Origin of the sequence: Paraburkholderia ribeironis (genome assembly GCF_900019265.1) — a bacterium.
GTDB lineage: Bacteria > Pseudomonadota > Gammaproteobacteria > Burkholderiales > Burkholderiaceae > Paraburkholderia > Paraburkholderia ribeironis.
The window spans coordinates 1-56,453 of the sequence record NZ_CYGX02000057.1 but is presented as its reverse complement, the minus strand read 5'-3'; the positions used below and the strand labels follow the sequence as shown (position 1 = coordinate 56,453).

At 64.2% G+C, this 56,453-nt stretch carries 56 protein-coding genes; 31 read left to right on the top strand and 25 right to left on the bottom strand.

The window, feature by feature from the left end; all coding sequences use genetic code 11:
• Positions 1–10 precede the first annotated feature (10 nt).
• Entirely contained in the window at positions 11–370 is a 360-nt protein-coding gene (locus BN2475_RS24185) for a response regulator (RefSeq protein WP_245841550.1), read from the top strand.
• 303 nt (positions 371–673) lie between these two features.
• A complete protein-coding gene (locus BN2475_RS24180) occupies positions 674–1,885 on the top strand; it encodes an acyltransferase family protein (RefSeq protein ID WP_094782000.1) in 1,212 nt (403 codons plus the stop codon).
• 68 nt (positions 1,886–1,953) lie between these two features.
• Here BN2475_RS24180 and BN2475_RS24175 read toward each other — a convergent pair whose 3' ends face one another.
• Positions 1,954–2,862, bottom strand: a complete 909-nt coding sequence (locus BN2475_RS24175) for a LysR family transcriptional regulator (protein WP_094781999.1) — start codon at positions 2,860–2,862, stop codon at positions 1,954–1,956.
• Positions 2,863–2,938: 76 nt separating this feature from the next.
• On the opposite strand from BN2475_RS24175, the gene BN2475_RS24170 reads away from it, so the two are divergent.
• On the top strand, positions 2,939–3,745 hold the full coding sequence (locus tag BN2475_RS24170) for an NAD(P)H-dependent oxidoreductase (RefSeq protein WP_094782014.1): 807 nt from the start codon (positions 2,939–2,941) through the stop codon (positions 3,743–3,745).
• Between the two features lie 212 nt (positions 3,746–3,957).
• A complete protein-coding gene (locus tag BN2475_RS24165) occupies positions 3,958–4,809 on the top strand; it encodes an alpha/beta hydrolase (RefSeq protein ID WP_094781998.1) in 852 nt (283 codons plus the stop codon).
• Between the two features lie 19 nt (positions 4,810–4,828).
• Here BN2475_RS24165 and BN2475_RS24160 read toward each other — a convergent pair whose 3' ends face one another.
• A complete protein-coding gene (locus tag BN2475_RS24160) occupies positions 4,829–6,121 on the bottom strand; it encodes an aspartate carbamoyltransferase (RefSeq protein WP_094781997.1) in 1,293 nt (430 codons plus the stop codon).
• 399 nt (positions 6,122–6,520) lie between these two features.
• Here BN2475_RS24160 and dapA point away from each other — a divergent pair, with 399 nt between their 5' ends.
• Entirely contained in the window at positions 6,521–7,465 is a 945-nt protein-coding gene (gene dapA / locus BN2475_RS24155) for a 4-hydroxy-tetrahydrodipicolinate synthase (RefSeq protein WP_094781996.1), read from the top strand.
• Positions 7,466–7,619: 154 nt separating this feature from the next.
• On the opposite strand, the gene BN2475_RS24150 is transcribed toward dapA, so the two are convergent.
• The 9 genes from BN2475_RS24150 to BN2475_RS24110 all read right to left on the bottom strand — a co-directional run bounded on the left by BN2475_RS24150 (position 7,620) and on the right by BN2475_RS24110 (position 16,438).
• The gene (locus BN2475_RS24150) at positions 7,620–9,689 is read right to left on the bottom strand and encodes a putative bifunctional diguanylate cyclase/phosphodiesterase (RefSeq protein WP_094781995.1); all 2,070 of its coding nucleotides are present in this window, start codon (positions 9,687–9,689) and stop codon (positions 7,620–7,622) included.
• Positions 9,690–9,770: 81 nt separating this feature from the next.
• A complete protein-coding gene (locus tag BN2475_RS24145) occupies positions 9,771–10,205 on the bottom strand; it encodes a rhodanese-like domain-containing protein (protein WP_094781994.1) in 435 nt (144 codons plus the stop codon).
• 261 nt (positions 10,206–10,466) lie between these two features.
• Positions 10,467–10,868, bottom strand: coding sequence for a hypothetical protein (locus BN2475_RS24140; protein ID WP_245841548.1), 402 nt, complete (start codon positions 10,866–10,868; stop codon positions 10,467–10,469).
• A gap of 73 nt (positions 10,869–10,941) precedes the next feature.
• Positions 10,942–11,649, bottom strand: a complete 708-nt coding sequence (locus BN2475_RS24135) for an RNA polymerase sigma factor (RefSeq protein ID WP_094781993.1) — start codon at positions 11,647–11,649, stop codon at positions 10,942–10,944.
• A gap of 10 nt (positions 11,650–11,659) precedes the next feature.
• The gene (locus BN2475_RS24130; RefSeq protein WP_245841545.1) at positions 11,660–12,037 is read right to left on the bottom strand and encodes a cupredoxin domain-containing protein; all 378 of its coding nucleotides are present in this window, start codon (positions 12,035–12,037) and stop codon (positions 11,660–11,662) included.
• Complete coding sequence (locus BN2475_RS24125; RefSeq protein ID WP_094781991.1) at positions 12,030–12,563, bottom strand: DUF4142 domain-containing protein; 534 nt, start codon at positions 12,561–12,563, stop codon at positions 12,030–12,032. The genes BN2475_RS24130 and BN2475_RS24125 overlap by 8 nt, the downstream gene beginning before the upstream one ends.
• 407 nt (positions 12,564–12,970) lie before the next feature.
• The gene (locus BN2475_RS24120) at positions 12,971–14,770 is read right to left on the bottom strand and encodes a chloride channel protein (RefSeq protein ID WP_094781990.1); all 1,800 of its coding nucleotides are present in this window, start codon (positions 14,768–14,770) and stop codon (positions 12,971–12,973) included.
• Positions 14,771–14,772: 2 nt separating this feature from the next.
• On the bottom strand, positions 14,773–15,189 hold the full coding sequence (locus BN2475_RS24115) for a MarR family winged helix-turn-helix transcriptional regulator (protein WP_094781989.1): 417 nt from the start codon (positions 15,187–15,189) through the stop codon (positions 14,773–14,775).
• Between the two features lie 85 nt (positions 15,190–15,274).
• Positions 15,275–16,438: an HPP family protein gene (locus BN2475_RS24110; protein WP_174642026.1), complete on the bottom strand. Its 1,164-nt coding sequence runs from the start codon at positions 16,436–16,438 to the stop codon at positions 15,275–15,277.
• 350 nt (positions 16,439–16,788) lie between these two features.
• Between BN2475_RS24110 and BN2475_RS24105 the strand changes: the two genes are divergently transcribed.
• Entirely contained in the window at positions 16,789–17,106 is a 318-nt protein-coding gene (locus BN2475_RS24105) for a DUF1840 domain-containing protein (protein WP_094782012.1), read from the top strand.
• A gap of 610 nt (positions 17,107–17,716) precedes the next feature.
• Here BN2475_RS24105 and BN2475_RS34345 read toward each other — a convergent pair.
• The 3 genes from BN2475_RS34345 to BN2475_RS24095 all read right to left on the bottom strand — a co-directional run bounded on the left by BN2475_RS34345 (position 17,717) and on the right by BN2475_RS24095 (position 18,644).
• Complete coding sequence (locus BN2475_RS34345) at positions 17,717–17,863, bottom strand: hypothetical protein (RefSeq protein ID WP_159444604.1); 147 nt, start codon at positions 17,861–17,863, stop codon at positions 17,717–17,719.
• 85 nt (positions 17,864–17,948) lie between these two features.
• Positions 17,949–18,398 carry a universal stress protein gene (locus BN2475_RS24100; protein ID WP_094782011.1) on the bottom strand — a complete coding sequence of 150 codons (450 nt, stop codon included), beginning with the start codon at positions 18,396–18,398 and terminating at the stop codon, positions 17,949–17,951.
• Between the two features lie 60 nt (positions 18,399–18,458).
• Positions 18,459–18,644: a hypothetical protein gene (locus tag BN2475_RS24095; protein WP_094781987.1), complete on the bottom strand. Its 186-nt coding sequence runs from the start codon at positions 18,642–18,644 to the stop codon at positions 18,459–18,461.
• A gap of 291 nt (positions 18,645–18,935) precedes the next feature.
• On the opposite strand from BN2475_RS24095, the gene BN2475_RS24090 reads away from it, so the two are divergent.
• Positions 18,936–20,711: a chloride channel protein gene (locus BN2475_RS24090; protein WP_094781986.1), complete on the top strand. Its 1,776-nt coding sequence runs from the start codon at positions 18,936–18,938 to the stop codon at positions 20,709–20,711.
• A gap of 236 nt (positions 20,712–20,947) precedes the next feature.
• Positions 20,948–21,454 (top strand): universal stress protein, encoded by a 507-nt coding sequence (locus tag BN2475_RS24085; protein ID WP_094782010.1) that lies wholly within the window; start codon positions 20,948–20,950, stop codon positions 21,452–21,454.
• Positions 21,455–21,539: 85 nt separating this feature from the next.
• On the opposite strand, the gene BN2475_RS24080 is transcribed toward BN2475_RS24085, so the two are convergent.
• Positions 21,540–22,868, bottom strand: a complete 1,329-nt coding sequence (locus BN2475_RS24080) for a class I SAM-dependent methyltransferase (protein ID WP_094781985.1) — start codon at positions 22,866–22,868, stop codon at positions 21,540–21,542.
• A 140-nt stretch (positions 22,869–23,008) separates the two neighbouring features.
• Here BN2475_RS24080 and BN2475_RS24075 point away from each other — a divergent pair, with 140 nt between their 5' ends.
• From BN2475_RS24075 to BN2475_RS24035, 9 genes are all read left to right on the top strand, one after another.
• Positions 23,009–23,200 carry a hypothetical protein gene (locus tag BN2475_RS24075; protein WP_094781984.1) on the top strand — a complete coding sequence of 64 codons (192 nt, stop codon included), beginning with the start codon at positions 23,009–23,011 and terminating at the stop codon, positions 23,198–23,200.
• A gap of 174 nt (positions 23,201–23,374) precedes the next feature.
• Positions 23,375–24,589, top strand: coding sequence for a DUF2252 domain-containing protein (locus BN2475_RS24070; RefSeq protein ID WP_094782009.1), 1,215 nt, complete (start codon positions 23,375–23,377; stop codon positions 24,587–24,589).
• A gap of 331 nt (positions 24,590–24,920) precedes the next feature.
• Positions 24,921–26,336: a GH1 family beta-glucosidase gene (locus tag BN2475_RS24065; RefSeq protein ID WP_094781983.1), complete on the top strand. Its 1,416-nt coding sequence runs from the start codon at positions 24,921–24,923 to the stop codon at positions 26,334–26,336.
• 73 nt (positions 26,337–26,409) lie between these two features.
• Positions 26,410–27,648, top strand: a complete 1,239-nt coding sequence (locus tag BN2475_RS24060) for an ABC transporter substrate-binding protein (RefSeq protein WP_094781982.1) — start codon at positions 26,410–26,412, stop codon at positions 27,646–27,648.
• 9 nt (positions 27,649–27,657) lie between these two features.
• A complete protein-coding gene (locus BN2475_RS24055; RefSeq protein ID WP_094781981.1) occupies positions 27,658–28,599 on the top strand; it encodes a carbohydrate ABC transporter permease in 942 nt (313 codons plus the stop codon).
• Entirely contained in the window at positions 28,599–29,516 is a 918-nt protein-coding gene (locus BN2475_RS24050) for a carbohydrate ABC transporter permease (RefSeq protein WP_094781980.1), read from the top strand. Before BN2475_RS24055 ends, BN2475_RS24050 begins: the two co-directional genes overlap by 1 nt.
• Positions 29,517–29,519: 3 nt before the next feature.
• Positions 29,520–30,752, top strand: coding sequence for an ABC transporter ATP-binding protein (locus BN2475_RS24045; protein WP_425435563.1), 1,233 nt, complete (start codon positions 29,520–29,522; stop codon positions 30,750–30,752).
• 46 nt (positions 30,753–30,798) lie between these two features.
• Positions 30,799–31,854 carry a LacI family DNA-binding transcriptional regulator gene (locus BN2475_RS24040; protein WP_094782007.1) on the top strand — a complete coding sequence of 352 codons (1,056 nt, stop codon included), beginning with the start codon at positions 30,799–30,801 and terminating at the stop codon, positions 31,852–31,854.
• A 580-nt stretch (positions 31,855–32,434) separates the two neighbouring features.
• Positions 32,435–34,147 (top strand): SulP family inorganic anion transporter, encoded by a 1,713-nt coding sequence (locus BN2475_RS24035; RefSeq protein WP_094781979.1) that lies wholly within the window; start codon positions 32,435–32,437, stop codon positions 34,145–34,147.
• A gap of 76 nt (positions 34,148–34,223) precedes the next feature.
• Here the strand turns inward: BN2475_RS24035 and BN2475_RS24030 are convergent, their stop codons facing one another.
• The 3 genes from BN2475_RS24030 to BN2475_RS24020 form a co-directional block, all read right to left on the bottom strand.
• Complete coding sequence (locus BN2475_RS24030; RefSeq protein WP_094781978.1) at positions 34,224–34,583, bottom strand: hypothetical protein; 360 nt, start codon at positions 34,581–34,583, stop codon at positions 34,224–34,226.
• Between the two features lie 65 nt (positions 34,584–34,648).
• Positions 34,649–35,287 carry a LysE family translocator gene (locus tag BN2475_RS24025; protein ID WP_094782006.1) on the bottom strand — a complete coding sequence of 213 codons (639 nt, stop codon included), beginning with the start codon at positions 35,285–35,287 and terminating at the stop codon, positions 34,649–34,651.
• Between the two features lie 299 nt (positions 35,288–35,586).
• Positions 35,587–36,462 carry a LysR family transcriptional regulator gene (locus BN2475_RS24020; protein WP_094781977.1) on the bottom strand — a complete coding sequence of 292 codons (876 nt, stop codon included), beginning with the start codon at positions 36,460–36,462 and terminating at the stop codon, positions 35,587–35,589.
• Positions 36,463–36,642: 180 nt separating this feature from the next.
• Between BN2475_RS24020 and BN2475_RS24015 the strand changes: the two genes are divergently transcribed.
• The 6 genes from BN2475_RS24015 to BN2475_RS23990 all read left to right on the top strand — a co-directional run bounded on the left by BN2475_RS24015 (position 36,643) and on the right by BN2475_RS23990 (position 45,748).
• Positions 36,643–37,077 (top strand): VOC family protein, encoded by a 435-nt coding sequence (locus tag BN2475_RS24015; RefSeq protein WP_094781976.1) that lies wholly within the window; start codon positions 36,643–36,645, stop codon positions 37,075–37,077.
• A 409-nt stretch (positions 37,078–37,486) separates the two neighbouring features.
• Complete coding sequence (locus tag BN2475_RS24010; RefSeq protein ID WP_094781975.1) at positions 37,487–40,726, top strand: efflux RND transporter permease subunit; 3,240 nt, start codon at positions 37,487–37,489, stop codon at positions 40,724–40,726.
• Between the two features lie 60 nt (positions 40,727–40,786).
• Entirely contained in the window at positions 40,787–42,010 is a 1,224-nt protein-coding gene (locus BN2475_RS24005) for an efflux RND transporter periplasmic adaptor subunit (protein WP_094781974.1), read from the top strand.
• Positions 42,011–42,033: 23 nt separating this feature from the next.
• On the top strand, positions 42,034–43,536 hold the full coding sequence (locus tag BN2475_RS24000) for an efflux transporter outer membrane subunit (protein ID WP_094782005.1): 1,503 nt from the start codon (positions 42,034–42,036) through the stop codon (positions 43,534–43,536).
• Between the two features lie 77 nt (positions 43,537–43,613).
• Complete coding sequence (locus BN2475_RS23995; protein WP_094781973.1) at positions 43,614–44,300, top strand: heavy metal response regulator transcription factor; 687 nt, start codon at positions 43,614–43,616, stop codon at positions 44,298–44,300.
• Positions 44,297–45,748 carry a heavy metal sensor histidine kinase gene (locus tag BN2475_RS23990; protein WP_094781972.1) on the top strand — a complete coding sequence of 484 codons (1,452 nt, stop codon included), beginning with the start codon at positions 44,297–44,299 and terminating at the stop codon, positions 45,746–45,748. The genes BN2475_RS23995 and BN2475_RS23990 overlap by 4 nt, the downstream gene beginning before the upstream one ends.
• On the opposite strand, the gene dinB is transcribed toward BN2475_RS23990, so the two are convergent.
• The 4 genes from dinB to BN2475_RS23970 all read right to left on the bottom strand — a co-directional run bounded on the left by dinB (position 45,715) and on the right by BN2475_RS23970 (position 49,085).
• Complete coding sequence (gene dinB, locus BN2475_RS23985) at positions 45,715–46,881, bottom strand: DNA polymerase IV (protein ID WP_094781971.1); 1,167 nt, start codon at positions 46,879–46,881, stop codon at positions 45,715–45,717. The genes BN2475_RS23990 and dinB overlap by 34 nt on opposite strands.
• A 316-nt stretch (positions 46,882–47,197) precedes the next feature.
• The gene (locus BN2475_RS23980) at positions 47,198–47,776 is read right to left on the bottom strand and encodes a YceI family protein (protein WP_094781970.1); all 579 of its coding nucleotides are present in this window, start codon (positions 47,774–47,776) and stop codon (positions 47,198–47,200) included.
• Between the two features lie 49 nt (positions 47,777–47,825).
• On the bottom strand, positions 47,826–48,413 hold the full coding sequence (locus BN2475_RS23975) for a YceI family protein (RefSeq protein ID WP_174642022.1): 588 nt from the start codon (positions 48,411–48,413) through the stop codon (positions 47,826–47,828).
• A gap of 117 nt (positions 48,414–48,530) precedes the next feature.
• On the bottom strand, positions 48,531–49,085 hold the full coding sequence (locus BN2475_RS23970) for a cytochrome b (protein ID WP_094781969.1): 555 nt from the start codon (positions 49,083–49,085) through the stop codon (positions 48,531–48,533).
• Positions 49,086–49,490: 405 nt separating this feature from the next.
• On the opposite strand from BN2475_RS23970, the gene BN2475_RS23965 reads away from it, so the two are divergent.
• The 5 genes from BN2475_RS23965 (at position 49,491) to BN2475_RS23945 (ending at position 52,298) form a co-directional block, all read left to right on the top strand.
• Positions 49,491–50,741, top strand: a complete 1,251-nt coding sequence (locus BN2475_RS23965) for an arsenic transporter (protein WP_094781968.1) — start codon at positions 49,491–49,493, stop codon at positions 50,739–50,741.
• A 69-nt stretch (positions 50,742–50,810) separates the two neighbouring features.
• A complete protein-coding gene (locus BN2475_RS35060; protein WP_094781967.1) occupies positions 50,811–51,020 on the top strand; it encodes a hypothetical protein in 210 nt (69 codons plus the stop codon).
• A 78-nt stretch (positions 51,021–51,098) separates the two neighbouring features.
• The gene (locus BN2475_RS23955) at positions 51,099–51,437 is read left to right on the top strand and encodes an ArsR/SmtB family transcription factor (protein WP_094781966.1); all 339 of its coding nucleotides are present in this window, start codon (positions 51,099–51,101) and stop codon (positions 51,435–51,437) included.
• Positions 51,431–51,865 (top strand): YeeE/YedE family protein, encoded by a 435-nt coding sequence (locus tag BN2475_RS23950; protein ID WP_094781965.1) that lies wholly within the window; start codon positions 51,431–51,433, stop codon positions 51,863–51,865. Before BN2475_RS23955 ends, BN2475_RS23950 begins: the two co-directional genes overlap by 7 nt.
• 1 nt (position 51,866) lies before the next feature.
• Complete coding sequence (locus tag BN2475_RS23945; RefSeq protein WP_094781964.1) at positions 51,867–52,298, top strand: DUF6691 family protein; 432 nt, start codon at positions 51,867–51,869, stop codon at positions 52,296–52,298.
• 130 nt (positions 52,299–52,428) lie between these two features.
• Here the strand turns inward: BN2475_RS23945 and BN2475_RS23940 are convergent, their stop codons facing one another.
• Positions 52,429–52,770: a hypothetical protein gene (locus BN2475_RS23940; RefSeq protein ID WP_094781963.1), complete on the bottom strand. Its 342-nt coding sequence runs from the start codon at positions 52,768–52,770 to the stop codon at positions 52,429–52,431.
• Between the two features lie 373 nt (positions 52,771–53,143).
• Here BN2475_RS23940 and BN2475_RS23935 point away from each other — a divergent pair, with 373 nt between their 5' ends.
• From BN2475_RS23935 to BN2475_RS23920, 3 genes are all read left to right on the top strand, one after another.
• A complete protein-coding gene (locus tag BN2475_RS23935; protein WP_094781962.1) occupies positions 53,144–53,437 on the top strand; it encodes an EF-hand domain-containing protein in 294 nt (97 codons plus the stop codon).
• A 307-nt stretch (positions 53,438–53,744) separates the two neighbouring features.
• Entirely contained in the window at positions 53,745–54,458 is a 714-nt protein-coding gene (locus BN2475_RS23925; RefSeq protein WP_094781960.1) for a response regulator, read from the top strand.
• A complete protein-coding gene (locus tag BN2475_RS23920; RefSeq protein ID WP_094781959.1) occupies positions 54,455–55,804 on the top strand; it encodes an ATP-binding protein in 1,350 nt (449 codons plus the stop codon). The genes BN2475_RS23925 and BN2475_RS23920 overlap by 4 nt, the downstream gene beginning before the upstream one ends.
• Before the next feature lie 70 nt (positions 55,805–55,874).
• Here BN2475_RS23920 and BN2475_RS23915 read toward each other — a convergent pair whose 3' ends face one another.
• Together BN2475_RS23915 and BN2475_RS36245 are read right to left on the bottom strand one after the other, a co-directional pair.
• Positions 55,875–56,141, bottom strand: a complete 267-nt coding sequence (locus BN2475_RS23915; protein ID WP_094781958.1) for a hypothetical protein — start codon at positions 56,139–56,141, stop codon at positions 55,875–55,877.
• 77 nt (positions 56,142–56,218) lie between these two features.
• On the bottom strand, positions 56,219–56,353 hold the full coding sequence (locus BN2475_RS36245) for a hypothetical protein (RefSeq protein ID WP_281254264.1): 135 nt from the start codon (positions 56,351–56,353) through the stop codon (positions 56,219–56,221).
• Positions 56,354–56,453: the final 100 nt, after the last annotated feature.

Below are 56,453 nucleotides of genomic sequence, written 5' to 3'. Positions count from 1 at the left end.
GCGGTCCCTGATGCATTCAATCCTGTTAGTGGACGACGAGCCGGAAATTCTGGCGGCGTGGCGTCTGATTCTGGAAGACGAAGGTTACCAGGTGCGTTGTGCGAGCAACGGCGCCGAAGCACTCGAGCGAGCGGCAAGCAACGTTCCCGACCTGGTTATCACCGACTGGATGATGCCGGTCATGGACGGGGCCGAACTGTACCGTCGTCTGAGAGCGCTGCCGCAACTCGCCGACGTGCCCGTTCTCGTGCACTCCGCCGTGCCGCCGCCGCTTGGCGATGGGACTCCCTGGGATGTCTGCCTGCAAAAACCGGTTAGCGCGGAGCTTTTTCTGGCGACGATTGCGCAACTGGGCAAGCGCAGGCATTGAGGTGCCTCGCGGCGGCGTCGTCATGCGCACACGCGTGGCGCTGCGGCATTCTAGCCGGGCGCATGGTCCGGCACGCCTGAGCTTACCCGACAAGGTGCTCGACGAACTGAAGGCGATCGGTAGCGCCAGCGGCGCGGCTTGATCGCGCGGGGCGAGGCGGCGCATGCGCGTGGCGCCGCCGACCCGCCCGTTCGCGCCAATAACGCGGACGTTACCGCCATTGCGGCAACAATGGCCTGACAGGATATTTGCTGCCCGGGCGTGAGTGGTAAATTCGACCCCGCACAATCGCGGGAGGCGTCGATGGCGACGGACTCAGACCAGTCGGGTGGTGCTTTCCCTGCTCTGACCAGCATCCGTTTTATTGCGGCGTTCGCGGTCGTCATCTCCCACTTCTCGGAAAACGACCTGCTGCCGTTGCCATCGTCGATATTCGATTTCATCGACGGCGGCCGCTCGGCGGTGTCGTTGTTCTTTGTGCTGTCCGGCTTCATTCTCACGTTCACCTATCGCGACAAACTCGTGCATGGCGGCACGCGTTCTTTTTACGGGGCACGCGTCGCACGGATTTATCCGGTGGTCCTGCTCGGTCTGCTGCTGTGCGTTCCCGTGGTGATCTATCTGCTTTACACCGGCAACGCGTCGTTGATGCTGAAGTGGTACGCGCTCAAGCACGCGATCCACCTGGCGTTGACCGTCAGCCTGATCTGCCAGTTGCTGCTGCTCAACGGATGGTTTCCTTTTTCGGCGCTCAACCAGCCGTGGAACGGACCATCCGACAGCGTCTCCTGCGAAGCGTTCTTCTACGCGTTGTTCCCGTATCTGCTGCGGCGTCTGGCCGTGTTGAAGCCGGTTCGGCTTGCACTCGTGTGTGTCGCCGTATGGCTCGCGACCGGTGCGTGGATCGCGTTCCTGCATCGGTACATGCCGCTCGCGCGCAGCGGCGCGATGATCTACGCGATGCCGCTGACGCGGCTCGCGGAGTTCGTGCTGGGGATCGCCGCGGCCCTCTGCTATCTGCACCTGCGCTCGCGCGGCACGTCGCAGCATGTGCGGGGCACCGCGCTGGTCGGCATCGCGCTGGTGGTGCTCGTGACGCTCAGCATGTGGAGGCCCATCGCGCCATCGTTCTTTCTCGACGCACCGTGTTTTGCCGCGTTGATACTCGGCCTCGCGCTCATGGAGCGGCCCGTGCTCGGCATCCTGAGCTGGCGGCCGCTGGTGCGCCTGGGTCACGCGAGTTATTCGCTCTACCTCACGCATCTGCCGATTGCGCTGTTGTCGCTGATGCTTGGATTCGGACGGTCGAACGGTTGGATGGTGATCGTCTTCTGCGTGCTGGCGAGTCTGGTGTGCCTGCGCTTCTATGAAGAGCCGATGCGCAGGCACGTCAGAGCGCGGCTTGCGCGGGCCAATAGCGCAACGCATCGACCCGAATCGCGAGCGCCCGCGAAGATTGACGACGGCTCGGGTAGTGCGGGGGATAGCCCGGAAACCTTGGGCACCAGTTCTTGAGAGGGCGCGCGTACTAGCTGAAGCGTTGGGCGCGATGGTGGCATGAGCGGCGCTGCGTCGCCGCCGCGTCACACCGAGTCCGCGATGGTGTCGCGCAGCCATTGATGCGCCGGATCGCGATGTGAGCGCTCGTGCCAGAGCATCGCCATCTCGTAGCCGGGCACCTCGACGGGCGGCTCGACCATCTGCACCGCGCTCGACTCGCGAACCAGCCGCGCGGGCAGCATGCCGACGAGGTCCGTGTGCGCCAGCACCGACAGCATGATCAGGAAATGCGGCACGGACAGCACCACCTTGCGCGTGAGACCGGTTTTCGCGAGCACCTCGTCGGTGACGCCGACAAACCCGCCGCCATCCGGCGACACGATCACGTGTTCGAGCTTGCAGAACTGCGCGAGCGTCGGCCGGCGCTTCAGGCGCGGATGACCGGCGCGGCCGGCCAGAACATAGCGTTCGGCAAACAGCACACGCCGACGCAAGCCCTCGGGCGCGCCATGGCTCGTGTGGAACGCCAGATCGATCTCGCCCCGTTCCGCTTGCCGGGCGATGCGCGGCGGCGCCGCTTCGACGACCGCGAGGCGCGTGCCCGGCGCGACCAAGCGCAACGCGGCCAGCGCGGGCAGCACGATCGTCGATTCGGCGTAGTCGCTTGCGGCGACGCGCCACGTGTGCGTGGCCACCGCCGGATCGAACGGGCTGGCCGGCGCCACCGCGCGTTCGAGCGCTTCGAGCGCCTCGCGCAGCGGTTCGCGCAACGCCTCGGCGCGTGCGGTGGGCCGCATGCCGCGCGGCCCGGGCAGCAGCAGCGGATCGCCGAACAGGTCCCGCAGTTTGGCAAGATGCACGCTGACCGACGGCTGCGAAAAATTCAGCCGTTCGGCCGCGCGGGTCACGTTGTGCTCCGACAGCAGCACGTCGAGCGTGACCAGCAGGTTGAGGTCGAGCTTGCGCAGATTAAGCATCGCAATAGCTGGCATATTGGGAATTCATTTCCAATATACCCCGGCGCGGCCTATCGTGGTTTCTTTCAGTCACGAAGGCAAAGGCACGGTCATGAAAGTTCTTCTCGTTTATGCGCACCCCGAACCCAAATCATTGAACGGATCCCTCAAGGACTTCGCGGTCAAGCGTCTGGAGGGCGCCGGACATGCCGTGCAGGTCTCCGATCTGTACGCGATGAAATGGAAAGCCTTGCTCGATCCGCACGACAGCATCGAGCGCCAGTCCAGCGAGCGCTTCTATCCGTCGCGCGAATCGAAACATGCGTTCGAGAATGGTTTGCAGAGCGAAGATATCGCTCGCGAGCAGGACAAGCTGACGTGGGCGGATGCGGTGATCCTGCAGTTTCCGCTGTGGTGGTTCTCGATGCCGGCGATCCTCAAGGGCTGGGTGGAGCGCGTCTACGCGTACGGCTTCGCTTACGGCGTGGGCGAGCACTCCGACGCGCGTTGGGGCCAACGCTATGGAGAGGGCAAGTTCACGGGCAAGCGCGCGATGCTGGTGGTGACGACCGGCGGCTGGGAATCGCACTACAGTCCGCGCGGCATCAATGGCCCGATGGATGATGTGTTGTTCCCGATCCAGCACGGCATTCTGTATTACCCCGGCTTCGACGTGCTGCCGCCGTTCGTGGTCTATCGGACGAGCCGCATCGACGAGGCGAACTATGGCGAAGTCCGCGATGCTTTGGGGCGGCGTCTGGACGATCTGTGGACGACGGCGCCGATCCCGTTCCGGCCGCAGAACGGCGGCGCGTACACGATCCCGGCCCTGACGTTGCGGGACGATCTCGCGCCGCATCGCATAGGCTTCGCGGCACACGTCGAACAGCTTGTCGACGCGGAGCTGGCGCGTCAGTGATATGTCAGTGGTAAGCCGCGAGTGAGCGCACGAGTGGGGCGCGAGCGGTTGCACGCCTTTGCACGCTTCATGAATTGCGCTTTCGCCTGACGGGATCGAAGGTTTCGCTGAAATTTGGCTGTAAGTCGCCATTGCTAGAGTCGTCGCACAGCAGCTTGGCGCCGTATGCCGGACAGTGTTCTTCGCAGACCTGAAGGAGAGAGCGACACACCATGAATCCAGTTCACGCGTTCTGGCTCATTCTGATGCTGCTGGTCACGTCTCGCGCCTGGGCGTTTCAGTCGCTCGTCGTCAGCATTCCCAGCGCCGCCATGCACCAGTCGTTCGACGCGATGGTGGTGCTGCCCGATCAATATGTGCGCGGCAACGCGGCCGATCGTTTCCCTGTGGTCTATCTGCTGCACGGCTCGGGCGGCGACTATACCGACTGGTCCGGGAATTCGCACATCGGCAAGCTGGCCGACCGTTATCACGTGATACTCGTGATGCCCGACGGTGGGCGCGAGAGCTGGTACATCGACAGCCCGGTCGATCCGGGCAGCCGCTATGAGACCTATGTGGGCACGGAAGTGGTGGCCTATATCGATGAGCACTTCCGCACGATTGCGGCGAAACAGGCGCGGGCGATTACCGGCCTGAGCATGGGCGGATTCGGCGCACTGCACATCGCGCTGGACCGGCCGGACGCATTCGGCGCCGCGGGCAGCATCAGCGGCGCGGTCGACCCGCGCGGCTGCGAGGACGAGCCCGGCATCGATCAGGTGTTCGGCGACCCGGCGGCCGATGCCGACTTCTGGAACAACGAGGCGATCGTCGAGAATGCGCGGAGTTTGGGCAACGCGCATCTTGCGCTGACGATCGATTGCGGCGTGAACGACACACTGGTGCAGGCCAACCGCGCGCTGCACGAACGGCTCGTCGAACTCGGCGTGCCGCATGACTACGCCGAGCGGCCTGGCGGCCACACGTGGCGGTACTGGTCGAATGCGGTGCAGTACCAGGTGCTGTTTTTTGCCGGGGCGTTCAGGCACGCGCTGCGTCATGCGACCCACGCCGCGATCTGAGCGTCGTCCGATGCGCCGCTCAGTCGATGCCGTGAAACACCGCATCGTCCGGGCCGAGATAGGCGGGCGGGCGCCACGCGGCGTCGCGCATCGAATGCTGGACCAGTTTTTCGACACCCAGCAGCACCGCGAAAATCGCCATCCGCACCGGAATGCCGTTGTCGGTCTGGCGGAAAATCGCCAGCCGCGAATCGTGATTCAGATCCACGCTCAGATCGTTCGCGCCAGGCCGGCTGTCGCGCGGCAGCGGGTGCATGATCAGCGTGTCAGCGCCGCATACGCTGTCCACCAGCGCCTGGTTGATCTGGAAATCCGGCGTGTAGCCCTCGAACGATTCGTCGGTAAAGCGCTCTTTCTGGATGCGGGTCGCGTACACCACATCGGCGCCGCGCAACCCTGTGCGCAGGTCGTGAGTCTGCTCGATCACGTGGCCGTTGCGTGAAATCTGCTCGATGATGTAAGCCGGCATTTCGAGCACTGGTGGCGCGATCAGCGTGAACTTGATGCCGCGGTAGAGCGCCAGCAGCTTCACCAGCGAGTGCACGGTGCGCCCGTATTTCAGATCGCCGACCAGCGCGATATGCGCACCGTCGACGATCTTGCCGAGCCGCGAGAACTCGCGCTGGATCGTGTAGAGATCGAGCAGCGCCTGGCTCGGATGCTCGCCCGGGCCGTCGCCGCCGTTGATCACCGGCACGTTGGTGGCGCGTGCGAATTCGGCCACCGAGCCTTGCTCCGGATGGCGGATGACCAGCGCATCCACATAGCCGCTCATCACGCGGCTGGTGTCGTAGATCGATTCGCCCTTGGCCATCGACGAAAACGTAAAGCCGGTGGTGTCGCAGACCGAGCCGCCCAGCCGGCAGAACGCCGCGCCGAAGCTCACGCGGGTTCGCGTGCTGGCCTCGAAGAACAGGTTGCCGAGCACCGCGCCTTCGAGCACGCGCGAGATTTTGCGGCGCCGCGCGATCGGCTGCATGATGTCCGCCACTCTGAACAGCGCCTCGACCGAGTCGCGCGAGAACTGATCCACCGACAGCAACTGCGGCCTGCCTTCGAACAGCATCTGGCTGGCGAGCGACTGCGAATCTACGCTCTGCGTATATTTTTCGCCTGGATCGCCCTGTACGACGATCTCCGACACGAACCGCTCGACGATCTCCGGCATGGCCCGCGACTCCTGCGAGTCGTCCGGCAGGAGCCAGGTGTCGAGCGCCCGGCGGGACACGCCGATGCGGCTGGCGAACGTGTCGCGCGTCATGTTCAGGCGACGCATCGCATCGCGTAGGAAGGCTTGTTGCGGGACGCTCATGGAAGCACCTGTCGGAAGGGAGTTGTGCGGCGAATGTACGCGGTGCGTATATTAGTTTCCCCGTGGCGGAAGTCAAGCGCTTTTTGCGAAGTGCTTTGCCAGCTTTGCCACACGGCGCGGTACCCGGTTACACTGCGGTCCATGCACTTCAGCCCAACGTTGCGCTTGCGCCCATCGACCCTCGCACGTTCCGCGTTCGCGAACGGCGCGCTCACACGCGCGGACCGCCGCGCGAACGTCGGCGCCAAAGCCAAAAAACAGTCGCTCATCTGACCGGAGCGCGCTGTTCCGTCAGATGTGCGACGGAACAGCCGGTCAACCGCCCGCCCGCGGCCAGTTCCGTGTTATCTCCCTCGCACCGCTGTTCGGAATCGATACGGTCGTCATCGAGGTAGAGACATGTCTGACTTTTCGGGTATCTGGGTTCCGCTCATCACACCGTTCGCCGGCGGCGCGGTCGATCACGCCGCGTTGCGCGCGCTGGTGCGCCGCTATGCCGACGCGGGCATCGCCGGGCTGGTCGCGCTTGGCACCACCGGCGAGCCGGCCGCGCTCGACGCCGCCGAGCAGGACGCCGTGCTGGCGACGATTCTCGACGCGGCCCACGCCGCCGCGCACGACGCTGCCGCTGCGCGCGTGCTGCCGGTGCTGGTCGGCGTTGCCGGCAATCACACGGCGAGCATGCGCGAGCGTATCGAGCAATTGAATCCGCTGCCGATCGCTGGCGTGCTGATCGCCGCGCCGTACTACATCCGGCCTTCGCAGGCGGGCATCGTCGGCCATTTCACTGCGCTGGCCGATGCGAGCGAACAGCCGGTCGTGCTGTACGACATCCCGTACCGGACCGGCGTGCGGCTCGAACTCGATACGCTGCTCACGCTCGCGGCGCATCCACGGATTCGCGCGATCAAGGATTGCGCCGGTTCGCTCGACACCACGCTCGCCTTGATCCGCGACGGCCGCCTGCAAGTGCTCGCCGGCGAGGACATCGCGATCTTCAACACCTTGTGTCTGGGCGGCAGCGGGGCGATCGCGGCGTCCGCGCATCTGCGGCCCGAGCGCTTCGTCGCGCTGTATCGTGCGCTGGCGGCGGACCGGCTCGACGAAGGCCGGCGCATCTTTCACGCACTCGTGCCGCTGATCCAGGCGGCCTTCGCCGAGCCGAATCCGGCACCGGTGAAGGCGCTGCTCGCCGCGCAAGGACTGATACGCGACGAACTGCGCATGCCGATGACGCGTGCCAGCGATGCGCTTGCCGCGCGGCTTGGCGCGCTGGATGGGTTCGACGCGGGGTTCGACGCGGGTTTCCACGTAATCACGCAGGACACCGAACGATTGGCGTGACCAGACTGTTGGCCGGTGTGGATGTTGCGAATCGCGGCGGCGGCGCGCAGCTCGCGCGTGGCCGCCCGGATCAGCAGGCGGCTTTGGCAGCGCGAGCGTCGCAGCAGCAATGACCGCCCTGAACACGCGCGACAGCGCGGCGGTCACGGCATGCTCAAGCAGTCATCATGGTTCGCCTGAGCAGTTCGCCGAAATCGTAGGCGCTGACGGGCTTGCCGAGCAGGAAGCCTTGCATCTGATCGCACTTCATCGAGCGCAGCAGGTGGAGTTGCGATTCGGTTTCGACGCCCTCGGCCACCACGTCCATTTCCAGCGAGTGCGCGAGCGCAATGATCGCCGCCACGATCGCGCTGCCTTCCGGGCCATGCGCGTCGAGACCGTTGGTGAAGAAGCGGTCGATCTTCAGTTGCTTGACACGGAAGCGTTGCAGGTAGGCGAGACTCGAATAGCCGGTGCCGAAATCGTCGATTGCGATCGCGAAGCCGTTTGCCTGGAACGTGCGAATTATCTCGACGGTTCTGGGCGCGTCGTGCATTGCCACGGTCTCGGTGATTTCGAACATGATCTGCTCGCACGCGACGCCCTCGGCTTCGACGATCCCGAGCATCGTCGCGACGAGATCAGGGTGAAGCAGTTGACGCGGCGACAGATTGATCGCCACCGTCGTCGCCGGCAGGCCCTGTTCGATCCAGCCGCGAATTCGCCGGCAGGTTTCGCGCACGACCCAGTAACCGATCTCCACGATCTGACCGGAGCGCTCGGCGATCGGAATGAACTCGCGCGGCGTCAGGCGGCCGAGTTGCGGATCATGCAGACGGAGCAGCGCTTCGGCGCCTGCCAGCGAGCCGCTGCCGCCATGAAACTTCGGCTGGAACTCCAGCCAGAAGTGATCGGCGGCGAGCCCGTGGTGCAACGCGCTCTGGACTTGCAGCGTGCGCGTGGCGGCCTCGTTCATGCTGCGCTCGAAGAAGCGATAGGTGCTGCGGCCTGCGCGCTTGGCTTCGTACATCGCCGTGTCCGCGTGTTTGAGCAGCGTCTCGACGGTATCGCCGTCGTGCGGATAAAGCGCGATGCCGATGCTCGGCATCACCTGCAGCGGCTGCGAATCGGCCCAGCTACCGCTGCGCATCCGTTCGAGCACGCCTTCGGCCAGCGCGCCGGCGTCTTCGCGCGCATCCAGGTTTTCCGCCAGCACCACGAATTCGTCGCCGCCCAGACGCGCGACGGTGTCATGCGCCCGCACGCAGCGTAGCAGGCGCTGCGCGAACGCGGACAGCACGGCGTCGCCAGCCGAGTGGCCGAGCGAATCGTTGATGGTCTTGAAGCCATCCAGGTCCATGAACAGGATCGCGAATAGCGGGCGCTGACGGTGCGCACGATCGATCGCGCGTTCGATGCGCTCGGTCAGCGTGCTGCGGTTCGGCAGGCCGGTCAGGGTGTCGAGCGTGGCGAGCCGCAGGAGCTGGCCATTCAGGCTCGACACCGCGCCGGCCAGAAAGGCGGTGCGCGCGTCGAAGCGCGACAGGATCAGCGTGACGATCAGTATTCCGAACGTGAGCAGGATCACCGAACTGGCGAGCCACGTGGCGTTCACGCCCCGGGCCGCGCCGCACACCGCGCCGGGCGCGAAGTCGGCGGCGGCCATGGCGGTGTAGTGCATGCCCGTGATCGCGATGCCCATGACCAGTGCCGCCGCGAAACGCTTGCGTACGACATGGTGTTGGTCGTCGTCACTGAGGGCGCGCGCCATCCACAGTGCAGTGGTCGACGCGCCGATCGCGATCGCGAGCGAGCCCGCGAACCACGCCGGCTGATAGCGGATTGCCGGCGACATCCGCAGCGCCGCCATGCCGGTGTAGTGCATGCCGGCGATGCCCAGTCCCATCAGCACGCCGCCGGCCAGCAGACGGCCGCGCGTGAGCTGCGCACGGGTCGTGACGAATAGCGCCAGATATGACGCGCCGATCGCGAGTCCGAGCGAAGCGGCGGTCGTCGCGAAGTCGTAGCCGAGGGGGATGGGCAGCGAAAAGGCGAGCATCGCGACGAAGTGCATCGACCAGATGCCGACACCGAGCGCCACCGCGCCACCCAACCGCCATGCATGCCGGGCCCGCGCCGAGTCCAGCAGAAAGATGCGCCCGGTGAGATCGAGTGCCGTGTAGGACGCCAGCGTCGCGACCACGAACGACATGGCCACGAGCCAAAGATTGTAAGAACTCTGCATGGTTGATCCGGCCGCTAGTAGGGACGCGGCTGAACATGATATCGACCGTTCGCGGTTTTTATTAAATTGATTCGCTCAATGCTAATCGGCGCTGCGCAAGGTTTCCTGAACGGCCGCTGGCGGGGTCAGCGCGAAGCCTTCGTCGAGCCAGCCGGTCACGCCGCCGGCCATCAGCTTGACGGGGCGGCCCAGCTGGGCGAGACGCAGTGCGCCGCGCGCCGCGCCGTTGCAATGCGGGCCCGCGCAATACGTGACGAAGAGCGTGTCGGGCGGATAGTCGGCGAGCTTCGACGCGACGATCTTGCCGTGGGGCAGGTTGAGCGCGCCTGGCACGTGGCCCTGCGCGAACAGCGCCGGGCTGCGCACGTCGAGCAGCACGAAGCCGGGGGTGCCGCTCGCGAGCGCGGCGCTGACGTCGGCGCAATCCGTTTCGAATTGCAGCGATGCCTGGAAGTGTGCGAGCGCGGCGGCGCTATCGGCGGCGGGAACGGCGGTGACGGCGTTGGGAGTCGGCATATTGGATCGAAGGGCTGGGGTGAATGGGATGTGCGGCGCAGCACAATTGAAGGGCACGCGCATGACGATACACAAATTTTTCTGATCGTCGTAGTAGGACATGCGTGCTCGGCGGCCAACGGGGGTGAGGGCCGCCGGGCATCGAAATGGCGCTTTGCACGCGCGACTGGCCAGCGAGCCGGTTCGCCGGTCCGAGTGTGAGCGGGTAGTCGGTCAGGCAGTGATCAGGCAGGGGCCTGGCAGCCTCGCGGGCTGCCTTTCTTATTTGCCCGCGCCAGTCTCTTCGATGCAACTGAGCACCAGCGTGTCGTTCGGAGTCGCGCCGGGAGCGATCGCGGCGGTGTGGAATTCGCCGCTGTCGCAACGCCATTCGGCAACGAAGTCCCTTCTGCACGCCGCGGCCTGTTTGCCTTCGGGCGCCTCGGGCAGAGCATAGCTGCAGCTCAGCCGCCCGTCGCACCGATGCGCGAGGTCAGGGGTCGCGTTGCCGCGCGGCGCCCCGCAATTCTGCCCATAGGTGCCCGTTGCAATGTTGATGGTGCGCGGTTGCGCGCCCATGCCGACGGCTGGAACGAGCACGCCCAGCAAAGCGCATAGACGGCAGATGTTGGCTCCGCTGACGCGGGCCGTCCAGTTGCGCCCGCTTCTGATGGTGTGATTCATTGCGCCTCCCTTCGAGTCGTGCAGCGAATCGCAGCTGGATCGCCGCAAGTGGTTCGCTCTCCGTTCGAACTGGTTAGCCGCTGTTGTGAGGTGGAACGTCGTCGGCTAACCGTGACAGCACGCGGATCACCACCTGGTCGCACTGTGCGCCGCCGAACTCGAACAGATCGCGTTCGACGAGATCCACGTCGCGCGCCAGCGACTCACGCAGCATGCTCTTCGCGCGAAAGTGCCGGCTGCGCACGGTCGCCTCCGGAATGTCGAGACACTGGGCGGTTTCCTCGACGCTCATTTCCTCGACCGAACGCAGCATGAAGACCACGCGGAAGACGTCCGGCAGTGCGTCCAGCTTGCGCTCGAGCATCGCACGCAATTCGGCGCGCGCGACGGCCTTGTCCGGGGAATCTGGATCGTGTGCGTTCATGAGTTCGAGATCGACGTGGGTGCCCGGCTCGACCAGTGGAATCACGTTCTGACGCCGTGTCTCGCGGCGCAGGCGCCCAAAGCATTCATTGAGTACGAGCCGCGACAACCAGGTGAAAAGCGCGGCGTCGCCGCGAAACTGGCCGATCGATTTATAGGCCGACAAATACGCTTCCTGCAGCGCGTCCTCCGCCTCGGCGTCGTTGCGCAATATGCCGCGTGCGAGACGATACAGGCGCCGATTGTGGCGGCGCATCATCGTTTCGAACGCGTCGCGGTCTCCCGCAACCATCCCGCGGACGATCGCCAGGTCGTCGGCCGCGGGCGGCATCGAACGTGTTACAGCGCTGTCTGGCATAGAACCTTCGTCATCGAACGGTCAGTGTGCCGCGCATCACCGGATGGAAGCTACACAGATAAGGATAGCTCCCCCGCTCGCGGGCGACATAGGTCCATGATGCGTCTGGCGCGATCGTGCCGGAGTCGAACGCTTTCGACGTCGCGCTCGCGGTGTGGGCTAACAGATCCTTGTTGACCCACATCACGCGATCGCCGCGCTGCACCGTCAGTGTCGGCGGATTGAAACGCATCTGTTCGATGACGACCAGATGGGTGCCCGGCGCCGCTGCCGCACTGGAGATCAGCGTCGCGGCGACGCATGCAACGACGGCGCTGCCCCGCCTCCATCCGCGCGTGCGCATAGCGGTGCGCGGCGCGCCAACGGCACTGACCGGACGATCACTCACCCGTCTTCCCCATCGCGGTCTGCAGATGTTGCGCATGCTCGAGGTGGGCGACAAACGCGGGCCGCACCTTCACGAGCAGCGCTTTCAATTCTGCGTTCTGCGCATCCGGAATCAGGGTCTTGTCGAGCGCATCGATCACGCTTTGGTGATAGCTGACCTCGTGATCGATATACGCGCGATCGAATTTCGTCCCATCGAGAGTCTTCAGCTTCGCGAGATTCGCGTCGCCGCCTTGCTTGAGGTCCTGACTGGTCGGGTTGTCCTCGGGGGTGACGCCCAGCTTGTGCACGAGGTCGGTGGCCGACTTGTTGACGCTGCTGTGATCGACGACCATCTGGTGCCCGAACGCCTTGACGTCCTTCGACCGGCCTTTCGATTCCGCGAGCTTGCCCGCGTCGATATCGACCTGATTGGCGGTTACCACGATGGCCGCGATCTGCGGGTCGGTGACACCGGCGCCCTGCGCCAGGTTGGCGAAGCCGGCAAGCGCCAAGGCTCCGAACAATGCAGGCTTGATCAGTTTCATGAGATGCCTCCCAAACCGGGTCGGGAATCTGGCTGACCCACATGGGCCGGTCCAATTCGATCCTGGTTATGGAGTTAGATGTCACGTGCGCGGGCGCTGTTTCCGGGTCGCTTCCACGTGCTTTGCGCGCCGTGTCCGAACGAGCGCGGAAACGGCGGGCGGCGATTGCTTGTGGCATAGGGCGGCGGCGCCGTTCGCATATCGGAAGACTGGCGGTGCGGTGCTACTGGGGGCTTGTCAGATCGGCTGTCCGCGTTGAGGCGGGCAGTATGCTGGAGGGAAAGCGCGTTGCACAGGTGGGGCGACAAACCCCGGCTGGCATTGCGCGCGTGAGCATTGCATGTAATGCGCCTGCATGCCATGCGCTCGAAGAGGGCGCGTGCTCGCGACCCTCTTCGTGTTTTTTTTCAGCTCGTCTTGCGAACCGGACTGAAGCGCCGCTTGCCGGGCGCGGGCGCGAGCCGCCGGAAACGTTCCTTCTTGTGCTCTTCTTCGAAGTGATTGAGCGACGGCTTGATCAAGTCGCTGCGCGACACGATTCCAACGAGCCGCATCGTCTTGCGGTCCGCGACCACGGGCAACCGTTCCAGACCGTGCACGGCCAAGCGGGTCGCAACGAGCCGGCAGGTTTCGGACGGCAACGCAAAGGCCGGCGCCTGCTGCCTGAACACGTGCGCGAGGCTCATCGCGCGGCCGAGTTCGGGTCCTTCCGCGCAGAACCGTTCGAGCAATGCCCGGTCGACCATGCCGATTACCATACCGTCGCGCACGACGGGATAGGCGCGGCGCACCTGGTTGGCGCCGAAGAACTGCTGCAGCGTCTCACCGACCGTCATGTCGGCGTCGACCGATTCGACCGTGGCCGTCATCACCTCGTCGACGTAGTGACGCTCGAGCGGATCGACCCCGTACTCGCGATAGATGTGATAGCCCCGGCGCGCGATCTTCTCCGTCATGATCGAGCGGCGCATCAGCACGGTCGAGAAGCCGTGCGCGACTAGCGTTGCTGTCAACAGCGGCAGCAGCGCGTTGCTGTCGTGGGTGAGACCGAAAGCGAACACGATTGCCGTCAGTGGAGCGCCGAGCGTCGCGCCGAGCGTGGCGGCCATGCAGACGAGCGGCCACAGCGCCGGCTGGCTGCCCGGCAGGATGTGCGCGAGCACGGTGCCGAGCCCGGCGCCGAGCATCAGGAGCGGCGCGAGCACGCCGCCGGATGTGCCGGACCCGAGCGCGACGACCCACATGACGGCCTTCACGGCGAGCAGCAGCAACGCAATCTGCAGTGCGATGTGCTGGTGCAGCAGATCACCGATCACGTCGTAACCGACACCGAGTGCGCGCGGTTCGAGCCACCCGCCGATGCCGACCACCACGCCACCGAGCGCCGGCCACCACATCCAGTGGACCGGCAGCTTGCCGAACAGATCTTCGGTCTTGTACATAGCCGCCGACAGCCCCGAGGCCAGTGCGCCCGACAACAGCCCGGCAATCACGCAGGAAAGCAGCGACCAGCCATCCGGCGCGGCGGTCTGCAGCGGGAACAACGGGCCCGTGCCAAAGAACAGCGCGCGGGCGAAACCGGCGACCGCGCAGGCCACCGCGACCGGCAGGAAACTGCGTGGGCGCCATTCGAACAGCAGCAGTTCGACCGCCAGCAGCACGGCCGCGACCGGTGTGCCGAACACCGCGGTCATGCCGGCGGCGGCGCCCGCGACCAGCAACGTCTTGCGCTCCACCGACGTGACTTTCACGCACTGCGCGATCAGCGAGCCGAGCGCGCCGCCGGTCATGATGATCGGGCCTTCCGCGCCGAACGGGCCACCGCTGCCGATCACGATGCCGGACGACAGCGGTTTGAGCACCGCCACTTTCGGCGACATCTTGCTCTTGCCGAACAGGATCGCTTCGATCGCTTCGGGAATGCCGTGGCCGCGGATTTTTTCGGAACCATAGCGCGCCATCAAGCCGACGATCAGACCGCCCAGCACCGGCACGCCGATCACCCACAGGCCGAGCGTGTTGGTGGCCGGCGAACGCTCGACGAACGACAGCGTGCCGAAGAAGAACAGATTGGTGAACAGACGAATCAGATTCAGCAATACGAAGGCGGCAAACGTGCTGACCACGCCGATACACGCCGCCAGCGCAAAAATGCCGGGCAGCCGCGCATTGGCCGAGAAGTCACGCTTGTGGGAATCCATGCTCATGGTTACTCGAAGTCGATTTGTGGAATCTGGAAAGCGCCCTCGAGCGATTTCAATTCGGCGCGGTGCAATTCGGCGAGCTTTGCCAGCACTCGCTCGCCGGCTTTCTCGAGGTGAACTTCAACCTGGCGGCGGTCCGTTGCGCTGACCTGGCGGCGTACGAGATTGAGCGCTTCGCAACGCGACACCAGCGCGACGACGCCATGATGCTGAGCCTGAAGCCGCTCGGCCAGCTCGCCGACGGTCGCCCAGTCGCGCTCCGGATAGCCCTTGATATGCAGCAGCAACAGATACTGCAGCGGCGTGATGCCCTCGCTTTGCGCGGCCTGCTCCGAGAAGCGCTCGAAGCGCCGCATCTGGTAGCGAAACTCCGATAGCTGCTCGAAATCGGCTTTATTCAGGCCGCGAATTTTTACTTTCATGAGGCACCCGTCCCGGCGAATAAACGGCGATTATATCACGAAGTGATGTAATCGCCGTGCTGTGGCGCGTTGTATCGCGTCGTGACTAGCCGGCCTGCTGCTCCTTGAGCACGGTTTGCCGGTAGAGGCCGGAGATCAGATCCATCTGCGTGATCATGCCAACCACGCGCCCGGCGGAACCGAGCACCGGGATATGGTGGTGGCCGTAGTTCGCGAACATCGGCACGACATCGGTAATCGGCGCGCCTGCGTTGACGGTGCAGACGTCGGTGCTCATCAGATCGCCGACCATCGGCTGGCGCTGCGTATCGCCGCGCAGCCAACCGTCGAAGTAGGCGAGAAAGGGCGCGGATTTGCCGAATGTCCGTTTGTCGAGCAGGTCGGCCCGCGTGATGATACCCGTCAGCCGCTGGTCGGCATCGGTCACGGGGAGCGCCTTGACCTTGTTGCGCTTGAGCAGACCCCACGCGGCGGCTGCGCGGCTGTCCGCGGACACCGAGACGACGTGCCGCGCCATGATGTCTTCGCAGGTCAGTTCGTTGAAGCTTCGAGCGAAGGCCTGCAGCTGCGTTTCGCGCAGCAGCGATTCGAGATCGTCGGGATCGATGTCCAACAGTTCACCGCGGCGCCGTAATACCGCTTCGAGGTCGGCGCGGGTAAAGCCGGCGCGGGCCGCATCGTCGGCGGCATTGCCGGCGCTGCGGGCCGGCCGGCCCGCGTGCGGATAGCGGTGGCCGGTGGCGGCGTGATAGACGAGGGCGGCGCACAGCAGCGCGGCAGACTGGATCGCGATCGGCTCCAGCACGAACCGGTAGCCCAGCGCGTGAATGGCGGGTCCGCCCAGCACCGCGGTCAGCGCGACAGCGCCCGATGGCGGGTGCACGCAGCGAAGCGCAAACATGCCGCAGATCGATAGCGCGACGGCCAGCGCGGCCGCCAAGGTCGGATCGGCAATGGTGCTGGCACAAGTCACGCCGATCGTCGCGGACACGAGATTGCCACCGATGATCGACCACGGTTGCGCCAGCGGGCTCGCGGGCACGGCAAACAGCAGCACCGCGGAGGCGCCCATCGGCGCGACGAGCAACGGAATCTTCGCCGCAGGCCCCAGCAGCAAGTACATGGAGCCGCCCGTAAACGCGATGCCCAGCAGTGCGCCGAGACACGAGCGGGCACGTTCCTGCCATTTCACGGTAACGGGGACGGGGATGAAGCTGGAAAGCCAGCGAAGAGCGATGGAGGCGGACAAGATAGAAAGGGACGTAGTCGATTATGCCGGGGGCTGAGATTACCGGGGAAACCCTGGCAACGCGAATACACTCTGGTCATGATTATATTTCAATATGATATAAACCCGCCCTTTTTGCCTGTTGCGTTACAGAATGGGCCACGTGTCGGGTTGTTCTGCTATAGCAGGACCCGGCACGCGCGCATCGGTTGCGCGGACCCGCATACCGTTCAGGTTTGTCACGTTGTGATATAAAATGACTGAAGAGGAACCGACTGGTGCGGCGATGTATGAATCGGTGCCGCGCCGGGCAGACGCGCAGGAGTCCGGAACGTCAAGTGTTCACGCGCGTCATCGAGAAGGAGCCGATCATGCTGATTACTTTTCAATCGACGGCATCGCCGGACGTGGTGATGCTCCGCGACCTTGCGCAATATCTGCTGGGCTTGGTCGGCAAGCGTCTCGGTGAGCGCGGGGTCATCAGGCGCGATGAGCTGCCCGGCGCGATTGGCCGGCTCGAAGCCGCGATCTCGGAGGATGTGACCGCACAAGCCGCACTCGAAGCATTGCACCGCTCGCCTGGCAACCAGCGCGAATCGAACCACGGGCTCTCGCAGCGCGCATGGCCGTTTCTGGACATGATGCGGGAAGCGCGCAAGAGTGATGCGGACATTATCTGGGGACTTTAGACGTCGAGGCTGGCCAGCCGCGTTGCACGGCTTGTCGGGTTGGAAGGATGGAACGATGAAACGACGTTCGTCGCGGTGCTACTCGCTGATGCTGGTGGCGTGCGTCAGCGCAGTCATCCCCGCTGTTTTCCCTGTTGTCACGTGTTCCGCAATGGCGCGAGCGAGTGACCACGATGCAGGACCTGTCCGCGCTTCGACCTCCTGGACCGGCAGCCTGCGCAAGCTACTGCGAAGCGCACGGCCGGCCGCGTGGTCGTCGTCGTCGGCTTCATACTTCTACGATGTTCCGACCACCGTAGTCGGAGTGTACGGCGCGACCTTGCTCGACGGGCTGTCCGGTAGCCCGTTGGTACTCGTGAAGTGGCCGGGTGGCTGCTGTTCGCCGGCCAGCCGTTGGCACGTGGGACATCCTGCAAACGCTGCACCCGTCAGTTCCAAGGGAGACGAGTCACATATTTTCTTTCTGTGGCCCGACGCGTAGCGCAACGCGCAAGCCCTTGGCGATGATCGGCTCACTGGCCGCATGGGTGTGGCCGCATAGGTGCCGGGTTGCCGCCGCCGAGCGCCACCGCATCGCACGCCGGACTCAATGCCGGACTCAATGCCTGATTCAATGACGGTTCCACCAATGCCGGCGCGTGCCGGCGTGAAGCATCCGTTCATGCAGACTGTCCCGGCGCTCGGGCCTTGCGGCCGTCAGCACCACTGCTGCGAGTAGCACGAGCGCGACTGTCAATTGCACAAGAAAGTCCATCATGGTTGCCTCCAGCATCATGACGTGCGTCGATGCGCGGCGGCATACCCATGCAACGCACTGTTCCTGCTTTTTCGATGAGCCGCGATCAATCGGCGGGCGGGTCCACCACCTCGAACAGCACGCGGCACGACACACGGTCCAGAAGAGTTGCGTGATTTTCACCCGTCCACCATCGGGCGAAAATACCTTGCGTCTGATGGCCCACGACGATCAGATCAGGATGGAGTAAGCGAGCGAAGCGTGCGATGTTTTCCACCGCGCCGCCTACCGCCAGATGACCGGTTGCGACGACGCCCCACGCGCGCAACTTGTCGATACCTTCGTCGAGCGTCCTTTCCGCCTCGCGTTTGTCCACTTCGAAATTCATCGACGCCAGTACGCCGAATCCGGTCGACCAGCAGGTCGTATCCAGCACGGACAGCAGATGCGTTTCGGCCTGCAACTGCCGCGCAAGCATCGCGCCGCAGCGCAACGCCCGTTGTCCTTCCGGTGTGCCGTCATAACACAGCAGAATGCGCGAGAACGGAGCCAGCATTGGTGCTTCCACGTCGACGGCGGATGGCGCGAGGTGCGCCAACTGCGAAGCGCCACGCGCTCAGGTAAAGAGCGGCACGGCTTCGATCAGCGCGAATCCCAGCAGCGCGCCGACCGTTGCGCCAAGCAACCGCGGGTGCAGTTTGTGGAGATGCAGCGTATCGAGCAGACCGCCAATCAGAATGATGCCGAGCAGCGCAAAGGCAACTAGCAAATAGCCGATTTCAAAATCATTGCCGATGACCATGTGAACCCCCTGCATGGTGCGATCGCCGTCGCGTCGCTTCGCATACCCTTACGATCGCTTTGCGGTCTATTATATATCACATTGTGATCTAAATGGGGGCGGCGGCGCTTCATGCCCAGCATGGTGCCGTCTTTATGCGAGGTCGGTACCGTGTCGGTTGCAGATTGCGCTATTACATCACAAAATGATGCAATATCGGCATGTAGTCGAACGACGGCTGCCGCGATGCCGGCATGCGGTGCGGCCGGCACTTGATCGTGTTTCTCCACTGACGGCGGGAGCCCAGTACACATGAATTCATCGAAGGGCGACTTCGCCACCGATACGCGACTTTTACGGATCACCGCGATTGCGGCGGTTGTCGGCATCCTGAGTACGGTCGCCGCCGATTTTCTGCTTCATCTGATCCGCTTCTTCACGAACGCGTTCTTCTTTCAGACGCTGTCGGTCGCGGACCGCTCGCCCGCGGGCCACACGCTGGGCCTGTGGGTCATCGCGATGCCGGTGATTGGCGGGCTGATCGTCGGACTGATTGCACGTTTCGGCTCGGAGCAGATTCGCGGGCACGGCATTCCCGAAGCCATCGAGGCGATCCTGTTCGGCAAGAGCAGGATGTCGCCGAAAGTGGCGGTGCTCAAGCCGCTCGCTTCGGCGATCGCGATCGGCAGCGGCGGCCCGTTCGGTGCCGAGGGGCCGATCATCATGACAGGCGGCGCGCTCGGCTCGTTGATCGCGCAGTTTTTCCATCTGTCGAGCGGCGAGCGCAAAACGCTGCTGGTGGCGGGTGCGGTCGCCGGGATGACGGCGGTGTTCGGCACGCCGGTTGCAGCCGTGCTGCTAGCGGTGGAACTCCTGCTCTTCGAGTTGCGGCCGCGCAGTCTGTTGCCGGTTGCGGTTGCGTGCGCGGTGGCGGGTTTCTCGCGGCCGTTGCTGCTGGCGAGCGGCCCGCTTTTTCCGCTGCAGACGCTGCCGCTCGGAGCGCTCGGACTCGCTTCGTGCGCGGTGGCGGGGCTGATCACCGGGGCGCTGTCGTGGGCGTTGTCGAACTGGCTGTACAAGGTCGAGGACGCGTTCGCGCGGCTACCGTTGCACTGGATGTGGTGGCCCGCGCTCGGCGGCCTCGCGGTCGGCATCGGCGGCTATTTTCAGCCCCGCGCGCTCGGCGTCGGCTATGACGTGATCGGCGATCTGCTGATGAATCATCTCGCCGTCGGCGTGGTCCTCGCGATCGTGCTGGTCAAGGCGGTGATCTGGGTGATCGCGCTGGCGTCCGGCACCTCCGGTGGGGTGCTCGCACCGTTGCTGATGATGGGCGCCGGCGTTGGCGCGGTGCTCGGTCCACTGATGCCCGGTGGCGATCCCGCGGTCTGGCCGCTGGTTTTCATGGCGGCCGCGCTCGGCGGCATGATGCGCGCACCGATCATGGCCGTGGTATTCGCATTCGAATTGACGCACGACGCCAATGCGTTGCTGCCGCTTCTGACCGCCGCCGCCGTTTCGTATGGTTTTACGGTGCTGTTCATGCGCCGGTCGATCCTGACGGAGAAGATCGCGCGGCGCGGCTATCACATCTACCGCGAATACGGCATCGATCCACTCGAGCGCCATCACGTCGATGAAGTGATGACGCGAGCGGTCCAGACGATCGACGCCGACGCCAGCGTCGCGGACACGCTCGAGCAGCATTTCGGTCCCGGGCAGATACACCGCGCGTTCCCGGTCGTGCGCCGCGGCGAGCTGATCGGCATGATGGACCGCCGATCGGTGAGCGCCGCGCTCGATGCCGGCCGCGCGGCAGCGCGGGTCGGCGATCTGTACACCGGCGAGCGCCCGGAGATCGCGCTGCCTGGCGAGACCTGCCGCCATGTCGCCGCGCGTCTTGCGGCGCGCGGGCTGGATCGCGTGCCGGTCGTCGCGGACGAAGCCGGCTATCAACTGGTCGGCATCGTCTCGCGCCACGATCTGGTCAAACCGTCGCTGTCCATTTTCAGTGAGGAGCGCGAGCGAGAGCGGTTCCGGCACGTTTTGCCAGCTCGCGTCAAGCACCCGGCTCGTGCTGGTGATTAGACGTCGCGGCGCTGAAATACGCCTGCACCGGGTGCCTGATGGCCGGGCGCTTTTTGCAGCCTGCATCGCCATATCGTGGCGCATCGCATCAACGCGTCAGCCCGATATATGTCATAAAGCGATATATAATAGAGCAGTGCCAGATGGCCATGTTGCAGCGCGGCTGTTCGCGGCGGAGTGGTTGCCGGTCGTTTGTAACCATGCCGCGTTGCCGTGAAGGCGCGCAAGGGGGTGCCATGTCGACCTTCAACCGTATTCTTCTGTGTTACGACGGGACTCGCGAAGGGCAGCATGCGCTGAAAGACGGCGCCTGTCTCGCGGAAGAACTCCACGCGCAAGTGCACGTACTGTCCGTGCTTAACCACTCTGCCTGGGTGCAAGGGGCCGATGTCATGTCCGCGGTCCCAGTCGATGTCATCAACGACTCGGCCAAAGATCTGCTGCAGGAGGGTTTGAAGAAGCTTGCGGCACGCGGCATCCAGGCAACCGGGCACTTCGCCGTCGGCGATCCGCTGGAGCAGATTCCGTTTTTCGCCAACGACCTGAAGGTCGATCTGATCGTCGTGGGACATCGTCGTACAAGCCGGCTCGCGCGCTGGTGGGCCGGCAGGAGCGATGGCCTGTTGCTGGACCGCGTCAGTTGCAGCGTACTGGTGACGATGGGGCCCGAGGTCGCTGCGGACCCAGCCATCGCCGGCGCGTCGGACAACGTCGGGACCGCTCCGCCAGTCGAACATTCGTAGGTCGGCGCGGCACGTCGATGCATCCGTTGCGCGCGAATCGCTCAGCGCCGGATCGGGCAACGGTCGCGTCCATGGACCGTCGATGTCAGTGCGTTGTCGTGCGATGGTCCGCCGCTGCGGCGACTGAATTTTGCTCGTACATGTACGTGCGATTGAACGGATACCCGCCTCGCGCGACGCCCAGATGATCGGTGTAGTGATCGTGGCGTGCGGTCATGTCAGCCGGCCGCGCTGCCAGAATCTGGAACAGCGAGGTCCAGCCCCGTTCGAAGCCCATCGCCGACCCCGCCAGATAAAGCCGGTACGCGCGGATGATCTTTTCGGCGTCCTCACCGAGTATCCGGCGCGCCTCCTCGAGATGAGCCTCGAGCGCATCGACCCAATGCCAGAGCGTGCGCGCGTAATGCGGGCGCAGACACTCGGCATCCACCGGTTCCAGGCCGCCGTGAGCCATCGCGGCCATCACCACGCTCACGTGCACGAGTTGACCACCCGGGAAAATATATCGCTCGATGAACTCACCCAGGCCGCTGTCGAGTTGCGGGTTATCGGCGCCGCCAGCCGTAATGCTGTGGTTCATCATCAGGCCGCCCGGTCTGAGAAGACGATGCATCTTCGCGAAGTAGCGAGGCAGGTTGGGGCGGCCGACGTGTTCGCACATGCCCACGGAAGCTATCTTGTCGAAGGCGTGCGACTCGTCGACGTCGCGGTAGTCCTGCAGCAGCATGCGCACGCGCTCCTGCAATCCTTTCTGCTCGATGAGCTGGTTGACATAGGCGTGCTGGTTGCGCGACAGCGTGATGCCGGTCGCGGCCACCCCGTAGTGCTCGGCGGCCCACAGCAGCAGCGCTCCCCAGCCAGCGCCCACGTCGAGAAAGCGCTCGCCTGGACGCAGCAGCAGTTTTCTGCAAATGTGGTCGAGCTTGGCCTGCTGTGCTTCGGCCAGCGACAGGTCGGGCGTTGAAAAATACGCGCACGAATACACGCGCAAGGGATCGAGCCAGAGTGCGTAGAAGTCGTCGGACACGTCGTAGTGGTGCTGGATCTGCTTCGCGTCGGCCGCGCGGCTGTGATGCGTGTGCTCCCAGACCGCGCGGCGGATGCGATTGCCGCGGCGCATCAGCCAGTTATGCGCTTCCTCGGTGGGTTCGCGGCTGAGCAGCGCGGGCGCGCTCGCCATCAGGTCGTGCAGGTCGCCTTCGATCTCGAGCCTGCCTTCCACGTAGTCTTCCGCCAGCCGGCCAATCGCGCCTTGCTTCAGATGCAGCAGCGCGCGCATATCGCGGATGACGAACGACAGCCGCGGCTGCGCCGCGCCGATGCGCTGGCCGTCAGGAAGGCTGATCGAGCAGGGCAGCGGCAGCCTGGCAAGCCGCTGCTCGACGGGTTGCCGCAGAAGGTTGGATAGTGTCATGGCAGCTATCTCCTACAGGCAGTGTCCCAGTGCTCGGGCAGGGGACGACCAAGCCGTGCCTTGGCGAGTCGTTTTGCAATTTCCCATGTCCCGCACCCGGAAGAAGCGATCTTCTGCCTATACATCATGACGTGACATATGTGGATCATACCGCTTCGGAGTACGACCTGTCGGCATGGTGCACGATCAATATTAAACCGTCCGCGAGTTCGCGGCTCGCCGCGCTACAGACGCTCGACGTGCGCACGCAGGGTTCGGTCGCAGCATGCGGGTTCGGTCGCTACATGAGCGCCGATAGACGTTACTATCTGACGACGGGCGCCACGCGGTAGCGTGACGGAGAGCGCGTCGTGTCGCTGGTGGTGTCGCTGTCGTTCACGCTGATCGCCGATATTGACAGTGCGCAAAGCGGCGCGATTCGCGTGAAGCTGCCCAGCCTTGATGCGCTCGTGGATTCGCTGCGCCAGCATCGAGCCATTCCGTGCCACTCATTCAAAGGAACGCACATGCCCGACGTCGAGAAGATCATCGCCGATTTCAACGCCGGCCGCGATCCCGAACGGCTCGCGATGAAATACAGCGCCATGCGTACTTCGCCGTTCGTGTTCCTGCGCGGCACCTGCCATCTTTTCTACGAACGTCTGCCGCGCGACAAGGTGCTCGACGATGCGCCACCGGTGTGGATTTGCGGCGACTTGCACCTGGAAAATTTCGGCAGCTACAAGGCCGACAATCGCCTGATCTACTTCGACAACAACGATTTCGACGAAGCATGTCTCGCACCGGCGCTCTACGAACTGGTGCGCTTGCTGACGAGCGTGCTGGTCGGCGCGGCCGACCTCAAGCTGAGCCGCGCGCAGGCGCTGGCGCTCTGCCACACTGCGGTAGATGCATACGCTGCCGCGCTCGCGGTCGGCAAGTCGCGCTGGATCGAGGCGGAAACGGCGATCGGCATGGTGCGCGATCTGTTCGACCAACTGGCGAGCCGCACGCGTGTGGCGCATCTGGATCGGCGTACCGTCCTCAAAGGCAAGACCCGTGTGCTGAAAACGGACGGCAAGAAGGCACTGCCGGTGAGCGACGAGCAGCGCGCGGCCGTTGCGAAGTTCATGCAGCAGTTCGCGGCGGGCGAACCCAATCCCGACTTCTATCGCATCCTCGACGTGGCGCGGCGAATTGCCGGCACCGGCAGCCTCGGTGTGGATCGTTATGTGATCCTCGTGGAAGGCAAGGGTTCGCCGAACGGCAATTATCTGATCGATCTGAAAGAGGCGCTGCCGTCGTCGGTCGCGCCGCATTTGCGCACGCCGCAGCCTGAGTGGTCCACGCAGGCGCAGCGCGTCGTTGAAGTGCAGCGGCGCAATCAGGCCGTCTCGCAGGCGTTTCTGCATGCGGTCGATTTCAATCAGCGCTCCTACGTGTTGCGCGGCCTGCAGCCTTCAGAAGATCGAGTCGCGTTGAGCGACTGGAACGGCAAGCTGCCACGGCTCGAGGAAGTGGTCAACAGCATGGCCGAATTGAGCGCGTGGGCGCATCTGCGCAGCAGTGGCCGACAGCAATCGTCGATTGCCGACGACCTGATTGCATTCGGCAATCGCAAGGACTGGCAGTTGCCGTTGATCGATCTCGCGACGCGCTGCGAGGCACAGGTGGCAGCCGACTGGAAAGCGTATTGCGAAGCCTACGATCAAGGCGCGTTCGGGTTGCCGGCCAAAGGCTGAGACCTGCGCCGAGGTGTGGCGCCGCGTGAGCATCGCACGGCACGCGGTATCCCGCACGGGCATCCATTCGCACATGCTGTCAGGGGTCCGAAACGCGGCGCAACGACCCGGTGGTGCACGCCGGATACGCATGATGCGAAGCACGCCGAATGCGCGCTACATCACGTAGTGCACGATGCCAACCCCGCTCCAGACAAACCCCGATTGCTGCCGGCAATCGGCCGCTGCTATTGTTTGCTCGTCTGTATGGAAGCGCTTCCACCCGAGCGTTCCACCGGGTGTCGCGACGGCTTCCGCCGTACCGGTTCAATACCTCAGCGTAGGAGAATCCGTGGCAAACGACACGTCCGTAGTCCTCGACGCACACTCCCCCAATTCCCCCGGTTCGCTCGCCGATCCCTTCACGCCGCCTGCCGACTCGTCGCTATGGCGGGAGGACTTTCTGCTCGGCGTCGCTACGGCCGCGTATCAGATCGAAGGCGCGGTGCACGAAGACGGCCGCCTGTCATCCATCTGGGACACCTTTTCCGCGACGCCCGGCAAGGTGCTGGCGGGCGACACCGGCGCGGTGGCGTGCGATCACTATCATCGCTGGGAAGCGGACATCGATATGCTGGCGGGGCTCGGCTTCCAAGGCTATCGGCTCTCGATCGCATGGCCGCGCGTGATGGACGCCGCGGGCGTGCCGAACCGCAAAGGGCTCGACTTCTACAAGCGCCTGCTGACCCGTCTGAAAGAGAAGGGCATCACGACCTTCGTCACGCTGTATCACTGGGACTTGCCGCAACATCTGGAAGATCGCGGTGGCTGGCTCAACCGCGACACCGCCTACCGTTTCGCCGATTACGCCGACCTGATGAGTCGCGAACTGGCCGGCACGGTGGACGCGTGGGCGACGCTCAACGAGCCGTGGTGTTCGGCCTATCTCGGCTACGGCAACGGCCACCACGCACCGGGTCTGGCGAACGAGCGCTTCGCGACGCAGGCGCTGCATCATCTGCTGCTCGGGCATGGCCTGGCGGTGCCGGCGCTGCGCGCCAACGATCCGGCTTCGCAAAAGGGCATCGTCGCCAACGTGGGCCGCGGCACGGCCAACAGCAACAGCGCTGCCGATCAGCGCGCGGCGCAACTATTCGAGGTTCAGCACAACGCGTGGATTCTCGATCCGCTGTTCAAGGGCGAATATCCGCAGGCGTTGTTCGAGTTGTGGCCGGGCGCCGAGCCACTCGTGCTCGACGGCGATATGCGGACCATTTCTGCGCCGCTGGACTTCCTCGGCATCAACTACTATTTCCGCACCAATGTCGCGTCCGACGGCGCGCACGGCTTCACGGACGTGCCGCTCGAAGGCGTCGAGCGCACGCAGATGGGCTGGGAGGTGTATCCGGACGGCTTGCGCGATCTGCTGACCGGTTTCAAGGAGAACTACGCAAATTTACCGCCGATCTACATCACCGAAAACGGCATGGCGTCGAACGACCAGGTGACCGACGGCAAGGTGGACGATACCCAGCGCATTTCATATCTCAAGCGCCATCTCGCGGCGGTCGATCAGGCGATCAAGGCGGGCGTGAATATTCGCGGCTACTTCGTGTGGTCGCTGATGGATAACTTCGAGTGGGCGTTCGGTTACGAACGGCGCTTCGGTATCGTGCATATTGATTACACCACGCAGCAGCGCACGCTCAAACGCAGCGCGGAGTTGCTGGCCAAATTCTTAAAAGAGCGCAAAGCGCAAGCGTCATAGCAGGTCAATAAAAGGGTGGAGCTGGTTAGTATTTCGACTTGATACACGGGCCGCCGAGCCCGGAGGAGACGGAATGAACAGCAGCAGAATGGCCTTGCGAGGCGTGGTTGCGGCACTCGCGTTGTATGGCGTCGTCGCGCATGCGGAGCCCCTGAAGGCTAACGTGATTCACTGGTGGACCTCGGGCGGCGAATCGGCCGCGATTCGCCAGTTTGCCGATGCCTATGACAAAGCCGGGGGGCAATGGGTCGACAACGCGGTGGCGGGCGGCGACCAGGCGCGCGCCACCGCGATTAACCGGATTGTCGGCGGTGATCCACCCACCGCTGCGCAATTCAATACGTCCAAACAGTTTCACGACCTGATCGATCAGGGCCTGCTGAACAACGTTGACGACGTCGCCGCGAAGGAGAACTGGAACAGCATCTTCCCGCCGTCGATCGTCGACAGCATCAAGGTGAAGGGCCATTTCTACGCGGCGCCGGTCGACATTCACATGCCGGCCTGGTTCTTCTATTCGAAGCCGGTGTTCCAGAAAGCCGGCATCACCACCGAGCCGAAGAACTACGACGAGTTCATCGCCGATCTCGGCAAGCTCAAGAGCGCAGGCGTGATTCCGCTCGCGTTCGGCGGCCAGCCGTGGCAGGAGAAGATCACGTTCGACGCGGTGTTCGCCGACGTGGGCGGTCCCGATCTATACCTGAAGGTGTACCGCGATCACGACGTGAACGCGGTGAAGTCGGATGCGTTCAAGAAGGTGCTGACTTCGTTCAAGCGTCTGCACGATTTCGTCGATCCCGGCTCGCCTGGGCGCAACTGGAACGACGCCACCGCGCTCGTGATCTCGGGCAAGGCGGGCGTGCAGATCATGGGCGACTGGGCCAAGGGCGAGTTCTCGGCGGCCAGCCAGAGCGCGGGTAAGGACTTCGGCTGCTTCCCCGGTTTCGGTCCGCATTCGCCGTATCTGGTCGCGGGCGATGTGTTCGTGTTCCCGAAGACCGACAATGCCAACGCGATCAAGGCGCAGAACCTGCTCGCCACGGTGATGACCTCGCCGTCCGCGCAAGTCGCGTTCAGCGCGAAGAAAGGCTCGATTCCGATTCGTCCCGACGTGGACGCGAGCGCCCTCGACGTCTGCGCGAAGGAGGGCATTGCGATCATGAAGGACAAGTCGCGTCAGTTGCCGAATCCGGAAATGCTGCTGTCGCCCGACACGCAAGGCGCGCTGACCGACGTCGTGACGAACTTCTGGAACAAGAACCAGTCGATCGACGACGCGCAGAAAGCGTTTGCCAGTGCGCTGAAGGGCTAGGGGGCGGCGATGCACGCGCTCAAGCTGCCAGCCGCCGGTTCCAGGACCGGCGGCACGCCCCGGCACAAGCCGCTTAAAAGGCGTTTTTCCATCGCGGCGTGGCTGGCGCTGCTGCCGATGGTCCTGACCGTCGTGTTCGCGTATGTGGGCACGATGTTCTGGACCGCGCGTGTATCGCTCAGCAATTCCCGCACGTTTCCTTCCGACGACTTCGCGGGCTTCACGCAATACGTGCGGCTTTTCAACAACGACCGCTGGTTGCTGTCGCTGCAAAACATCGTGATCTACGGCGCGTGCTTCATTGTCGCGTGCATGGTGATCGGCTTGCTGCTGGCGATCTTCATCGATCAACGCGTGGTCGCGGAAGGCGCGCTGCGCACGGTGTTTCTCTATCCGTACGCGATGTCGTTCGTCGCGACCGGGCTCGTCTGGCAATGGATTCTGAATCCGCAACTCGGCGCGCAGGCGGTGCTGCACAGGCTCGGCTTCGAGCATGCGCGCTTCGACTGGATCATCGATCAGGACTGGGTGATCTACACGATCGTCATCGCCACGGTGTGGCAGGCCTCGGGTCTGGTGATGGCGCTGCTGCTCGCGGGCTTGCGCGGCATCGACGAGGAACTGTGGAAGGCCGCGCGCATCGACGGTATTCCGCGTTGGCGCGTGTATGCGAGCATCGTCGTGCCGATGCTCGGGCCGTCGACGTCCACCGCGTTCGTGCTGCTGTTCGTGATGGTCGTGAAGCTCTACGACGCGGTGGTCGCGATGACGCAAGGCGGCCCCGGTACCGCGAGTGAAGTGCCGGCCAAATTCATCATGGACTATCTGTTCGGGCGGGCCAACATCGGCCTCGCGTCGGCGGCGTCGATCGTGCTGCTGGCGACGGTGCTGGCGATACTCGCGCCGATTTTCTATGCGCGCAGCCGCGCGGCATTGCGCAAGGAGGTGTGATGAGCACGCTCAGTCCGCCGCTCAAAGGCGGCACGCCGAGCCGGGCGCACCCGCAACGGCGGCGCTCGGCATTCACGCCGGCACGCGTCGGCGTCTACGCGTTTCTGTTCACGGCGGCGCTGTTTTTCCTGCTGCCGCTGTATGTGATGCTGGTCACGTCGGTCAAGCCGATGAGCGAGATCCGGCTCGGCAATCTGCTGGCTTTCCCCGCGCACTTCACACTCGACGCGTGGAGCGCCGCGTGGCAATCCGCATGCACCGGGCTCGAATGCAACGGCATACGGGTCGGCTTCTGGAACTCGGTGCGCATCGTCGTGCCGAGCACGATCCTGTCGATCATGATCGGCGCGGTGAACGGCTACGCGTTGTCGTTCTGGCGGCCGCGCGGCGCGGGTCTGCTGTTCGGCGTGCTGCTGATGGGCGCGTTCATTCCGATCCAGGTGATGGTCTATCCGCTCGTGCGGGTGCTGGCGAGCGTGCATCTGTTCAGTTCGCTGCCGGGCATCGTGGTGATTCACACGATCTTCGGCATGCCGGTGATGACGCTGCTGTTTCGCAACTACTACGTGTCGATTCCGCAGGAGCTGTTCAAGGCGGCGCGCATCGACGGCGGCGGCTTCTGGCGCATCTTCCTGCAGCTGATGCTGCCGATGTCCACGCCGATCATCGTGGTGGCGCTCATCATGCAGGTGACGAACATCTGGAATGACTTCATTCTCGGCCTCGTGTTTGCCGGCACACGGAACCTGCCGATGACGGTGCAACTGAACAACATCATCAACACGACGACTGGCGAGCGGCTCTATAACGTCAACATGGCGGCGACCATTCTGACTTCGATGGTGCCGCTCGCGGTCTACTTCATCTCCGGGCGCTGGTTCGTGCGCGGCATTGCGTCCGGCGCCGTCAAAGGATAAGGCATGGCAAACATGGCTAATTTGACGAATGCGGCAGCGAATGTGGCTGCAAACGTGGCGGCAAACGTGGCGGCCGATCCGGCAGCCGGGCTGGCTGAAGTAGCCGGTGTGCCTGACGCCGCGAGCGTGCCCCGCGTCGCCGACGCGGCGGATCTCACGCATCCGGCCAACGTGGCGGTGCGCGATCTGACCATTCGCCTCGGCGCGAATACGGTGATAGAGAACCTCGATCTCGACGTTCAGGCCGGCGAGTTCGTCGTGCTGCTCGGCCCGTCGGGCTGCGGCAAATCCACGTTGCTGCACAGCATCGCCGGACTGATCGACGTCAGCGACGGCAGCATCGAGATCGGCGGCGAAGACATGACCTGGGCCGACCCGAAAGACCGTCGCATCGCGCTGGTGTTCCAGTCGTATGCGCTGTATCCGACCATGAGTGTGGAGCGAAATCTGTCGTTCGCACTGCGTATCAATGGTACGCCAAAGGCGGAGATCGCGCGGCGCGTGGCACGCGCATCCGAGATGCTGCAGCTCGGGCCGCTGCTCAAGCGCAAGCCGTCGCAACTGTCGGGCGGGCAGCGGCAGCGCGTGGCGATCGGCCGCGCGATCGTGCGCGAAGCCGACGTGTTCCTGTTCGACGAACCGCTGTCGAATCTCGACGCCAAGCTGCGCACCGAGCTGCGCCGCGAACTCAAGCAACTGCATCAGCGCCTCGGCGCAACGATGATCTACGTGACGCACGATCAGGTCGAGGCGATGACGCTCGCCACGCGCATGGCGGTGATGCGCGGCGGCGTGATCCAGCAGTTCGGCACGCCTGCCGAAGTCTACGCGCGCCCCGACAATCTGTTCGTGGCGACCTTTCTCGGCACGCCCGCGATGAATCTGCTCAAGGGCACGCTGGAAGAGCGCGGCGGTTCGATCGACTTTTGCACCGCGTACGGACGGCTCGACGTCTCGGCGTACCCGTTCCGGAACGCGGCGCCGCACGGGCAGCCGTGCGTGCTCGGCGTGCGCGCCGAAGACGTGCGGATCGGCGAGGGGCTCAGCGAGCGCGCAAACGTTTCGCTAGTTGAGCCGATGGGTAACCACCGCATCATCTGGCTCGACTATCATGGCGAACAGGTCGCGTCGATCGACCAGACGAGGACGCCGGTGGCGATTGGCGATACCGTCGCGTTTTCGTTCGACGCCGCGCATGTCTCCCTGTTCGACGACGCGGGCGGCGCGCGTTTATAGTGCGGGCAGGGCGTCGTTGGAATGAAATGGCTTGACGGAGAACTGCGTGGCAACACTGAAGGATGTCGCGGCCCTGGCTGGCGTGGGCATGTCGACTGCGTCACGGGCCATTTCCGGTAAAGGACCGATCTCAGCCGACGCCGCCGCCCGCGTGCAGGCGGCGATCGAGGCCCTCAATTTTCGTCCGTCGTCGATCGGGCGGGCCATGGCGACGCAGTCGCTCGGCATCATCGGCATTTTCGTGCCGACGTTTTTTGGCTCCTACTACGGCACGATTCTCAAGCAGACCGACACCGAACTGCGCGCGGTGGGTCGTCACGTCGTGGTGGCGACCGGCTGCGGAGAAGTGTCGCCGCGCGAGCAGGCGATCGAGGCGGTGCGCTTTCTGATCGACCGCGATTGCGACGGCGTGGTCGTGATCAGTCACGATCTGCACGACGAAGACCTGATCATGCTGCACGGCATGCATCCGAAGATGGTGTTCCTCAACCGCGCGTTCGAGCAGTTGCCGCAGGCGTCGTTCTGCGCCGATCACTGGCGTGGCGGCGAACTGGCGGCGCGCACGCTGCTCGATTACGGGCATCGGGACATCGCGGTGATTTCAGGGCCGTTCACCGCGTCGGACAATCTGATCCGGCTCGAAGGCTTCTTCGCCGAGTTGGCGCGTGACGGCATTGCGCGCGAGCAGGTCGCGCTGATCGAATCGGACTTCTCGCCAGAAGGCGGCTATGCTGCCGCGCAGAAGCTAATCGATCTGAAGCGGCGCGCGACCGGCCTCTTCTGCGCGAACGACACGATGGCGGTGAGCGTGCTCGCGCGCTTCCACCAGCTGGGCATTGCCGTGCCGGACGAGATTTCCGTGATCGGCTACGACGACGATTATTCGGCGGCGTATGTGGCGCCGGGGCTGACGTCAGTGCATATTCCGACCGCCGAGCTTACGCAGAATGCGGTGCGCTGGCTTCTCAACCAGTGCTACGGGACCACGTGGGAGATCTTCCGCGAGTTTCCGGTGAGCGTGACGATGCGCAAGTCGGTGGGGCCGGTGCCGACCGTGGCGGCTTTGCCCGTCACGGAGGATCGGTTGGGCCGCGCTTCGTAGCGGCTGGGAGGCCGAAGCCTCCTCAGCGCGCGTCGAGCGGCTTGAAGAATTAATCTAATCCCGTACCTGACGTCGAGCGGCGCCGACCTCGACAGGCCGGCGCCAGCGCGCAAGCAAAGCAGTCCGAGCGTCTTGCTGAATGAGGCTTTCCGCGCTGTTTGGCGGATTACATGCGAAGTTTTTTATCTTTCCCGCCTGAGGTGCTGTTAAAAAAGTTGTAATCGTTGGCAACAGGGCTTTGCCGTTTTCCCCCATTCAATTCACTTGCGATTCGCTTAAACTTGCCGGTAACAATTTGTTACGGGGTGTGTGATGTTGGCCGTGTTTTTTGTTGTCTGTCCGATTTGCATCGTCGCGCTGTTCGGTTTTGCGCGGCATGTGGATCCGAAGACAGGGCAGTTCAGGCGCTGAATTCCGAGTCGGGTGTCCTTGGCCCGGTCGCGCACGGTACCCGTTTTTGTCGGTGTTTCTGTTGTTAGCGTGTGGCCATCGCTCTGACCGCTGATTCGTCTAGTCTTGCCTTAGCGTGCCGAGTCGCGGCACGATGCGCGATAAAGCTAATTTTGGGGCGGCATCGCGTATGCGAGATTTTCTGGCGAATATCACGGCACGCGCCGGCGTGCTGAAGGGCGTGCTTCCTTTGGACCGTGCCGCCGCGGCGCGCGATGCGCTGGCCGGCGTGCAGCTTGCATCGATGGATATTCCGCAAGTGCTCGGCTACGCACGCATCGCCGGCATGCCCGCCGTCACGGGGCTCTACACTGTCTTTCTGCCGCTTATCGCGTTTGCGCTGTTCGGCGCGTCGCGGCACCTGGTCGTGGCCGCCGATTCCGCTACCGCCACCATCTTCGCGAGCCGGCTCTCCACGATGGCGCCAGCGTCGAGCGCCGAGTATGCGTCGCTCGCCGCGATGGTCGCGTTGCTCACCGCTGCGTTGCTACTGATCGCGCGCATTTTCAAGCTGGGCTTTCTTGCCGACTTCCTGTCGCGCACCGTGCTGGTCGGCTTTCTGGCCGGCGTCGGCGTGCAAGTCGGAATCGCGATGCTGGGCGACATGGTCGGCGTACCCGGACACGCCGCGCGCAGCATCGACCAGCTGACGCTGGTGGTGCGCGGGGCCGCGCAGTTCAATGCGCCGACGCTCGCCATTTCGCTGGTGGTCGTCGTCGCGGTTCTCGGGTGCAAGCGCTTTCTGCCCCGCGCGCCGATGCCGTTGATCGCCGTCGTCGCGGGTATCGCGGCGAGCAACGTCTATGGTTTCGCAGCACGCGGGATCGCCGTGCTGGGGCCCGTCGCGGGCGGACTGCCGCCGCTGGCGATGCCGTCGGTGACGTGGCAGCAGTTCCTCGATCTACTGCCGGTCGCTGCTTCCTGCTTCGTGATGATCGTCGCGCAAAGTGCTGCCGCGAGTCGTGTGTTCGCCGAGCGTTATCAGGAATCCGTCGATACCAATGCCGACCTGCTCGGTATCGCCGCGGCCAACGCGGCGGCGGCGTTCTCGGGCGCGTTCGTGGTCAACGGCAGTCCGACGCAGACCGCGATGGCCGATCGCGCCGGCACGCGCAGCCAGTTCGCGCAGCTCGTGTTCGCGGTGCTGGTGGTCGTGGTGCTGCTGTTTTTCAGCCGCTATTTGCAGTACCTGCCGCACTGCATTCTGGCCAGCATCGTGCTCACGATCGCGATCGGCCTGATCGATCTGAGGACGCTCATTGCGATGCGCCGTGAAAGCCCCGGCGAATTCGCGCTGGCCGTGTTCACCGCGGCCGCGGTGGTGCTGATCGGCGTCGAGCATGGCATCCTGGTGGCGGTGGCGTTATCGCTGCTGCGTCATGTGCGGCACAGTTACCGGCCGCACACGATGATTCTCGCGCCCGGCCAGGACGGCGTGTGGGTGCCGGTGCCCGCCGTGCCCGGCGTCCAGACCGCGCCGGGGCTGATCGTCTACCGGTTCGGCGCGGATCTGTTCTACGCGAACGACCATTTCTTCGCCGCGGACGCCCGCCGCATGATCGCTGAGGCGCCAAGCGCGGTGCGCTGGTTCGTGATCGACGCGAGCGCGATCACCGACCTCGATTACTCGGCGTCGCGCTCGGTGGGCGAGCTGTGCGCCGCGCTCAAGCGGCGCGGCATCGAAGTCCTGTTCGCACGTGTGACCCCCTATCTGCGCTCGGATATGGACCGGCACGGGATTACGCCCATTGTTGAAACGCGTTGCATCTTCGGCACGATGCACGAGGCGCTGCGTGCGGCGGGCATCGAGAAGCCGCACGCGCATGTGAAGGACGCGTCGTAGCGCAGCGCGGTGCGGGTGCGGTGGCGGGTGCGGTGGCGGTGCCCGTGCCGGTGCCGGTGCCGGTGCGGTGGCAGGGCTAGTGTGGCGCTTCGTCGTCGGCGAAAAAATAGCCGACCAAAAAACAGCCGCCGGCAAGCGCGATCGCCAGCACGGCCACGGTATACGCAAGCGCGGTGCCGTGCCAAAGGCCGTCGAACCATTGATGAAGCTGCGCCATCAACACCGCCGCATTGCCGCCGATCCGCTGCAATTCGATCTGATAGCGTGGATCGACGATGCCGTACATCGCGGCCGCGCGGTCCGGCGGCGCAGCGCTCGCATAGATGAGCGCCGCCGCGATCAATCCGGCGAGCAGCACCGCCGTACCCGCCAGATACAGCCGCTTTTGCAACGGCGCACGCCGCGCTGCCGGGTTCATCTCATGGTTGCCGCTCATCGTGTTCGCCAGTTCGCCTCGATCGTCACGGCGACAGTATCGCAGAGCGGCGGCGCGTGTCGATCCTAGCTTCTCGATGTGAGCAGCTTGATGCCGGCAATCCCGAACATGATCGCGAGCGAGCCGTCGAGCCAGCGCCGCATCGCAACGTAGATGCGCCGCGCTGATGCGGTCGAAAACAGCACCGCGTAGCTGCTGAACACCGCGGCGCCGATCACCATGCAGCCGAGCACCACCGGCAGCACATGCGGCGTGCCGCCCGCTGGCGACATCGCCAGCGAGACGATCGACAGCCAGACCAGCACTGCTTTCGGATTGGTGAGATGCAGCAGCAGGCCGCGCAGATAGAGGCGCTTGAACGGCTCGTTCGGCCGCGCGGTGCTGGCGGGCAGCATGCCGGCGTTGAAGGCGGAGCGCGCGGATTTGAAGCCGAGCCACAGCAGATACAGGCCGCCCGCGATCCTGATCGCGACCAGACATTCCGAATAGCTCGCGAGCACCGCCGACAAACCGAGCGACGCCAGCAACGCCCACGAGAACGAACCCGACATCACGCCGAGTGCGAAGGCCCGCGCGGAGCGGCGGCCCGCGCTCATCGCCAGCGACATGATGGCGAGATTGCTGGGACCGGGGCTCGCCGTGCCGACGAAGTAGGCGCTGTAGGCGATCAGGACATCGGCGGTGACGAAGGGGGTGACGATCATGGTCGGGAACTCGGTGGCTGGCGGGTCCACGCGACGCATGAAGAGCGTGTCGCGAACAATACGGATCGAACGCGCAATGCGAGACGATGCGCGAGCGACGATTCTGCGCGCCGCCGCGCGAATCTCACAGATACAGTTGATAGTTCGCGCAACAGCACAATCGTCGTTGGTGCGGTAGCGCGGTTGGCAACTCAGTTGTCAAATCAGTTGCCGAATCAGCCGCCGAATCAGCCGCCAAATCAGCCGCCAAATCAGCCGCCAAATCAGCCGCCAAATAAGTTGCCAACCCCGGCGTCAGCTCACCCGCCCGCTGCCGCGCCGATGCAATCGGCCAGCGCGTCCACCACCGCTTGCCGGCTATGCCGCGGACGCTGCACGAGTCCGATCTCGCGTTGAAACGTCGCGTCGCCGAGTTCGAGCGCGGCGACGCCGGCGGGCCACTTGCCGAGCCCCGCCGTATTCGGAATCAGCGCGACGCCGATACCGCGTGCGACCAGTTGCACGATCGCCTGCAATTCGTCCAGCTCGATCACGTCGCGCACGTTCAGGCGCGAGCGCCGCAGAAAACGATCGACCAGCCGGCCGCCGAACGACGCGCGGTCATACCGGATGAACGGCTCGCTCCTGAGCAACTCGCGCCATGAACGCTGGCTGCGCGTGAGCTTCTTCGACGCGAGCAGCACGAATGGCTCGCTGATGAGCGTGCGCCATTCGAGTTCGGACGGCAGCGCGAACGGCGGCTTGATGATGACCGCCAGGTCGAGTTCGCCGGAATCCACTTGCCCGAGCAGGCCCAGCGACACGCCGGGTATCACGCGAATCCGCCAGCCGGGCCGGTCGTCGCGAAAGCGGGCCAGCGCGTCAGCCAGCAACGACACTTGCGCGGACGCAATCGCGCCGACCCGCAGCATGCCGCTCTGCGCCGCAGTTGCGCCGCGTTCGGAAAGCCGCGCGTAGAGCGTCATCATTTCCTCGGCGAGCGCCAGTGTTTCGCGGCCCGCGTCGTTGAGCGTGGCGGAGCGGCCGGTGCGGTCGAACAGCGCGAAGCCAAGCTCTTCTTCGAGCCGTTGCATCTGCGCGCTCACTGCCGATTGCGTCAGGCCGATGCGCGCGCCCGCGCCGGAAAACGTGCCGTACTGGCTGACGGCAATGAAGGTCCTGAGTTCGTCGAGCATGGTCGATTGATCGATTTTCGTGTTGGTCAGGTCAAATATATATCGTTTTCCACCATTTTTAATCATGGTTAAACTTGGCCCCACGCGTACGGCTCATGGGCTAGCTATGCGTCCCATGCGTCCTATGCGCCGCCACGTCGATCACGTCAATCCCCTTTCCAGTCAGCGAGTGTCCCCATCATGAGCGTTGCCGAAAACGTTTTGCCGCCATTCCATCTGGCGTTCCCTGTTCATAGCCTCGCTGCGGCGCGTGCGTTCTACGGCGAATTGCTGGGCTGTCCCGAAGGGCGCAGCTCGGAGGCGTGGATCGACTTCAACTTCTACGGCCACCAGATCGTTGCGCACCTCGCGCCCGACGAGGTCGGCCACCGTCACACCAGCAAGGTCGACGGCGATGCGGTGCCGGTCCGTCACTTCGGCGTGGTGCTATCGATGGCGCAATGGCAGGCCGCAGCCGACAAGCTGCAGCAAGCGGGCATCGAGTTCATCATCGAGCCGCATGTGCGCTTCAAGGGCGAAGTCGGCGAGCAGGCGACGATGTTCTTCCTCGACCCGTCGGGCAACGCACTCGAATTCAAGGCCTTTGCGGATATGTCGTCGCTATTCGCCAAATAGCCTATTGCGAAACGTATTGCAAAGCACGCGGTGCTTCGCTACATGCTTCGGCCCAGGTAAAAGGCCGGTCGATCCTCAAGGTCGACCGGCCTTTTTTCATACGATGTGCCACGTGAAGCAAGTTGCTTCACGCAGATCGATTCAGGCGCAATGTTTCAGTTTATTTCCCGAAGTCGCCGCGCGTCATGCAAACCAACGCGCGCTCAACAGCGCGTATCTGACTTCAACAAACGTTTGCTTATCGCCAATCCGTCGCGAGTCTGAATGGCCGCGCCGGCTTACATAAAGCTTCCTGACAAAGCCGCCATTTTCACGCCATGCAGGCGTTGGTGCCAGCGTTCTAGCATGAGCGCTGATTCAGCCATCTCCTTCCATCTCTCCTTACCTGTATTCTCTCGGGCGCGTTTCAATGTGGATCGTCAACGTAGCGCTTAAGCGGGCATACACGTTCATCGTGATGGCCATTCTGATCGTGCTGGCGACGCCGTTCGTGCTGTTCACCACGCCGGTCGACGTGCTGCCGGAAATCAATATTCCGGTGGTCAGCATCATCTGGACGTATACGGGCTTGTCGGCCGAAGACATGGCCAACCGCATCACGTCGGTCAACGAGCGCAGTCTGACCACCACGGTCAACGATATTGAGCACATCGAATCGCAATCGCTTGCGGGCATCACGATCCTGAAGGTGTTCCTGCAGCCGAACGCGAACATCCAGACGGCGATCGCGCAGACCGTGGCCGTCGAACAGGCGCAGCTCAAGCAGATGCCGCCGGGGGCCACGCCGCCTCTGGTGATCAGCTACTCGGCATCGAGCATTCCGGTGATCCAGCTCGGCCTGTCGAGCCCGAAGCTCTCGGAGCAGGCGCTCAACGACACTGCGCTGAACTTCCTGCGTCCGCAGCTCGTGACGATTCCGGGCGCGGCCGTACCGTATCCATACGGCGGCAAGTCGCGGCTGATCTCGGTCGACCTCGACACGCGCGCATTGCTCGCCAAAGGCCTGACACCGTCCGACGTGGTCAGCGCGTTCAACGCGCAAAACCTGATCCTGCCGACCGGTACGGCCAAGATCGGGCCGAAGGAATACACGATCAACATGAACGGCTCGCCGGCCACGGTCGAAGGACTCAACGATATTCCGGTGCGCACGCTCAATGGCGCGACTACCTACCTGCGTGAGGTCGCGCACGTGCGGGACGGCTTCTCGCCTCAAACCAATATCGTGCGGCAGAACGGCCATCGCGGTGTGCTGATATCGGTGCTGAAGAACGGCAGCGCGTCGACGCTGTCGATCGTGAATACGCTCAAAGGGCTTTTGCCGGGCGCACGTGCCGCGTTGCCACCGGATCTGAACATCACCGCGCTGTTCGATCAGTCGGTGTTCGTGAAAGCGGCCGTGCAGGGCGTGGTGCGCGAGGCGCTGGTGGCGGCCGCGCTGACCGCCGCGATGATCCTGCTGTTTCTCGGCAACTGGCGCAGCACCTGCATCATCGCGATCTCGATTCCGCTGTCGATTCTGTCCTCGCTGATCGCGCTGCATGCGCTCGGGCAGACCATCAACATCATGACGCTCGGCGGTCTCGCACTGGCGGTCGGGATTCTGGTCGACGATGCGACGGTGACGATTGAAAACATCGAACGGCATCTGCATCTGGGCACCAATCTGCACGATGCGATTCTCGACGGCGCGGGGGAAATCGCGATTCCGGCACTCGTGTCGACGCTGTGCATCTGTATCGTGTTCGTGCCGATGTTCTTTCTGACCGGCGTCGCGCGCTACCTGTTCGTGCCGCTTGCCGAGGCGGTGGTGTTCGCGATGCTCGCGTCGTACATTCTGTCGCGCACCCTGGTGCCGACGCTGGCGATGCTGCTGATGGGCCACGCGCACAAGCCGAAGGAGGGTGCCAGGCCGAGTCTCTTCACGCGCCTCTACCGGCGCTTCGATAGCGGCTTCGAGCGCATGCGCTCCACGTACATCATGATTCTGAGCAGCCTGCTGGTGCGCCGCGGGATGTTCGGCAGTCTGTTCCTCGGCTTCTGCATCGTGTCGATGGGGCTGGTCTTCGTGCTCGGCGAAGACTTCTTCCCGAGCGTCGACGCGGGCGACATCCGTCTGCACATGCGTGCGCCGACCGGCACGCGCATCGAGGAAACCGCGCGGCTCGCCGATCAGGTGGAGAAGGTGATCCGCGAGGTGGTGCCGCCGAAGGAACTCGGCACGATCCTCGACAACCTCGGCTTGCCGTATAGCGGCATCAACCTCTCGTACAGCAACGCGGGCACGATCGGCACGCTCGACGGCGAGATCCAGGTCGCGCTGAACGAAGGCCATCAGCCGACGCAGATGTACATGGACAAGTTGCGCGCGATCCTGCCGCAGCGTTTTCCGGGCGTCGAGTTTTTCTTCCAGTCGGCCGACATCGTCACGCAGATTCTTAACTTCGGCTTGCCCGCCGCGGTTGACGTGCAGATCTCCGGCGCGGATCAGCAGGGCAACTTCGACATCGCGCGCAAGTTGCTCAAAGAGGTGCGGCTGATTCCCGGCACCGTCGACACGCACATCCAGCAGAAGCTCGACGAACCGGCGATCAACCTGCAGATGGACCGCACGCGCCTGCAGCAACTCAACCTCAGTGCGGCCAACGTCGCGCAGAACGTGCTGATTTCGTTGTCGGGCAGCTCGCAGACTTCGCCCGGATTCTGGTTCAACAACCGCAACGGCGTCGAATACAACGTCGCGGTGCAGACGCCGCAGTATCAGGTGTCGTCGATCGACGAACTGTTGCGCACGCCGGTGTCGGGCTCGGCAACCGGGCCGACGCAACTGCTCGGCAACCTGGTGCGGGTCTCGCCGCACACCCAGTTCGCGCAAGTCACGCATTACAACATCAGGCCGGTGATCGATCTGTATGTGAGCGTCGAGAAGCGCGACCTGGGCAGCGTCGCGAATCAGGTCGACAAGCTCGTGAACAACGTGCGGGCGTCGCTGCCGCGCGGCAGTCAGATCACCGTGCGCGGCCAGGTGCAGACCATGCGCAGTTCGTTCTTCGGGCTCGGCATCGGCGTGGCGATGGCCATCGTGCTGGTGTATCTGCTGATCGTGGTGAATTTCCAGTCGTGGGTCGATCCGCTGATCATCGTCAGCGCGTTGCCGGCGGCGCTCGCGGGCATCGTGTGGATACTGTTCCTGACCGGCACGCATCTGAGCGTGCCGGCCCTGACCGGCGCAATCATGACAATGGGTGTTGCCGCGGCCAACAGCATTCTGATGGTGTCGTTCGCGCGCCAGCGGCTCTCCGCCGGTGCGCCGCCGCTCACCGCCGCGCTCGAAGCCGGCGCGAGCCGGATCCGGCCGGTGCTGATGACCGCGTTCGCGATGATCATCGGCATGATTCCGATGGCGCTCGGTCTTGGCGAAGGCGCCGAGCAGAATGCGCCGCTCGGCCGTGCGGTGATCGGCGGTCTGCTGTTCGCCACGGTATCCACATTGTTTTTCGTGCCGCTCGTGTTCGCGGGCATTCATAGCTGGCTTGCGCGTCGCCACCGCAATGACGACTCAGACCCATCGGCTCGCCATGGCGACGGAAACGAAGGCGGCAACGATGGCTCGGCGCCAGAGCACGACGGCGCCGGCAAGCCCGCGTAAAAGTTAACTGACGGCTGACTGAGATAGCTGACTGAGATAGCTGATTGAGATGGTTAAAAGATGACCGAAAAAACTCATGCATCGCTGGCGATTCCCTCGCGAGAAACTGAAGCGGGACACGTATTGCCGTCGCGCCACCGCGAATGGAAGCGCGCGAAGATCGCCATCTGGATCGTGCTGGCGCTGCTCGCGCTCGGCGCGTTGCGCACGGTGATTGCGAACGTCCTGCAAAACCGTTCGGTCGAGGCAACGACCCGGCAAAATGCGACCCAGTATGTGGACGTGGTAAGTCCGGCGCAGGCCGAAGGCGGCGGCAGCACGCTGCTGCCGGGCACCTTGCGCGGCAACGTGGAGTCACCGATCTACGCGCGCTCGACCGGTTATCTGCTGCACTGGTACGCGGATATCGGCGCACGCGTGAAGCAGGGCCAACTGCTTGCCGAACTCGACACGCCTGAAATCGATCAGGAGCTCGCGCAGGCTCTTGCGCAGCGCCAGCAAACCAGTTCGAGCCTCGGGCTCGCCAAGAGCTCGCTGGAGCGCTGGCAGCAATTGCGCCAACGCGATGCGGTCTCGCAGCAGGAACTCGACGAGCGGCAAAGCACCTACACGCAGGACGTCGCCAACCTCGCCGCCGCCGATGCGAACGTCAAGCGCCTGCAGCAGCTCGAGTCGTTCAAGCGGATCGTCGCACCGTTCGCGGGCGTGGTCACGCAGCGCAACGTCGATGTGGGCGATCTGATCGACGCGGGCAGCGGCACGAGCCGCGCGCTGTTCGCGCTCGCGCAGTCGGACCCGCTGCGCGTCTATGTGCAATTGCCGCAGGCGTACGCGCAAAACGTGTCGATCGGGCAGAAGGTGGTGGTCACGCAGGCCGAACTGCCGGGCCAGCAGTTCCACGGCACGGTCACGCACATCTCCGGCGCGATCGACGTGCCGACCCGCTCGCTGCAGATCGAAGTGACGTTGCCCAATCCCGACGACAAGCTGCGGCCCGGCGCATACGTGCAGGTCGCGGTGCCGGCGGCGGTCCACGCGCAGTTGATGGTGCCGGGCAATGCGCTGCTGTTTCGCGCCGAAGGTCCGCGTCTCGCGGTGGTCGATGCGAAGGGCAACGTGCAGTTGCGCAAGATCGTGATCGCGCAGGACCTCGGGCAGACGCTCGAAATCGAAAGCGGCATCGACGCGAACGACAGGATCATCATCAACCCGAGCGATTCGATTGCCGACGGCGATCATGTGCAGATCATGCAGCCGCAGAAAAACGGCAAGGGGGCGTCGTGAAGTGCGCGGGTCCATGCCGGGCGATCACGACGCTCGCGGGCGCGGCCAGTACGGCCTCGATCGTGGCCGCAAGCGTAGCCTTGCTGGCTGCCTGCACGGTCGGCCCGGACTATCAGCGGCCGCAGGCCGAGGTGCCGCCCAGCTGGCAGACCGATTCATTCTGGCGCGTGGCCGCGCCGTCGCATGCGCCGATTGCGCCGGACTGGTGGAACGGCTTCGACGATCCGACGCTCGCCACGCTGGAAACCCAGGCGCTCGCGCAGAATCAGACGCTGATCGCGGCGAGCGCGCACTATGCGCAGGCGCGGGCAACGCTCGCCAACATCAGCGCGCAACGTGTGCCGGAAGTCGACCTCGCCGCGTCGGCGTCGCGCTTCAGGATCTCGCACGACCGGCCATTGACCAACTACGCGACGCCGACCGAATCGACCGTGCAGAACAGTCTTCAACTCGGTGCGACGATCAACTACGACACCGATCTATTCGGCCGGATACGTCGCGAAGTGGAGGGCGCGACGGCCTCCGCGCAGCAATCGGCGGACGATCTCGCCAACGCGCGGCTCGTCCTCACCACCGACCTCGCCACCGACTATTTCTCGCTGCGCGAACTCGATGCCGAGATCGACGTGCTGAATCAGTCGGTAAAGCTGCAGCAGAAAGCGCTCGACTACGTCACGTCCGAACACGATCTCGGCTCGGTATCGGGGCTCGACGTGCTGCAGCAGAAGTCGCTGCTCGACGCGACGCGCGTGCAGGCGCAACTGCTGCTGAATCAGCGCGCGCAGTTCGAACATGCGATCGCCGCACTGGTCGGCGTGCCGGCGCCACAGTTCGCGATCGAACCCAAGGTGCTCGACACGAAGGCGCCGCCGATCCCTCTTGGCGTGCCGAGCGACGTGCTGCAACGGCGGCCGGACGTCGCGTCGGCGGAGCGCGCGATGGCGGCGGCCAACGCGCAGATCGGCGTCGCCAAGGCGGCATTTTTTCCGAGCCTCACGCTGAGCCCGGGCATTGGCTGGGAGAGCACGCAGTTCGCCAACCTGCTGAGCGCGCCCACGCTGATGTGGACGCTCGGCGCAACGGTCGGCCAGGTGCTGTTCGACGGCGGGCGGCGCGCCGCCAACGTCCAATACGCGAGCGAAGGCTACAAGGCCACCGAGGCGACCTACCGGCAAACCGTGCTCCACGCGTTCCAGCAGGTGCAGGACGGCATCACCGGCCTGGCGGTGCTGGACGGCGCGGCGAAGCAGTCACATGAGGCGGTCAGCGACGCGCAGCGTCTGTTGTCGCTCGCCAACGACCGCTATTCAGGCGGCCTCGTCGCGTATCTCAACGTGATCACCGCGCAGCAGTCGCTGCTCGACAGCGAGCGCCAGGACGTGCAGATCCACGGCCAGCAGATGACGCTGTCGGTCGCGCTGGTGAAGGCGCTCGGCGGTGGCTGGGAGGCCGGCGCGGAGTTCGCGAGGGCGCCGCAGGACGCGCGCCCAACCGATGCGAAGCAGGCGCTGGCGCCCGTGCGCTGATCCGCACGCCGACGTGCTGCTCCGCACGCAGGCGAGATTCGAGGCGTTTCGTATAATGCACAGTCAAGGGGACGCACATGAAATTGCTGATTGTTGAAGACGAGCACAAGGTGGTGGACTACCTGCGCTCCGGTTTGACAGAGCAGGGCTGGGTCGTCGACGTCGCGCTCGACGGTGAGGAAGGCATGCATCTCGCCACCGAATTCGATTACGACGTGATCGTCCTCGACGTGATGCTGCCGAAACGCGATGGCTTCAGCGTGCTGAAAGCGCTGCGCATGCGCAAATCGACGCCGGTCATCATGCTGACCGCCCGCGATCACGTGAACGACCGCGTGCGCGGCCTGCGCGATGGCGCGGACGACTATCTGACCAAACCCTTTTCATTTCTCGAGCTAGTGGAGCGGCTGCACGCGCTGGCGCGCCGCACCCGTTCGCAGGAGTCGACGCTGATTTCCGTCGGCGATCTGTTCGTCGACCTGATCGGGCGGCGCGCGACCCGCGACGGCGTACGCCTCGAACTGACCGCGAAGGAATTCCAGCTGCTCAGCGTGCTCGCGCGCAGGCAAGGCGACATTCTGTCGAAGACGGCGATTACCGAACTGGTCTGGGACGTCAATTTCGACAGCCATACCAACGTGGTCGAAACCGCGATCAAACGATTGCGCGCGAAGCTCGACGGTCCGTTCCCGTCGAAGCTGCTGCACACCGTGCGCGGCATGGGCTACGTGCTGGAAGTGCGCGAAGAGGCGGAGTCATCATGAACCGGTCGATCGCCCGCCGCCTTGCGATGATGTTCGCGCTCGTCGCGCTGTTCGTGTTCACGCTGGTCGGCACCGGGCTCTTTCTGATTCTGCGCACGCAGCTCGAACATCACCTGCGCGAGTCGCTCGACGATCGCACGCAGATCGCGCGCATCATCGTCTATCACGCGGTGACGCCGGAAAAGTGGCGCATGGCCCGCGAGAAACTCACCGACATGACGCCGCACGACGGCAGCACGATGTATTCGGTGGCGAGCGCGGACCCGTATTTCCAGTACGGCAAGCCGGTCGAAGGGACGATCGTGAATAGCTGGCCCGACGGTTACGCACGCGTGAGCCCGGCCGGCGGTGGCCAGGACATGCTGACTGCCACGGTGACGCTGCCGGCCAACGCCGCGCGTCCGCCAGTGCAATTGCAGGTGGCCGCGAGCTATTCGCCGAATGTGCGCACGATGCGCGTGTTCGGCTCGGCGCTCGCCGCGCTGTCCGCATTGGGCAGTCTGGCCGTGCTGCTGCTCAGCTATTCGGTGGCGCGCATTGGCCTCGCGCCGCTCACGCGCCTCACGCGCGACGCGTCCGCGGTGAGCCCGAACAATCGTTCGCAACGATTGAACACCGCGGCGTTGCCGCTCGAACTGAACGATCTGGCCAACTCGTTCAACGGCGCCCTCGAACGTCTGGACGCCGCGTATGGCCGCCTCGAATCGTTCAACGCGGACGTCGCGCATGAGTTGCGCACGCCGGTGACGATCCTGATCGGCCAGACCGAAGTGGCGTTGACGCGCAACCGCTCGGTCGACGATCTGCGCCATACGCTGCAATCGAATCTCGAAGAGTTCGAGCGTATGCGCGCAATCATCAACGACATGCTGTTCCTTGCTCGCGCCGATCAGGGCGAGCGCGCGACCGGGCTCGTCGAAGTGTCGCTGGCCGCGGAAGTCGCGCATACGCTGGAGTTTCTCGAGATTCCGCTCGAAGAAGCGCGCGTGCATGCGAAATTGCACGGCGACGCGCGGGCGCGCGTGAACCGTTCGCTGTTCGGCCGCGCGTGCACCAATCTGCTGATGAACGCGATTCAGCACTGCGAGCCGGGCGCGACGATCAGCGTGACGATCGCGCCCGACGACGATCAGATGCGCGTCGCGGTGGCCAACCCCGGCGAGCCGATCGCGCCGGACATCCTCGCGCATCTGTTCGACCGCTTCTATCGCGCGGAAGTCTCGCGCACCAATAGCCGCGAAAACCACGGGCTGGGTCTGGCGATCGTGAAGGCGATTGCGGAGATGCATCGCGGCACCGTATCGGCGAACAGCGCGCTAGGAATCAACACGTTTGCATTTTCGGTCGCGGCGTCGCAGTTCGGCAGCGGCTCGCCGACGGTGCGCGCCAATGCGGGCGTGACCGCCGAGGGCGGCTACTCGTCGCTGGCAAAAGGCAAGTCGGCCTGAACCGGTAGACGCTGCTTCGGCACCTGCGCGTTGGCCGGCGTCAATGCGCTCACGCGCACGCCGAGCAGCCGCAACTTGCGATTCAATTCCACGCGCCGCAGACATTCGGTCGCCGCGCGCCGGATTTCGGCGGCGTCGGCGGTCGGCTCATCCAGTGTCAGGTCGCGCGTGACCGTGCGGAAGTCGTCGTAGCGCAGCTTGATGCCGACGGTCCGGCCCACATAGCCCTTGCGCACGAGATCTTCCGCGACCCGCACGCACAGGCCGGTAAACGAGCTGGACAGCGCAGGGCGGTCGTGACGTGGATGCAGATCGCGTTCGAAGGTGGTCTCGCGGCTCATCGACTTGGGCTCCGATTCGACCACCACCGGCCGCTCGTCGTGGCCCTGGGCGACCTGCATGAGCCAGGCCGAGTAGCTGCGCCCGAAGTTGTCCTGCAACAGTCCCGCGTCCGCCGCCGCCAGATCGCCGACCGTGGCCAGACCGAGCGCCGTCAGTTTTTCCGCGGCCTTCGGGCCGATTCCGTTGACCTTGCGCACCGGCAGCGGCCAGACGCGCAGCGGCACGTCGGCCGGCGTGAGGATCGTGAGGCCGTCGGGCTTGTCGAGCTCGGAGCCGATCTTCGCGAGCAGCTTGTTCGGCGCCACGCAGATCGAGCAGGTGAGGCCGGCCGCGAGATTGACGGCCTGCTTGATGCGCGCGGCGATGTCGCGCGGCTCGCCCGGCAGATCGGTGAGGTCGATATAGATTTCGTCGATGCCGCGGTCTTCGATGCGGTCCGTGAAGGTCGCGACCGCCGCCTTGAACAGGCGCGAGTAGTGGCGGTACGAGTCGAAGTCGGTGGGCAGCAGGATCGCGTCGGGCGCGAGCGCGGCCGCTTTCATCATGCCCATCGCCGAGAACACGCCGAGCGCGCGCGCTTCGTAGGTGGACGTGGTGACGACGCCGCGGCCCGCGTAGTCGCGCAACTTCGCAAACCGGCGGCTGCCGTCCTCGAGCGTTTGCGGCGCGGCATTGCGCCCGCCGCCGATCACTACCGCATGGCCGCGTAGTTCCGGATAGCGCAATAGTTCGACGGACGCGTAGAACGCGTCCATGTCGAGATGCGCGATACGGCGGACGGAAGCACTCATGAGTGGCGCGGACGGATGACAGAAGCGGAACGCGGTAACGACGGCTGACGCGTTGTTCGATGCGTCTGTTGTGTGCTCGATGCGGGGCCGCTGTGCGGTTGGCGAAACCGTTATAGTACCTTGCTGCGCCGCGCGGGGTGCGGATGGCGAGTGCGATGGGGGGTGTCTGGAAGCCGCTCAAATGCGGCAGTTCACGCCAATCTGCAACACTGGATTGTTGGATGGTTACCCAGGTGCAGACGTGTCTTCAGCGTATTGCGTTCTCGTGCGTGCCGCCCGCCGACGGGCGGCACGCACGAAGGGCAAGTAGCCGCAATTACTGCTTGATGCCTTCAGCCTGAATGTGCAGCGTGGTCGCCATCTTGAAGCCGTAAGCCTTGCCGAAGTCGATGCCGAAATCGTCACGATTGAACGTCGCGGTCGATTCCGTGCCGCATACTTCGCGCTTGAGCATCGGGTGCTGGAAGCACTTGAACGATTCGATCTTCAGATTGACCGGCTTGGTGACGCCGTGCATCGTCAGCGTGCCGATCACTTCCACCGGCTTGTCGCCGTCGAAGCGAATCTGCGTGCCCTTGTAGGTGGCGGTCGGGTACTTCGCGGTGTCGAAGAACTTGTCGCCTACCAGTTCCGTGTTGAGCTTGTCATTGCCGATATCCACCGGGCTCATGTCGATCGTCACGTCCACGGTGCCGGTCTTCGCCATGCGATCCAGCACCACCGTGCCGCTGCTCTTCGTGAACTTGCCGCGCCAGATCGACATGCCGCCGAAGTGGTCGGCCTCGAAGCTCGGGTACGTGTGGGTCGGATCGAGCTGATACGTATCGGCAGCCATCGCGTTGAACGACAATGCAGCAGCCAGTGCGCCCGCGGCGAGCAAAAATGGTTTCTTCAAGTTGTACTCCAGTTTTCAGACAGTGGTGTGAGGCTTCGGTGTTGCTGTATTACTTCTTCGAAGCGACGAGGTGAAATTTGATGACGACTTCGTCGGCGACGACCGAAGTATCTTTCCATTCGCCGGTGCCGACATCGAACTGCGTGCGTTTGATCGGCAACGAGCCGTCGAAAGTTTGCGTGGCGCCCTGGCTGGCGATGACGACCGGCACCACCACGGTTTGCGACTTGCCCTTGATCGTGAGCTTGCCGGTGATCCGGTACTGGTTGCCCCCGGCCGGCACGATCGCGCTCGAGACGAAGGTCGCGGCGGGCCAGGCCGCGCTGTCGAACCATTCCTTGCCTTGCGCCTGTTTGTTGTAGTCGTCGGCGCCGAGGTCGTAGCTGCCGGTATCGATCGACACGTTGGCACTGCCGGCGGTCGGTTTGGCGGGATCGAAATTCACCTGCGCCGAGAACTTCCTGAACTTGCCGTCGACCGGCACGTTCATCTGCTTCGTCGTCGCGATGACGCTGCTTTTGCTCAGGTCGACGTCGGCATGCGCGAGGCTGGCGCCGAATAGTGAAAGGGCGGCGACACCGGTCAGCGTCGCGCGATGAATGGATTGAAGAGTGATCGATTTCATGATGGTACGCATCCTATCGAAACCGCGTGCGTTGATTGCGCACCGCGAGGAATTAGATTGCCAACAGGTCGTAGCCAATCGCCGGCCACGCAGTGGGTTGATCGTGACCGCCGCTATTTGACTATTTGACTATTTGACGAACGGCACCATCCGGGCGAGCAGACCGTCGCGGTCGACGAACTGATGCTTGAGCGCTGCCAGCACGTGCATCGCGACCAGCGTCAGCAGCGTGTAATTGAGCAGCACGTGGACTGTGCGCAGCATGGCCTTGAGCGCCTGATCCGGGCCAATGATCGTCGGCAGCGGCACGACGCCGAGGTACACCACCTGGATGCCTGCCGCGGAGCTATAGAAGTAGCCGGACAACGGAATCGCCAGCATCAGCAGATACAGCACGCCGTGCACCAGATGGGCAGCGGCCCTCTGCCATGCGGGCGTCGCGTCGTCGAGCGGCGGCGCGCGGTGGGTGGCGCGCCACAGCACGCGGATCATCGCGAGCACGAAAACGGTCACGCCGATCCACTTGTGCCAGGAGAAGTACTTCAGCTTGGTGGGTGTGAAGCCGGGGATATCGGTCATGATCCAGCCGATATAAAAGCCGCCGATGATCAGCGCCGCGATCAGCCAGTGCAGTGCAATGGCGCCGCCGTTATAGCGTTGGGAACTGGAAGGACGTGATGGCATTGTTTTTCGCGTGGGTTGATGGCGAGGTTTCGCCTGTGAATGCGGATAGTATGGAGGCCAATTAAAACTGAATAGGCGGGCAAACGGGAACAGATTGTTGTCGCGGTGACGTCAATGTGATTCAAATACCACAACATTGTGGTAATTTGCGGGCTAAATCGTAATCAGGACGGCGACTCATGAATAGCAGTGGAAAGTACTTCGTCGCGCCCGGCGCGCATTTGCCGGACAACGGGCGCGACTGCATGATGGCCGTGAATCGGCTGGGATGAGCATGCATGCAATCGTTTCGACGCGGGCGCGGACCTGCGGCCTGCGCTCTCCGGCTCGTGCGGCATCGAATCATCGTGGCTGGCGCATGACCTTGGCGCGCTCGCGCGCAACCCATATTTCTGGACTGATGCTGTGAATTCCGTTTTCCTGCCCTGGGGCATTGCCGCTATTGCCACGGCTGGCGTGATCACCCGGCCGTTCAAATGGCCCGAAGCCGTGTGGGCCGTCGCCGGTGCGCTGCTGCTGGTGTTACTCGGGCTGTTGCCGATGCATCTGGCGATCGAGGCGATCGGCAAAGGCACCGACGTCTATCTGTTCCTGTTCGGCATGATGCTGCTCTCTGAAGTCGGCCGCCGCGAAGGTCTGTTCGACTGGGTTGCCGTGCTCGCGGTCAATCATGCGCGCAGTTCGCCGCGCAGGCTGTTCGTGCTGATATATCTGGTCGGCGTGGTGATCACCGCGTTTCTTTCCAATGATGCGACCGCGGTCGTCCTCACGCCGGCCGTGTTCGCCGCCGCCAAAAAAGCGAAGACGCCGCCGCTGCCGTTGCTGTTCATCTGCGCGTTCGTCGCCAACGCCGCGAGCTTCGTGCTGCCGATTTCGAACCCGGCCAACATCGTGCTGTATGGCAATCACACGCCGGCGCTCGGCGCGTGGATGCTGCGCTTTACGTTGCCGTCGTTGCTGTCGATCGTCGCGACTTACGTGATGTTGCGTTGGACCCAGCGTGACGCGCTCGCCGGCATTTGCGAGTCGAATCTCGAAGCGGTCGAATTGTCGTCGAGCGGGCGTATCGCGCTCGCGGGCATCGCGGTGACGGCGGGCGTGTTGCTGACCGTCTCCGCGTACGACATCGCGCTCGGCCTGCCCACCGCGATACTGGGCACACTGACTGCGCTGATGGTGCTGATCCTGGAGCGCAAATCGCCGTTGCCGATGATCCGGGAAATTTCATGGAGCGTGCTGCCGCTGGTCGCCGCGTTGTTCGTGATGGTCGAGATGCTCGATCACACGGGTGTCATTACGACGCTGGCCACGATATTGCGCCAGGCCACCGAACATAACGAAGTGGCGACGGCGGGTTGGGCCGGCGCGTTCATCGCGTTCGGCAGCAATCTGATGAACAACCTGCCGGCCGGCTTGATCGCCAGTTCAACGGTGATGCAGGCGCACAGTCCTGAGCGGGTGATCGATGCGCTGCTGATTGGCGTTGATCTCGGCCCGAACCTGTCGATCACCGGCTCACTCGCGACGATCCTCTGGCTCAACGCGATTCGCCGCGAAGGCGAAGACGTGAGCTTCATGAAGTTCCTGAAAGTCGGCGTGCTCGTGATGGTGCCTGCGCTCGTGCTGGCACTCGGCGCGCGGATTCTCACCGGTTGAGCGGACCACACGCGTCTGCACTGATGAAGTGACCTGGCGATTACCGGTGATCTCCGCAGCGATGGCGGCATGATCGAGCAGCGCCGCCAGCGCCGCCGCGCCGATGACGTTGCCCACAAGCGTCATGTCCGCGTTGCCGTCCAAGCTTGCGGCGCTCCAGCGCAGAAGGTTCTGTCCGATCCGCCCACAGCGCGCAGCATCGTTTCGAGCCGTGCGACGTGTGCGCACTGCGCCGGCAACATCGACGCGCAGTTCAGTGTGAGCAAGCGATACCGCTAACGCGCCTGGACGCAAACATTCGTTTGTCAAACATTATATTTAATAATAAACTATCGCCATGTAAATTGTAGGTAGCTTATGAGCCCGCGATCTCCAACCTTCGATCTCGCCACGATGCAGGCCGCCGCCTCGAACGCGTGCGCACTGCTGAAGGTGCTCGCCAATCCGGACCGCCTGCTGCTCATGTGCCAGCTTTCCCAAGCGGAGCTGTCCGTTGGCGAGTTGGAGGAGCAGCTCGGCATCCGGCAGCCGACGCTTTCCCAACAGTTGGGCGTGCTCCGTGAAAGCGACCTCGTAACGACGCGCCGCGAAGGTAAAAACATCTTCTATTCGGTGGCAAGCCCACAGGCGCTTGCAGTCATGGCCGTTCTTTATCAACAGTTCTGCGTCAATCCTTCGGAGGACGAATCATGCTGATTGACCTCGCGCATTTCACGCCCGGTCTGTCGTTGACGGGGGGACTCGTCATCGGCCTGGCCGCCGCCGTGCTCGTGCAGGCCAACGGCCGCATCGCTGGCATCAGTGGCATCTTCGGCGGCTTGCTGAGCTGGCCGCGCAACGACATCGGCTGGCGCATCGCCTTTCTCGCGGGTCTGATCGGTGCGCCCGTCATGGCAAGTCTCGCGGGCATGCCCGCAACCGCGGATATCGAGGCGGGCTGGAGCGAAATCCTGGTCGCCGGATTCCTGGTCGGAATCGGCACGCGCTACGCCAGCGGCTGCACCAGCGGTCATGGCGTGTGTGGCCTCTCGCGCGGGTCCATCCGCTCGCTGGCCGCAACCGCGACCTTCATGGCGGCGGGGTTCCTGACTGTTTTCGTGCAACGACACATGATTGGAGGGTGACATGGCAGCAATTACCGCGTTGCTCGCTGGCCTGCTTTTCGGCTTGGGCCTGATGGTTTCCGGCATGGCCAATCCGGCCAAGGTGCTGGGTTTTCTCGACCTCGCCGGCCGCTGGGATCCGTCGCTGGCCTTCGTGATGGCTGGCGCCATTGCGATCGGCTCGTTGGCGTTTTTCGTCGTCCGACGCCGCAAGAGCTCAGTGCTCGGATTGCCGATGCAACTGCCGACGAGCACGACCATCACGCCGAGGCTGATTTTCGGCAGCGCCGCGTTTGGCATCGGCTGGGGTCTGGCCGGTTTCTGCCCGGGTCCCGCGCTGGTTGCGCTCGGCGCGGGCTACCCGAAGGCGGTCGGCTTCGTGGCGGCGATGGTGGCGGGCATGGCCGTGTTCGAACTCGTCGAGCGGGCGATGTCGGCCACGCAACGCGCGTAAGCGGGTACTGCGGCAGCGCCAGGCCCGTCGATAGAACCACCCGGACAAAGGTCGACTGACGTAGCACCTTCGGGTCTTTCGACTGCGAACTGTGTGGTCCCCGGCAGCAGACCGAAGACGGGACGCGCGCCTAGCGCGGTGCCATCATGACCGGCTGCGCGTAGACCACGGCGGGAGCCGGCACGACGGCGTAGTTGGGCGGCGGCGATACAACCGCAGCAGTGGGCGCGGGAACGGGTTTCATCGGCGGCACGGTGGTGGTTGCCGCGACCGGCACCGCCAGCGGAGCGGCGATAGGCGGGGGCGCCGTCACATACACCGGACTGACCGGCACCGCGTAATACACCGGCCGCGGCGGCGGCGCGTAGACCACGGCCGCTGGCATATACACGACGACCCTCGCGAAGGCGGTCGATGAACAGGCGAGACCGATAGCGGTAAAGGCAGACGCGCAGACGAAGCGAATAGTCATTTTGGACTCCTGAAGTGGTGGGCGGCGCATGTGGTGCATAGGGTGCATGTAGTGCTGGCCGCGCCGGCAGTCGAAAGATACGCAAGTCGCCGCCAGAGCGGAACGACAAACTCATTTCATTCGATGTCACCATGCAGCGGCGTGCGGGCGCGCGAACGCACCCGTATGTTTGAAGCGCATGCTGCGCGTTGCCTAAGGGAACGCCGCTGACGACCGGTGCGAACGCTCGCGAACAGCCGTGACAGCCGTGACATAAGTCGACATGATTCTGCAATTGCCATCGTCCGACGCATCCACAAGAATTCGGCCTGTCATCGAGATGGATCGCGGCATAAGCAGACGACGCCCGATGGCCTGATCGAAGGAGTCAGTCATGAAGAAGTTGCTCGCCACCGTGCTGCTGTGCTGCGCGTCCACCGTCACGTTCGCCCAGAGCGCCGCGCCGCAAGGCGTCAACCCGCAGCGCATGGACCGCATGGTGCAGCAATTGCAGATGCGCTTTTCGAATGCCAACACCACGCGCGACGGTAAGCTCACCCTTCAACAGGCAGAGGCCGGCATGCCGATGGTGGCCAAACATTTCGACGAGATCGATACGCAGAAGGCCGGCTACATCACGTTGCCGCAGATCGAGGCATTCATGCAGGAACGCGCGGCAGCGCACTGAGCCGAGTGGGCGTCTGCTGCAGGACGCCATCGACTCGCTGATGGCGAGCATCGCGCGGCGGCCCGAACTGCAGCGCGTGTTCAGCCCGATTCGCATGGCGCTGCTGGCCGTGATCGCGACCTGCACACTGCGAGGCGCGACGTTCGCTCGGGATTGCGGTATTTTCTGGGATGCTCGCTTCCATCTGCATCGCCGTGCCGTTCATTCCGACGCTGCACATGTCGTCGCAGCGTCGGTCCGAACGGCATGCGGCGCGTGAAACGCCGCCCGACGCGCCGCCCCGATGCCTGAACCGAGGAGCTATCGCATGGATCGCCCCGCCAAAATCATCGTGCTCGACGACGAAGTCGAACTGCGCAACATGCTGCTGCGCTTCTTGCGTGGCCACGGCTTCGACGTGCGAGCCGCCGAGGACAGCAAACGTCTGGACCGCTACCTGGAGCGCGAGCCGTTCGATCTGCTGGTGCTCGATCTGATGATCGGCGCGGAAGACGGTCTCGAGATCTGCGCCCGTTTGCGCACGCAGGGCCAGACCTTGCCGATCCTGATGCTGACCGCCAAGGGCGATCCGCTCGACCGCGTGGCCGGCCTCGAAACCGGCGCCGATGACTACCTCGCCAAGCCGTTCCTGCCGCGCGAACTGGTGGCTCGGATCAACGCGCTGCTGCGCCGCCAGAAGATCGCCTCGGGCGATGTCACGGTGACTTCGCAAAGCGTGCGCTTCGGCGACTTCACGCTCGACGTCGCGAGGCAACAGCTCACGCGCGCCGGTACGCCGCAGGAAATTCATTCGGCGCAGATGCTGCTGCTGGTTGCGCTCGCGTCGTCGCCGAACCGGCCAGTGAGCCGCGACAACTTGCTGGCGCGCGCACGGGGCCGCGAGCATGATGCGCTCGATCGCAGCATCGACGTGCAGGTGTTGCGCCTGCGGCAGATCATCGAGGACGATCCGTCCAAGCCGCGCTTCATCAAGACCGTGTGGGGCGTCGGCTACATGCTGGTCGCCGATGTCGAGCCATGAGTCGCGCGCTGCTGCGAAGGTTGCTGCCGAGAACGCTGCTCGCGCGCAACATCGCGTTGCTGATCGTGCTCGTGATGCTGAGCCAGGTGTGCGCGCTCGGCGTGTTGCTGCATTACGTGCAGCGGCCGCGCGTCGAGCGCGCGGCGGCCGTGTTCGCCACCTATGTGACCACGCTCGACAGTCTGTTGGCATCGACGCCGCCCGGCGCACGCGCCAACCTGACGGCGCGGCTCGACGCTCGCGCGCAACTGCCTGCCGAGGCTCTCAAGACGCCCGCGCCGAATCTCTGGCGCGCCTATCGCACGTATCAACGCCGTGTGTTTATCGACAGCTTGCGCGAGCATCTGCCCGCCGACATGCTGACGCAGTGGCAAACCGAGAGCGGGCAGCGCCTGTGGATTCGCATGCACGCGCCGCCCGATGCGCCGCAAGCGCCGTACTGGATCGCGATGCCGATCCCCGAGGACGCGCAGGGCAACGGACTCGAAGCGGCGATTTTTCTGTCGCTCGGTCTGGCCGCGCTGGCCGCGTTGGCTGGCTACGCGATCCAGCTGCACCTGAACGAGCCGCTGGAAGAACTGACGCGGGCGGCGCGCCGTGTGAGCGCCGGCGAAACGCCCGCGCCGTTGCCGACTGACGGACCCACCGAAATCGCCGCGGTGAGCCGCGCTTTCAATCAGATGACGCACGCGTTGCAGGAAGCCGACGCGACGCGCGCATTGATGCTGGCCGGCATCTCGCACGACATCCGCACGCCGCTGACCAAGCTGCGCCTGTCGATGGCGATGGCGATGCCGGATGGCAGCGACAGCAGCTTCGTGGTCGCCGCCGAGTCGTATCTGGACCAGATCGAGTCGATCCTGCAGCAGTTCATGGATTACGCGGGCAGCGGCGCACGCGAGGCCGCGCAGCCTGGCGATCTGAACGCGCTGATCGAACGGCTCGCGGGTGATTTCGCGGGACTCGGGCATGAGTTCGAGCTGTCGCTCGCGAAGCTCCCGGCGCTCGCTTACCGCCCGATCAGCATGATGCGGCTGCTGATGAACCTGATGCAGAACGCGATCGTGTACGGCGGCACTGGACTCGCCGTGCGCACCTGGGCGAGCGGCGACGCGGTGACGATCGCGGTCTGCGATCGGGGCACAGGTCTGTCGGTGCAGGAACTGGAGCAACTGAAGGCGCCGTTCCAGCGCGGTCGCAATGCGCGTTCGCATAGCGGCGGCACGGGTCTGGGGTTGTCGATCGTCGACCGGATTGCGCGGCTGCATGGCGGCAGCATGCAGTTTCATGCGCGTGAGGGCGGCGGGCTGGAGGTGTGGGTGGTGTTGCCGGTGAGGTCCGCTTAAGGCGCGATTCACCGCGATGATCGATTCACGGGTACGCCGCCGGGCGTCGTCAGGACGCTACCCGCGACGTTCACTCGCGATCCAGCCACGCATCCAGGCCGACGCGGAACGCCACGCCCGCGATCACCGGCACGGTCAGCATCAGGATGATGCCGAAGTTGGGAATCTCGTCGCCATACATGACCGTGCTATAGAGCACGACGCTCGCGACGATCGCGAACACCACGACACCGACGACGACCATCAGAAGATTGCGTGTCGTAATCGACAGCGTCTTGCGCTTTGTCTCGGCCGGCGTGGCGTTGGTGGTGGAAGCTTCATCGTGTTGGGCGGGCATGATGGTTCTCGCGACTGGAAAAGTGCGGCATAAGGAGCGACGGCGACGGCCGATCCGATAGGGGCGCGCGCCCGGCATCATACCCGGAGCGGTTGCGGCCGCGCGGCGCGGGCCGCGCCGACCAGCAGTCCCACCGCGAAGATCGCCAGCATCGCCAGCACGAACGCGGCAATCGCGCTGATCGGGTAAGCGCGTTGATGCAGGAGCTCCATAACATCAATATAAGCCGCATTGTCGATAGCAGGATGGAAAGCGCGACATGAAGTCGGAAGTGATCCGCCGGGGCATGCGCGCTAAGGAAACGCTGATTAA

Excerpts from the sequence above, each read along its gene's own strand:
- BN2475_RS24185 (WP_245841550.1), top strand. The coding sequence starts at position 11 with ATGCATTCAATCCTGTTAGTGGACGACGAGCCGGAAATTCTGGCGGCG.
- BN2475_RS24180 (WP_094782000.1), top strand. The coding sequence starts at position 674 with ATGGCGACGGACTCAGACCAGTCGGGTGGTGCTTTCCCTGCTCTGACC.
- BN2475_RS24175 (WP_094781999.1), bottom strand. The coding sequence starts at position 2,862 with ATGCCAGCTATTGCGATGCTTAATCTGCGCAAGCTCGACCTCAACCTG.
- BN2475_RS24170 (WP_094782014.1), top strand. The coding sequence starts at position 2,939 with ATGAAAGTTCTTCTCGTTTATGCGCACCCCGAACCCAAATCATTGAAC.
- BN2475_RS24165 (WP_094781998.1), top strand. The coding sequence starts at position 3,958 with ATGAATCCAGTTCACGCGTTCTGGCTCATTCTGATGCTGCTGGTCACG.
- BN2475_RS24160 (WP_094781997.1), bottom strand. The coding sequence starts at position 6,121 with ATGAGCGTCCCGCAACAAGCCTTCCTACGCGATGCGATGCGTCGCCTG.
- dapA (WP_094781996.1), top strand. The coding sequence starts at position 6,521 with ATGTCTGACTTTTCGGGTATCTGGGTTCCGCTCATCACACCGTTCGCC.
- BN2475_RS24150 (WP_094781995.1), bottom strand. The coding sequence starts at position 9,689 with ATGCAGAGTTCTTACAATCTTTGGCTCGTGGCCATGTCGTTCGTGGTC.
- BN2475_RS24145 (WP_094781994.1), bottom strand. The coding sequence starts at position 10,205 with ATGCCGACTCCCAACGCCGTCACCGCCGTTCCCGCCGCCGATAGCGCC.
- BN2475_RS24140 (WP_245841548.1), bottom strand. The coding sequence starts at position 10,868 with ATGAATCACACCATCAGAAGCGGGCGCAACTGGACGGCCCGCGTCAGC.
- BN2475_RS24135 (WP_094781993.1), bottom strand. The coding sequence starts at position 11,649 with ATGCCAGACAGCGCTGTAACACGTTCGATGCCGCCCGCGGCCGACGAC.
- BN2475_RS24125 (WP_094781991.1), bottom strand. The coding sequence starts at position 12,563 with ATGAAACTGATCAAGCCTGCATTGTTCGGAGCCTTGGCGCTTGCCGGC.
- BN2475_RS24120 (WP_094781990.1), bottom strand. The coding sequence starts at position 14,770 with ATGAGCATGGATTCCCACAAGCGTGACTTCTCGGCCAATGCGCGGCTG.
- BN2475_RS24115 (WP_094781989.1), bottom strand. The coding sequence starts at position 15,189 with ATGAAAGTAAAAATTCGCGGCCTGAATAAAGCCGATTTCGAGCAGCTA.
- BN2475_RS24105 (WP_094782012.1), top strand. The coding sequence starts at position 16,789 with ATGCTGATTACTTTTCAATCGACGGCATCGCCGGACGTGGTGATGCTC.
- BN2475_RS34345 (WP_159444604.1), bottom strand. The coding sequence starts at position 17,863 with ATGATGGACTTTCTTGTGCAATTGACAGTCGCGCTCGTGCTACTCGCA.
- BN2475_RS24100 (WP_094782011.1), bottom strand. The coding sequence starts at position 18,398 with ATGCTGGCTCCGTTCTCGCGCATTCTGCTGTGTTATGACGGCACACCG.
- BN2475_RS24095 (WP_094781987.1), bottom strand. The coding sequence starts at position 18,644 with ATGGTCATCGGCAATGATTTTGAAATCGGCTATTTGCTAGTTGCCTTT.
- BN2475_RS24090 (WP_094781986.1), top strand. The coding sequence starts at position 18,936 with ATGAATTCATCGAAGGGCGACTTCGCCACCGATACGCGACTTTTACGG.
- BN2475_RS24085 (WP_094782010.1), top strand. The coding sequence starts at position 20,948 with ATGTCGACCTTCAACCGTATTCTTCTGTGTTACGACGGGACTCGCGAA.
- BN2475_RS24080 (WP_094781985.1), bottom strand. The coding sequence starts at position 22,868 with ATGACACTATCCAACCTTCTGCGGCAACCCGTCGAGCAGCGGCTTGCC.
- BN2475_RS24070 (WP_094782009.1), top strand. The coding sequence starts at position 23,375 with ATGCCCGACGTCGAGAAGATCATCGCCGATTTCAACGCCGGCCGCGAT.
- BN2475_RS24060 (WP_094781982.1), top strand. The coding sequence starts at position 26,410 with ATGAACAGCAGCAGAATGGCCTTGCGAGGCGTGGTTGCGGCACTCGCG.
- BN2475_RS24055 (WP_094781981.1), top strand. The coding sequence starts at position 27,658 with ATGCACGCGCTCAAGCTGCCAGCCGCCGGTTCCAGGACCGGCGGCACG.
- BN2475_RS24050 (WP_094781980.1), top strand. The coding sequence starts at position 28,599 with ATGAGCACGCTCAGTCCGCCGCTCAAAGGCGGCACGCCGAGCCGGGCG.
- BN2475_RS24045 (WP_425435563.1), top strand. The coding sequence starts at position 29,520 with ATGGCAAACATGGCTAATTTGACGAATGCGGCAGCGAATGTGGCTGCA.
- BN2475_RS24035 (WP_094781979.1), top strand. The coding sequence starts at position 32,435 with ATGCGAGATTTTCTGGCGAATATCACGGCACGCGCCGGCGTGCTGAAG.
- BN2475_RS24030 (WP_094781978.1), bottom strand. The coding sequence starts at position 34,583 with ATGAGCGGCAACCATGAGATGAACCCGGCAGCGCGGCGTGCGCCGTTG.
- BN2475_RS24025 (WP_094782006.1), bottom strand. The coding sequence starts at position 35,287 with ATGATCGTCACCCCCTTCGTCACCGCCGATGTCCTGATCGCCTACAGC.
- BN2475_RS24020 (WP_094781977.1), bottom strand. The coding sequence starts at position 36,462 with ATGCTCGACGAACTCAGGACCTTCATTGCCGTCAGCCAGTACGGCACG.
- BN2475_RS24015 (WP_094781976.1), top strand. The coding sequence starts at position 36,643 with ATGAGCGTTGCCGAAAACGTTTTGCCGCCATTCCATCTGGCGTTCCCT.
- BN2475_RS24010 (WP_094781975.1), top strand. The coding sequence starts at position 37,487 with ATGTGGATCGTCAACGTAGCGCTTAAGCGGGCATACACGTTCATCGTG.
- BN2475_RS24005 (WP_094781974.1), top strand. The coding sequence starts at position 40,787 with ATGACCGAAAAAACTCATGCATCGCTGGCGATTCCCTCGCGAGAAACT.
- BN2475_RS23995 (WP_094781973.1), top strand. The coding sequence starts at position 43,614 with ATGAAATTGCTGATTGTTGAAGACGAGCACAAGGTGGTGGACTACCTG.
- BN2475_RS23990 (WP_094781972.1), top strand. The coding sequence starts at position 44,297 with ATGAACCGGTCGATCGCCCGCCGCCTTGCGATGATGTTCGCGCTCGTC.
- dinB (WP_094781971.1), bottom strand. The coding sequence starts at position 46,881 with ATGAGTGCTTCCGTCCGCCGTATCGCGCATCTCGACATGGACGCGTTC.
- BN2475_RS23975 (WP_174642022.1), bottom strand. The coding sequence starts at position 48,413 with ATGCGTACCATCATGAAATCGATCACTCTTCAATCCATTCATCGCGCG.
- BN2475_RS23970 (WP_094781969.1), bottom strand. The coding sequence starts at position 49,085 with ATGCCATCACGTCCTTCCAGTTCCCAACGCTATAACGGCGGCGCCATT.
- BN2475_RS35060 (WP_094781967.1), top strand. The coding sequence starts at position 50,811 with ATGATCGAGCAGCGCCGCCAGCGCCGCCGCGCCGATGACGTTGCCCAC.
- BN2475_RS23955 (WP_094781966.1), top strand. The coding sequence starts at position 51,099 with ATGAGCCCGCGATCTCCAACCTTCGATCTCGCCACGATGCAGGCCGCC.
- BN2475_RS23950 (WP_094781965.1), top strand. The coding sequence starts at position 51,431 with ATGCTGATTGACCTCGCGCATTTCACGCCCGGTCTGTCGTTGACGGGG.
- BN2475_RS23945 (WP_094781964.1), top strand. The coding sequence starts at position 51,867 with ATGGCAGCAATTACCGCGTTGCTCGCTGGCCTGCTTTTCGGCTTGGGC.
- BN2475_RS23940 (WP_094781963.1), bottom strand. The coding sequence starts at position 52,770 with ATGACTATTCGCTTCGTCTGCGCGTCTGCCTTTACCGCTATCGGTCTC.
- BN2475_RS23935 (WP_094781962.1), top strand. The coding sequence starts at position 53,144 with ATGAAGAAGTTGCTCGCCACCGTGCTGCTGTGCTGCGCGTCCACCGTC.
- BN2475_RS23925 (WP_094781960.1), top strand. The coding sequence starts at position 53,745 with ATGGATCGCCCCGCCAAAATCATCGTGCTCGACGACGAAGTCGAACTG.
- BN2475_RS23920 (WP_094781959.1), top strand. The coding sequence starts at position 54,455 with ATGAGTCGCGCGCTGCTGCGAAGGTTGCTGCCGAGAACGCTGCTCGCG.
- BN2475_RS23915 (WP_094781958.1), bottom strand. The coding sequence starts at position 56,141 with ATGCCCGCCCAACACGATGAAGCTTCCACCACCAACGCCACGCCGGCC.
- BN2475_RS36245 (WP_281254264.1), bottom strand. The coding sequence starts at position 56,353 with ATGGAGCTCCTGCATCAACGCGCTTACCCGATCAGCGCGATTGCCGCG.